The sequence below is a fragment of the Leisingera sp. McT4-56 genome (assembly GCF_020514995.1).
Classification (GTDB): Bacteria; Pseudomonadota; Alphaproteobacteria; order Rhodobacterales; family Rhodobacteraceae; genus Leisingera; species Leisingera aquaemixtae_A.
This window is the reverse complement of record NZ_JAJALF010000002.1, coordinates 218,350-272,770: the sequence shown is the minus strand read 5'-3', so window position 1 is coordinate 272,770 and position 54,421 is coordinate 218,350. Positions and strand designations below refer to the sequence as shown.

The window sequence follows — 54,421 nt, the reverse complement described above, 5'->3', positions numbered from 1 at the left end:
TGCGGCTGAACTTCACCTTCCGCGCGCTTTCGATGAAATACCTGATGGCGGGGCGCGATACTGGGCGGTTTTTCGGCAGCCTGGCGATGGACAAGCGCGACAGCGGCTTTCCGGTGGCAACAGAGCTGATGACCATGGCCAATGACGCCCAGCAGGCGGAGCGGCACTTGGCCAATATGGCCAGTGAGGCGCAGCTGAAGGACGATATGGTGCGCACCATCATCTCGGACCGGGCGGTGCCGGCAAAGCTGCAGTTCGCCCTGTCGCAGCGGCTTTATTATCAGGAGCTGCTGAAGGGGCAGCTGTTCTGGGTCCAGAACGACCCGGTTTGCGAATGGCTGGAAAACATCGGCGAGCGGCGGCGCCGGTTCCTGCTGCATTGGGCGGCCTATGACAGCCAGGTGAACCTGCCGGTGATCTACCTGATGGAGCTGGAGGACAGCGGCAAGGTGGCGCTGCCCAAGGATGAGCGGCGCTGGCCGGAAGTGCAGGCGCATCTGATGGCGCAGGCGCTGGCGGGGCTGAAGCTGGTGACGATTGCCAAGGGATTTGACGAGGATTTCGACGACCTCCACCCCAAGCATCTGCGCCGTTACCACGTCGGGCCGATGTATTCCTCTGCCTATACCGAGCAGTCCGGCCCGCTGCACCGGGTGCTGGAGGAGGCGGAGGCGCCCGCGGGCCAGGACTGGGCGCTGGCCTGGACACTGGAGGAGCTGGAAAGCGAGGACGTGCGCGAGGAGCGTGCGGGCTGGTTCGGCACCGTGGAGCGGGAGATCTTTGCGCTGGATCCCTTTGGCGGGCGCGGCGCCGATACCGGGGCGACCCGGACCCAGCGCGCGATCATTCTGCCGCAGCGCCCGTTCCAGGTGCTGGCAGAGCTGGACCCGCCGGGGTTCGGCGATGTGCAGAAGTTCGTGGTGAGCGATGCCGGGCAGGTGCTGCGGTATTGAGCGCCTGCGCGTATTGCCGGCTGCGGCCCCCCACTCTCGGCGGCAAAGCCGCCTGCGGGGCAGCGGGCCGGGAGTATTTTTGGAAAGATGAAAGCGGGTGGGATTTTTAGGCCCGCAAGCGACGGATTGAGAGGAAGAGATGGGCATTTCAGGCAATCAGATGGAGCTGCGGGAAGAGGACATCCGCAAGCATTACGCGGCTGCGGCGGCAATGCTGGAGGGGTTTGACCACACCCCGCGCATTGCCAAGCCGCAGGCGGAGGGCAAGCCGCCGGAGCGCTCGCCAGGGATTGCCCGCACCCGCCGCTTCCGCTCCACCACGCCCGGGCTGGTCACACGCTCCACCGCGCGGCCCGAAGGGGTGCATCTGATTGCCCGCATCGAGGCCGCGGATGAGGATGATCCGCTGACCTCGCCCCTTCAGGCGACCCTGCAGCACGCCTTGCGCCGGGCGCTGGCGGTCTCCTTGGCGATGGGGGAGGCTTATGCGGATGTGTCCGGCCTGGCGGATCTGAAGCGGGCCAATTTGGCCGGGTCCCTGGATGCGGCGCGCAAGGGGGAGTTCACCGAACTGCTGGCCGCCGAGGCGCTGATTGCGGCGCATGTGTTTGCCAATGCCGCGGCCTATCTGCTGGCACCGCACGGCAGCGAGACGCAGGCCGAGGTGGGCGAGGCGGAGGAGCTGCTGACGGATAACGCGCCGCTTGCCCTGCACGGGGCGCTGTGGGAGCTGGACCAGAAGCTGGCGCTGCATGCCCCCGATGATGCGCATCTGATTGCGGCCACGGCGGCCTATGCCGAGCAGCTGATGGAAAAGGCGGCCTTGCGCGCCCAGACTGCGCCGCGGCTGGAGGCGTTCACTGCTGCCGCCTGGCGGGTGGAGGCGGATGATCTGACCATCAGCGGGTTTGAACCGGCGGCCAAGGCTAAGTCCACCACCCTGACGATGGCATTCAAGAAGCCGCATGAGGTGGTTGGCAACCATATCGCCAAGTACCAGGCCTTAAGACTCTCCAAGATGCTGATGGCCTATGATTTCGACCGGCGTCTGAACCCGTTTGCCGAGATGGGCGGCTTCATCTTCACCTTCATGGGCGACGGCAAGCCGGGCACCGGCAAGACGACGCTCATTCAGATGATGGCAGGGCTGATCCACGATTACTGCCAGAATGCGGGCTATGCCTTCCGCTACCAGAATTTCGGCATCGACAATATCGACAGCTATCAGGGCAAGTCCGGCCAGAACGCCAAATCCTTCATCCAGAATGTGATCGACCCGGGTGTCATCGGCTTTGGCACCATCGACGACATCGACCAGATCGCAGGCAAGCGCGGCGACCGGCAGTCCAGCGCCGGCCAGCAGGAGGTGACGGCGGTGTTCATGGAGGCCTTTGCCGGCGCCAATACCGTGGTGCGCGGCAACTGCACCTTTGGCATGTTCTCCAACTACCCGGAGAACGTGGACGACGCCTTGCGCCAGCGGGCGGGCGCGCGGTTCCTGGTGGACGGGCCGCAGACGCGGGAGGATTACATCGACATCCTGACGCTCTTGATGGGCAAGAACCATGCGATCCCGCTGGGCGAGCATGATCTGTACGGCGCGCAGGAGATCAAGAAGGCAGTCGCGCGGTCGTTCGAGGCGCACAACTGCCCGCAGGAGCCGGGGCTGATGGAGGTCTTTGGCCGGGTGCACGACCAGATCGGGGAGCTGGATGATCTGGCCAAGCTCGGCACCTATCTGAAGGCGATCCAAGCTGCGGACGAGCGGTTTACCGGCCGTGCCATCAAGAACATCACCGATGCGGTCAAGGTCCGGGCGATGGATTTCGAGTTGCCGGATGAATGGATGGAGAACCCGGAGCTGTTCCTGTTCAAGGATTACGAGACCAAATCCGCGATGATTGCGGAGCTGCGGGTGCCGATCACGGTCGACATGGTGGTGCAGGAGATCAACCGCTACGCTGACAGCGAATTCCGCTATGCCGACAAGTCGGATGAAGTGGCGATTGAAAACATGGTGCGCGACTTCGGGCGGCAGGAAGAGGCCAAGCGGCGGTATCTGGAGGGGAAGGGGTGAGCGTTCTTCTCCACAGAAGGGCAGAGCCTGTCCGCGGGCGGAAGCGGAGCGCCCGCCCAGGGGGGCGGACGGGCGCTGTCCGAGCCGCAAGCGTCTCGGGCGGGGAGGTTTGATCTGCAAGATGAAAGAAGAGTCTAAGTCGCCGATCGGCAAGGTAGTTCAATTTATACTGCATCCAGTCTTCTTGGCATTTTCAGTGACCATTGGCCTTTGTGTTGCATATTGGCAGGTCGCTTCGATGCAGGAATGCAGGATTCTAGGGCGTTTTGTCTGTTCCCAGAAGTTCGATTTGTTCTGGGCGGCTAGCCCAAATGAAATGGGAGACACTCTAGCAGGCTTGGCAGGGGTTTTAGTTCTGGTCTGGGTAGTCGCCTCTACTTTCATGCAAAGCCGCGAGTTGAAGCAGGCACGTACTGAATACTCGAAAATGGCCACGGCTCTTGATGCACAGGCGGGAATTTTCGCGGATGAGATGCGCCAAAGGCAAGAAAATGAAGCAGGCCTATATTTGCAGCGACTGCTTGAAGGATTGAGTGAAGCTATCGATCGCGAAAGCAGGGAGGCCAATGTTTGGGGGCGGGAAAACTATGATCAAAAGAGAAAGAGCTTCTTCGCTTCCAGAAAAGAGGAAACCATAGATGAGTACCTGTTAAGAAATTCAGGAAAAGTATCAATGTTTTGGAATGAACGTGATGGAGAATTTGCTTCTGGAGGTATGCAGTTAAGAGCTTGGTATGGTTACTATGAAGAAATCTCTAAGATCTTGCAAAAAATTGGAGAATTGGCTCCAAAACTTGGAAATGACCAGCAGCAAAGGTTAGAGAATTTGCGTATCCAGAAGCTCCAGCTGGACATAGATGACCTCGTGCACAATGGGCCTTGGAGCGAACAATCTCATTTTGCGCCTATGGAGGTCGAATGAAACGCCTCATCCAGCATGGCCTGATGTTCGGCAATCTCTTCCATGTGGCTTCGCCCGCGCTGGTGGAGCGCTATAGGCGCGCGCTGAAGCATCTGACCGGCAAGACCACGCAACTCACGGATTTCCACGTCGATATCTCGGGGTTTTCGCCCGAAATCGGGGATGAACTGGGGGATGATCACTATCTGAACCATGCGGGCGTGAACCGGCAGTTCATTCTGCTCAGCACCGAGCAGAAGCGCTGCCCGCTGCTTCACGTGAAATTCTCCACCAGCCGGGACATCCTGCGCCGTTTCATCGAGGTCAATGAACGCCAGCTGTTTGCGCTGACCGCGACCGATGCGGTGGCGGGGGAACTGGTGAATTCGGTGTTCGAGGTGTCCTCGCCCGCGCGCCTGTTCGACATCCGGCAGGTGCGGATCGAGGCGGACACCACCCGCGGCACGCTGCGCCATGCGGACCAGTTGGCAGCGCTGGTGGAGCGGTTCAAGACCGGGGAGGATGCCTGGTTTGACGATGAACTGATCGAACAGATGATTGCGACAGCGGAACAGACCGGCGATGTGACCCGCAATCCGGTGCACCTAGAGCATGAGGTCTTTGAGCAGGGCAACTTCTGGACCGCGCATTTCGGCGGGCTGTACCTGTTTCAGGACGTGGAACACCCGGCGGTGATTGCCAGCGGGGCAAAGCCCGAAGGCGTGCCGTTGCGCCATGTGTTCGACCTGACCCAGCGCAATGCGATTGCTAAGTTCCTGGAGCTGAACGGGCTGGCGGAGCCGGTGATCCGCGCGCGCGGTGTCGATGGCGCGGCGATCCTGCGGCAGAAGATGGGGTTCCTGGCGGTGTCGGTCCTGACGGAGAAGGGCCGGGACCTGACCGGCCTGTCGCGGTCGGACCTGCGGCGGATGGCGGCGCGGCATGCGGATGAGCTGCCGGAGGAGTTCGAGGGGCTGGCAGCACTGGTGCGCTGGGCCGAGGGCGGCGGCAAGTGGCCGCGGATCACCTCGGACCATCCGGCCTATTTCTATAGCCTCAGGGCGTCGGACACGCCTTGCCGCGATCTGGTCAACATGCTGCTGGCAGAGTTGAGCCCGCATGACTTCCGCCAGATGTTCATCTGCCACAAGGAGGAATTCTACCGCCAGTACCGCGGCTGGCCGGAGACCAAGAAGGCCTATGCGGCGGAGTTCCTGGCGCGGGAGTATGCGGTGGACAAGGCCGGCGCGCGCGAGGCGCTGTTCGGGCATGAGCCGGATATGGAGGGGCGGATGCCCAAGCTGCCGCGGAACCGGCGCAAGGGGATGGTTGACCGGGTTGGCCCCTGGGGTGCTGTGAACCGGGTGAGGGGGCGTTGAGATGACACTGTGTAAGAAGCATCTTTCTTCCCGGGCTGCTTGCAGCCCGGTTCGCGCCCGTCCCCGCCCCCGTCATGCCGGAGGCGTGCTTTCAGCACGACGGCGGGCGCGAATTGCCCCCCCCCTCGGAGACGGGCGCGAACCTCCTTTATGGGATGCTTGGCCTGCACCGCGGGAGGCTTGCTGAATGTTCGGCTTTATCCGCCTTGCCTTGATCCTTCTGGTGGTGCTGACCGTGGTCTACGCCGTGGTGTCGCTGTACTCGCGCGAGATGCGGCGGCTGAAGCTGAAGCGGCGCTGGAAAGAGAAAGGGTTGACCGGCGACCGTGCGGCCTTCATCCAGCGGGGGCTGAAGCAATACGACAATTCGTTCCGGCGCAAGCTGATCCTCTTGGTCTACATCATCCCGCTGGGGGCGCTGGCGCTCCTGATCTACGTCATTAACTTCATGTGAGGTCCACCCCAATGCGTTTCATCAAATGGGCTTTCCTGATTACCTTCTGGGTGCTGTTCGGCGCCTTCCTGCATTACACGCTGCCGCAGTACGACGTGGTGCGGATCGTCAACACCTATGAGGAGCGGCAGGAGCTGAACGACTGGACCCGGATCTTCTGGTCCAAGCCGGACGACCAGTCGGCAGAGCTGATCAACCGCGATGTGCAGTTCATCCAGGCGGTGCGCGGCAACGGCCGCAACATGGTCTACCGCAACGAGGATACCGGCTGGAACTGGCCGCCATATTTCAAGTTCGACACCGCGAATCTGTATACGGACGCCAATGACAGCATCTCGACCAAGGCAAACCCGGAGTGGGTGGCGGTGCTGCATTACGGCTGGCGCAACGAGTTCCTGTCGATCTTCCCCAATGCGGTGACGATCAAGCCGGTGGCGGGGCCGGAGGACAAGCCAACGAACTGGTTCTCGATCATCTTCCTGGTGCTGCTGGCGGCGCTTCTGTGGGCGATTTATGTGCGCTGGCGCCGGTTCCGGCAGGCGCGGATCGATCCGATGATCGAAAGTGCCGAGGACAGCCTCTATGCGGCGGGCGATGCGATTGCCGAGCGCAAAGGCCGGTTCCGCCGCTGGCTGGATACCTGGAAATCGAAGTGACGAGAGGGGCCGCCGGATCGGCGGCTCTGAAAGACACAAGCGGATGCGCGGGCCTGAACGGGTCCGCTTTTTTTTATTCGATACGGTGGAGAACCCAGTCCAGTGCCGGTGTGAAGTCGTCATCCGAAAGCGCCCCGCGTGGTGCCGCAGCGGCGGCAAAGGCAAAGCCGTGTGTGTAATCCACCAGCAGGCAGAGTAGGGTGCGGGCCTCTGCGCCGGTCACGCCTGCGGCTGCAATTTCCGCCTCGATGAGCTGCGTCAGCCTTGTCAGGGAGGGGCCAATCAAGGACGGGTTTTCCAGGATGCATTTCGCCAGCTCCGGGTGCCGGGTCACCTGGGCGCAGTAGCGGGTCATCAGGCCGCGCAGCCGCAGTTTGGGTGTTGCTGCCTCTGACTGGGTGTCGGATCCTTTGAACGCAATGGCCACGAGGCTTGCGATCATCTCATCCCTGGTGCCGGCGTGATGGGCAACGGCCATCGGGGTGACGCCGAGCGCTGCTGCCAGTGCTTTGAAGGTGAGGGCCTTGCTGCCGCCCTCGTCGAGCAGCTGCAGGGCTTTTTCCAGCACATCATTCTTGCTGAGGGTGCGGCTGCCCTTGGGAGGGCGCCCCATGCGCGGGGGCATTGGTCAGGCCACCCGGAATGTGGTTTGGACCATGCCGGTGGGCAGAATACGGGAGCTTGCCACCTGGAGGTCGATGTCCTGGTCCAGACTGCCGAACAGGGGGATGCCGCTGCCGATCAGGATCGGAACCGTTGTGATGGTCAGATCGGCGATCAGCCCCTGGCGCAGGAAGGACTGCACCATCCGCCCGCCATCGATATAGGCGCGGGTCCAGCCCTCCTGTTGCAGTTTCTGCATAAGGTCTGCGGGTGCGGCGGTGCTGAGGCGTACCTTGTCCTTCAGTTCCTCGGGAATGTCCTGTTCGGTCAGGCTGCTGCTGAGGACCACAACCGGCTTGGTGTAGGGCCAATGGCCGAACCCCAGCAGAGTGCGGAATGATCCTGTTCCCATGACCAGCCCGTCGACGCTGTCCATGAAGGCCGCAAAGCCGCCATCGTCATCTTCGGCAACGGGCTGTTTGTGCAGCCAATCCAGTGAATGGTCCTGGCGGGCCACGAAGCCGTCGAGGCTGGTGGCGATGAAGACGTGGCCTGTGGTCATCGGATTCTCCTGGGGACCATTAAACTATATGCCATATAAATTAATGCAATTCGCGTTCCAAGAGGCCGGCGCAAGACTCGCTGCGTGCGAATCGATTCGGTGTGCCTAGCAGCTGGTAACCGCATGAAAGATAAGCGCTTGCCGCAAACGGACCGGCGGATGCCGGTTTGAGATTCTGGACATCCCTGTCCCGCCGCGGGCGGCAAACATGCATGTCTTTTTCCGGTTTTTGCGGGTCGGATTTGTCTCCGCTTGGGGGCCGGGATTAGGGCAGTTTGCGCCTCAGCAAGGTGCCGCCCCTTGGGGCGGAGAATTGGGAAGCTGGTGAAATTCCGGCACTGCCCCCGCAACGGTGACCCCGGGCAAGGCATGGCAAAAACCACTGAGGCCAATGGTTTCGGGAAGGTGCCAGGCCCCGCCGCCGAATGGCCCCGGGACAGTCCGGAAACCAGCCTTGCCCCGAAAACGTCAACCGCGGGCGGCGGCGGGGCGGTTGCAGGCGCGTGGCCTGCGATCTCTCCATCCATGCCCGCAGCCAAGCCAACCTGCCGCGGGGATGCGGCAAAGGAGAGAAGCAGATGCTTCACGACAGCGAAATTCTGGCCAAACTGGTGGCCCGTCAGAAAAACTATTCCCTGGAGCAGGCGTTTTATACTGATCCGGGCGTGCTGGATCTGGACATGCGCCAGATTTTCTACCGCGAGTGGCTGTTTGCCATTCCCGCCTGCGAGATCCCGAAGGCGGGCAATTTCGTGACCCATCAGGTCGGCGCCTACAACGTCATCATCGTGCGCGGCACCGATGGCGAGGTGCGTGCGTTCCACAATGCCTGCCGCCACCGCGGTTCTGTTGTTTGCAAGGCCAAGAAGGGCAATTCGCCCAAGCTGGTCTGCCCCTACCACCAGTGGACCTATGAGCTGGACGGCTCGCTGTTGTGGGCGCGCGACATGGGGCCGGATTTCGATGCCTCCAAGCACGGGCTGAAGCCGGTGCATTGCCGCGACCTGGCCGGGCTGATCTACATCTGCCTGGCGGATGAGGCGCCGGACTTCGACGCTTTTGCCGCAGTGGCGCGCCCCTATCTGGAGCCGCACGACCTGGGCAACGCCAAGGTCGCCTATGAAAGCTCGATCATCGAGAACGGCAACTGGAAGCTGGTCTGGGAGAACAACCGCGAGTGCTATCACTGCGGCGGCAACCACCCGTCGCTGTGCCGGACCTTCCCGGAAGATCCGTCCGTCACCGGCGTCGAGGGCGGCGAGACCCCGCCGCACCTGCAGAAGCACTTCGACCGGATCGAGGCGGCAGGTGTGCCGTCGCAGTTCCAGATCGATGCGCGCGGCCAGTACCGGGTGGCGCGGATGCCGCTGAATGAGGGCGCCGAGAGCTATACCATGGACGGCAAGGCGGCTGTCGCCAAGAAGCTGGGCCGGGTGCCGTTTGCCGATGCGGGCACGCTGCTGAAGTTCCACTATCCGACCACCTGGAACCACTTCCTGCCGGATCATTCCATCGTGTTCCGGGTGACCCCGATCAGCCCGACCGAGACCGAAGTCACCACCAAATGGCTGGTGCACAAGGATGCGGTTGAAGGCCAGGACTACGACCTGAAGCGGCTGACCGAGGTCTGGGTTGCCACCAACGACGAGGACCGCATCGTGGTTGAGGACAACCAGCGCGGCATCAACTCGCCCGCATATGAGCCCGGCCCCTATTCGGAAGTACAGGAAAGCGGTGTGATCCAGTTCTCCAACTGGTACGCCGAGCATCTGACCCGCGCGCTGACCGGCCGCCACCTGATCGCGGCGGAGTAAGCGCATGGGACTGCAGGCCAATTTCGAGACGCTGGACGAGACCCTGGCGTGGAAGGACGACGAGATGCTGGAATGCGTCTCGGTCGTGCCGGAAGCGCCGAACACCGCCACCTTCAGTTTCCGCGCGCCTTCGGGCGCGTGGTTCAAGTACCAGCCGGGCCAGTTCCTGACGCTGGAGCTGCCGGTGCCGGGCGGCACCGTCTGGCGGACCTACACCATCAGCTCCTCGCCGTCGCGGCCCTTGTCGATCTCGGTGACGGTCAAGGCGCAGGCCGACAGCATCGGCACCCGCTGGATGCTGGACAACCTGCGCCCGGGAATGTTCCTCAAGGCCTCCGGCCCCGCGGGCGTGTTCACCCTGCCGAAACGCCCGAACGGCAAGTTTCTGTTCATCTCCGCTGGCTCCGGCATCACGCCCAGCCTGTCGATGACCCAGTACCTGTTCGACCGCGGCCAGTCGCCCGATGTCTGCTTCATCAACTGCGCCAAGCGGCCCAGCGAGATCATCGCGCGGCGCCAGCTGGAGGGCATGGCGGCGCGGGTGCCGGGGATCAAGCTGCATTTCGTGGTGGAAGAGGATGATCCCTATCAGGTCTGGACCGGCTACCGCGGACAGCTGAACCAGATCATGCTGGGGATCATCGCGGGCGACTACCTGGAGCGCGAGGTCTACTGCTGCGGGCCGGAGCCGTTCATGCAGGCGGTGCGCGACATGCTGAACGGCCTGGGCTTCGACATGGAGAACTACAACCAGGAAAGCTTTGGCGCGCCGGTGGAGACCGAGGCCGATGCGCCGGAGCTGGACGATGTGGTGCCGGAAGAGACCGCTGCCGCCGAGATCGCCTTTGCTGCGTCGGGCGTCACCGCAACCTGCACCGAGACCGACACGGTGCTGGCGGTGGCCAAGGCCTCGGGCCTCAACATCCCGTCGGGCTGCACCTTCGGCATCTGCGGCACCTGCAAGGTCAAGAAGACCGCAGGCGATGTGCATATGGTCCACAACGGCGGCATCTCGGAGGAGGACATCGAGGCGGGGTACATCCTGGCCTGCTGCTCCAACCCGATTGGCCGCGTCGAGGTCGCGATCTGAGCCAAGGGAGGGCCTGTCGCGGGCCCTCCTTTTCCTGCCGGTCCGGGCTTGCGGCAACAAAGTGATTGACGCCGCGCCCGTCCCTTGGTCAACACGGGGCCAACCCTCATATCCCCGTTGCGACACAGGACCCCGAAACCATGACTGCCAGCAAACGCATTGCCCTTTCCAGCGACCACGCCGCCATCGAGCTGCGCAAGGCCGTTGCCGCCCATATCGAAGCACAGGGCTGGGAGGTGCAGGACATCGGCCCGCAGACCCCTGAGAGCACCCATTACCCCAAGCATGGCGCCGCCGTGGCGGAGCTGGTGGCCTCTGGCGAGTGCGCGCTGGGCATCGTTCTGTGCGGCACCGGCCAGGGCATCATGATGGCGGCGAACAAGGTGAAGGGCATCCGCTGCGGTGTCTGCTCCGACACGTTCTCGGCCAAGATGATCCGCGCCCACAACAACGCCAACATGCTGTCGATTGGCGCCCGCGTGGTTGGTGAAGGCCTGGCGCTGGAGATTGTCGATGCCTTCCTGGGCACAGAGTTCGAAGGCGGCCGCCACGGCACCCGCGTTGACATGATCAAGGCGCTGGAAGACTGATAGGTTCAGACCCGGCTGTGCCGGCCGGGCGCAGGCCCCAGGTCAGTCCGCAAACAGATAGCGGGTTCCGGCAATCTGCCGGGCCTGTTCCGCAGACAGGCCCAGAAACCCGCTGAGCTGGCTTGCGTTTTCCTCCGGGCTGCTGCTTTCGCGCATCTGGTAGAGCTGGCTGAACCCGGCATCCCGGATGCGGTCCGCCTCATGGTGGATGTCATTGCGGATGGACGGCAGCAGCCGTTCCAGCGCCAGCTGCGGTGTGCGCTCCCCCGCAAGCCCGACCCGGTGCGCGTGTCCGGTCAGGTAGTCCTCGCTGAAGTCGCATTCGATCAGCAGGAAGCGGGTTGTGGACCGGTCCGAGTGGAAATCGTTCATCAGGTCGATGTCGGCAGGGTCCAGGCAGATGATCAGCTGATCGGATCCGTAGTATTCAAACAGCATCCGCACCAGCGCGCGGCGGTGGCGGGTGCGTTTCATCAGCGCAGCCTGGATGCCGCCGAGATCGGGCAGCGGGGTGTCTTCCTCGTTGAACAGGTATTCGATGGCCGGGATATTGGTTGCGTGGCGGACCTTCTCCAGCAACCGCTTGGCGACATGCCATTTCTTGCAGATCACGATTAGCAGCTCGCGCTCGCGGCCCAGGGTGCTTTCGGTTTCCCAGAACCGCGGCGCAAAGCGGCGCCCGATGCGGCCGCGCTGGGACAGGAACTGATACAGGCTGCGCCCCTCGTTGGATATCTGGAAGTCCACGCCGCGCGCCGCGTAGAGCCGCCCCAGCCGCGACTTCAGCTCCTTGGCGCCCGGGCTGATTTTGCGGGCGAACAGAAAGTCCTGGCTGAGCAGCAGGTCATAGTGGTCGTTGTAGAAATTCACCGGGATCCCGTAGTCGGTAAACATCAGGAAGGTGAGGGTCCGGGGCTCGATCTCCGCCTCCGGGATGAGGTGGCGCACAAGGGTCTGAAAGAAGGTTTCATCCGGAATCCAGGTGGAGCGGAAGAACCGCACAACGTCGCGGCGCTTGGCGGTGAAGTCCAGGATCCACTCCACCGTGCGGCGGCGCAGGCACCACCACTGGCTGCCAATCTGCACCTGGATGTCGGAGGGGATTTCGCGCTGCAGCCCCAGCCGCTTCTGCAAGCCGTGGCTCCAGTAGAACAGCTGCTTGTGCTTGCGCTCGTTAAAGAAGTGCCGGTAGATCAGCCGGTCCTCCTTCATGCCGGTCTTGATCCAGTCGCTTTCGAAGAAATCGAAGCTTTCGATGAAATCCTTGTCGTTCTGGTCCAAGAAACGGTGGGCATATTCCGCCGTCTTCACCGCCATGCAGTCGCCCGACAGCATGTAGAAATGGGTGGCGCGGGGAAACTCCTCCACCGCGCGCTGCAGTGCCTGCAGCGTCGCCTGCACCAGGGACCATTCGCCCCAGCCGCATTTGATCCGCTTGTCGGCAAAGGCCACATTCGGATTGCCTGCCAGGTCCTCACGGATCTTCTGGTAGTCCTCGTCAGGCGCCCGCCCGTCAAAATGGATCGCCATGCAGTCGCCGGACGCAGTCAGCTGCTCTGCCTGCTGGATGATCGCCTCAGGGTCTTTATGGCACAGCAAGATATATGCGATTTTTGCCATGGGGAGGACGGACTGCCTTGTTCTGCCTGATTGTTTACCTTGATAAGCGCGCCAAGGGCACGAATAAACCAGATAGTTCCCGTTTCGGTAAACATATGCAATTAGTGCTGGTACACGGCGCAAGAAGCAAATGAGGGCAGCGGATGGGGTTTCCCGGCACCTGGATGACGAAAAGTGAAAGTGTGGTCTACCGGGTGGTGCCGAAATGCGCCTGCTCGACGATCGGGCAGATCCTCTATTACTCCGATCACGGGCGGTTCTTTGACGGCGACATCCATGATGCCAAGGACGGCCTGCACAAATGGGCGCTGGAGCACAGCCAGGAGGTGATCACCCGCAATGTGCAGGGGCAGCGGTCCTATGCCTTCACCTGCGTGCGCAACCCCTATACCCGCATCCTCAGTTCGTTTTTCGACAAGATCTGCGGCATCCAGCGCAACGGGCGGCGCTACCGCGGCAACCTGGTGCCCAAGCTCGCCTATGAATACGGGATCGAGGTCGGCGGCGACGACGGCAAGCAGGAGTTCGACCAGATCAAGAGCTTTCGCCGTTTCCTGCTGTTTGCCCGCGACACCATCCGCTGGCGCCGCCCGATGGACCCGGACATCCACTGGTCGGCAATGTCGGGGCATGTGTCGACCTTCATCCTGAACGGCGGACGCTACAACCGGATCTTCTGGACCGAGGCCTTCAATGACGGGATGCAAGGGGTGCTGGACGCAATCGAGACGCCGCATCCCGTGGACCTGGCCGCGATCCCGCGTTTCAACGAAAGCGAGGGCCACGGCCCCAAGCGCGCGCATCCGGTCGAGGACTATTTCGACGACCTGTCGATGCATCTGGTCTACGAGATCTACAAGCGCGATTTCGAGCTGTTCAAATACGATTTCGAGAACCCGGCCAACAAGATGCCGGTGGGCGAGATCGACCTGGATGAGGTGCACGCCAAGCTGGGGGAGTAGGGGGGCAAAGTTCAAGCAGGCTGGCAGCAGAGGTAACCGGCTCGCGGGCTCTGCAAAGCGTGAAGCAAGCCGTCAGACTGGTTGCAGTGTCTGAAAGACAATGTTCCGGTTTGTTTCCTCGCAGCTCATCCTAGCCGTCGTTTTGAAGCTTTTGCCTCCACCTCGTGCGGAGAGAAAGCCCTGTTTCGTGGCCGGGTCAAATAGAAATGAGTAACGAAAGGTGACTTTGCTATCATATATCCGGGTCGAACCGTCGCGATCGGACCTTGTAACCTCAACCGGCACACCAACGAGTTTCCAGCGAAGCTGGTATTTTCCGTCGCCCTTCTTTTTGAAACGCGCGGGAATTGGCGACTGATGCATCAGGTGGACATATGAATCGTAAGCCGTTGCCGTACCATTTTCCGCATCCATCACGAATACTGCGTGGTTGGACAGGAACTTTGTGAAATCAGAAGCATAGCTCCGGCCATTCCCAAAGGTGCAGAGAAACTTTTCGGGCTTGGCGGATGCTGTCGCTGGACAAATCAGTGCAAGCATCAAGGCCATTTTTTTAAACATCTAATTCCTCAAAAACGCGGCTACTCGGCAGGGCAAGTTATGGACTAGGTCTTCTCGGTCTTGTTTTTAGAATGGTATGCGTCTGGAGCAATCGGTAAAAATCAACCTTTCGGAGATTTAACACCCGTCGCAATTAGTGCGGCGGGTGTTAAATGCGGGCCGGACCTTTGCGCCTCAGTCTTCGTCCGGCAGCGCACGCACGGCGCCTTTGGCCGCCGATGTGGCGAGCAGCGCATAGGCTTTCAGGGCCTTGGAGACCTTGCGCTTGCGCGGCTCGGCGGGTTTCCAGCCCTTGGCGTCCTGTTCCGTGCGGCGTGCCGCCAGTTCCTCGTCGGAGACAGCCAGATGGATCGTGCGGTTGGGGATGTCGATCTCGATCTTGTCGCCCTGGCGCACCAAGCCGATGGTGCCGCCTTCGGCCGCCTCGGGGGAGACATGGCCGATCGACAGGCCGGAGGTGCCGCCGGAGAAACGACCGTCAGTCAGCAGCGCGCAGGCTTTGCCCAGGCCCTTCGACTTCAGGTAGGAGGTCGGGTAGAGCATTTCCTGCATGCCCGGACCGCCGCGCGGGCCTTCGTAGCGGATTACCACCACGTCGCCTTCCTTGACCTTGCCGGTCAGGATGTCGTTCACTGCCGCGTCCTGGCTTTCGCAGACATAGGCTGAGCCGGTGAACTTGAGGATGTGTTCATCGACGCCCGCGGTCTTCACGATGCAGCCGTCGCGGGCGATGTTGCCGAACAGCACCGCAAGGCCGCCGTCCTGGCTGAAGGCGTGCTCCTTGGCGCGGATCACGCCGTTTTCACGGTCGGTGTCCAGCTCCTTGTAGCGGTTGGCCTGAGAGAAGGCTTGCGTGGTGCGGACGCCGCCGGGGGCGGCCTTGAACAGCTCCTCGGCCTCCGGGTTGTTGGCGACCTTGATGTCCCACTTGGCAATCGCTTCGCCCATGGTCGAGGAGTGCACGGTGTGGCAGTCGTTGTGCAAGAGCCCTGCGCGGCTCAGCTCGCCCAGGATCGAGAAGATGCCGCCGGCACGGTGCACGTCCTCCATGTGGACGTTGTGGATGTTCGGAGCGACCTTGCACAGGCAGGGTACCCGGCGGCTGAGCCGGTCCATGTCGGACATGGTGAAATCCACCTCGCCCTCATTGGCGATGGCCAAGAGGTGCAGCACGGTGTTGGTGGAGCCGCCCATGGCGATATCAAGGCTCATCGCGTTCTCGAAAGCCTCGAAAGTGGCGATCTCGCGCGGCAGCAGGCCCTTTTCCTCGTCCTGGTAGTGGCGCTTTGTGATCTCGACGATCTTGCGGCCGGCTTCCAGGAACAGACCCTTGCGGTCGGCGTGGGTGGCGAGCGTCGAGCCGTTGCCCGGCAGCGCCAGGCCCAGGGCCTCGGCCAGGCAGTTCATCGAGTTGGCGGTGAACATGCCGGAGCAGGAGCCGCAGGTCGGGCAGGCGTTTTCCTCGATATGCTTCACCTGCTCGTCGGTGAACTTGTCATCCGCCGCCGCCACCATGGCGTCCACCAGGTCGATCTTTTTCATGTCCAGATCGGCGATGTCGATCTTGCCCGCTTCCATCGGGCCGCCGGAGACGAAGATCGCCGGGATGTTGAGGCGCATGGCGGCCATCAGCATCCCCGGAGTGATCTTGTCGCAGTTGGAGATGCAGACCATGGCGTCTGCACAGTGCGCGTTGACCATGTATTCGACGCTGTCGGCGATCACCTCGCGCGAGGGCAGCGAGTAGAGCATGCCGTCATGGCCCATGGCGATGCCGTCATCCACCGCGATGGTGTTGAACTCCTTGGCGACGCCGCCGGCCGCCTCGACCTCGCGGGCGACCATCTGGCCCAGGTCCTTGAGGTGGACGTGGCCGGGCACGAACTGGGTGAAGGAGTTGACGATGGCGATGATCGGCTTGCCGAAATCATCGTCCTTCATGCCGGTCGCGCGCCACAGTCCGCGCGCGCCCGCCATGTTGCGGCCATGGGTGGAGGTTCTGGATCGGTACTTTGGCATCAGGCTGGTTCCCTTAGTCTTTGCCCTCAGGGACACGATTTGCGCAACAAAGGCAACCGGCCGGGGGGCTGTTCGATAATTTTGGCGCAGATTGCGCCGGATTTCAGTGGCGAAATGTCTCTCGGGCTGTTTCTCAGGCGCGGGCGGGCGCAGGTTCGGGGCTTTTCAGCCAGTGATTCACCAGAAGGCCCAGCACCAGCGCCCAGAACGGCGCCCCGATTCCATAGAAACTGATGCCGGAGACCGTGGTCATGAAGGTAATGAGCGCGGCCTCGCGCGCCTGCGGCTGAGCCAGCGCAGCGGAGAGGCTGTTGCCGATGGTTGCCAGCAGCGCCAGGCCTGCGACGGTCGCGACCAGCGCCTTGGGGGCGATCATGAACAAGCTGATCACGGTGGCGCCGCCCAGCCCCACCAGAATGTAGACAAGGCCCGTCATCACGCCTGCCAGATAGCGGGTGTCCGGGTTCTCGTCCGCTTCCGGCCCGGCGCAGATGGCAGCGGTGATGGCGGCGAGGTTGAAGGCAAAGCCGCCGAAGGGGGCGAGCAGCAGCGAGGTGAGGCCGGTGACAGTCAGGCTGGCAGAGACAGGTGTTTCGTAGCCGCAGGCCCGCAGCGCCACCACGCCGGGCATGTTCTGCGAGGACATGGTGACGATGTAAAGCGGCAGGCCGATGCCGATCAGCACCGGCAGCGAGAAGGCGGGCATCACGAATTCCGGGCGGGCGAGCGTCATGTCCAGTGCCTCCAGGCTGCCGAAGGCGCCGGTGGCTGCGCACCAGGCCACACCGGCGGCCAGCACCGCGGGAATGGTATAGCGGGGAAACAGCTTGCGCCCGGCCAGGAAGGTGAGGCCCATTACCGCCACCAGCGCAGTGTCGGTCCTCAGCGAGGTGAAGGCGGAGAGGCCGAACTGGAACAGAATGCCCGCCAGCATGGCGCTGGCCAGGCTGTCCGGTATCAGGCGGGAGAGGGCGGCGAACCAGCCGGTGAGGCCGGTGAGGGTCAGGAGCACCGCGCAGAGAAGGAAGGCGCCCACCGCCTCTGCCAGCGGCACGCCGTTGAGGCTGACCGCCAGCAGCGCTGCGCCCGGTGTCGACCAGGCGGTCAGGATCGGCATCCGGTAGATCAGCGACAGGATCAGGCAGGTGATCCCCATGCCCATCCCCAGCACCAGCATCCAGCTGTTGGCCTGGGCCTGGGTGGCGCCGACGGCCTCGATCGCCTGAAAGATGATGGCAACCGAGCCTGTGTAGCCGACCAGGACGGCCACCGCGCCGGAAACGATATGCGAAAGCTTCAGGTCCTTGAGCATGCGGGTTTTCCTTGGCGGCCGGGCAGGGTAGGGTGGCGTGCGTTATAGCGCACACTACAGTCCGTGCGTTATAGCGCACAAGACTTTTCTGACGGGCAGAGACAATGAGCGATGACGGCATCACCCTGAACCTGCGGGAAATCCGCGCGTCGGCAGGGCTTAGCCTGAGCAAGGCGGCGGAGATCACAGGGGTCAGCAAGGCGATGCTGGGGCAGATCGAGCGCGGCGAATCAAGCCCGACAATTGCCACCCTTTGGAAGATCGCCAAGGGCTTCCACCTGCCGCTGACCGCCCTGCTGGGTGAGGCCGCACGGCCCGTGAGTGCTGCGACCGGTGTCTATGAGACGGTGCAGTTTCCGGGCAGCATCGGGGTGAAGATCGTCTTTCCGTTTGATCCGCTGCTAGGCGCGGAGACCTTTCAGGTGACTCTGAAGCCGGGGCAGAGCCACCAGTCTCAGCCGCATGACACCGGCGTAACCGAGGAAGTCTATGTGCTGCAGGGCTCCATGGAGGTGCTGCGGGATGGCGAATGGGTGGCGTTGGAGCCGGGCCAGGGCCTGCGTTTTGCCGCCGATCAGCCGCATGGCTACCGCAGCCGGGAGACCGGCGCGGCTTTCCTCAACATGCATCATTACCGGCAGGCGGTTCTGACGCAGCGGGATTGATGTGCTTCACTTGTGTATTTTCTCTGGACTGCCTACCACTTGCGCAAGTGATTGAGTTTGCAGGATTTGGAGCCGGGAATGGACACGCTGCGCGGAAGCCTTCTGATGGTGCTGGCCATGGCGGCCTTTGCGCTGGAGGACATGTTCATCAAATCCGCCACCGCCAGCCTGCCGGTGGGGCAGATCCTGATCCTGTTCGGTCTCGGCGGCATGATCATCTTCGCCGCGATGGCGCGTGCGCAAGGCCATACCCCCTGGCACCCGGGCTTTGGCACGCGCCCGATGCTGTGGCGCTCCTTGGCGGAGGTTGTCGGGCGGCTGTGCTTCACCCTGGCGATTGCGCTGACGCCCTTGTCCTCGGCCTCGGCCATTTTGCAGGCGACACCGCTGGTGGTGGCGGCCGGCGCGGTGGTGTTTTTTGGCGAGACCGTCGGCTGGCGGCGTTGGCTGGCGATTGGCCTGGGATTTGCCGGGGTTCTGCTGATCCTGCGGCCTGGCTTGAGCGGTTTTGAACCGGCCTCGCTGTTTGCCGTTGCCGGCACATTGGGATTTGCGGGCCGTGATCTGGCCACCCGCGCGGCGCCAAAGGATATGAGCAATAACCAGCTGGGCTTCCTGGGCTTTGCCATGCTGGTGGTTGCCGGGATCATTGCACTGGGCTGGACCGGCGGCGCGGTCTGGCCGGCCCCGCGCAACTGGCTGGACATTGCCGCCGCCACGGTGATCGGGGTGATTGCCTATAATGCTTTGTCGGGGGCCATGCGCGCAGGAGAGATCTCCGTCATTGCGCCGTTCCGCTATACCCGGCTGGTCTTTGCCATGGTGCTGGGGGTGCTGGTGTTCGGCGAACGCCCGGACGCGCTGACCCTTATCGGCAGCGCGGTGATCGTCGGCAGTGGTGTTTTCACGCTGCTGCGCAGCCGCAAGGCGTAAGCGCCATCTTGCGCCCGCCGCCGCCCGGCCTTACATCTGCCGCCCATGGCCAAGAAGAAGCAGACATCTGACCCGAATTACAAGGTGATCGCCGAGAACCGGCGGGCACGCTTCGATTACGCAATCGAAAGCGATATTGAATGCGGCATCGTGCTGGAAGGGTCCGAGGTCAAGGCGCTGCGCGGCAATGGCACCAATATCGCGGACAGCTACGCCGCGGTGGAGAATGGCGAGCTGTGGCTGGTGAACTCCTACATCCCGCCCTATGAGCAGGCCAAGGTGTTCAAACACGAGGAGCGCCGCCGCCGCAAGCTGCTGGTGTCGCGCAAGGAACTGTCGGATCTGTGGAACCTGACCCAGCGCAAGGGCATGACCCTGGTGCCGCTGGTGATCTATTTCAACCACAAGGGCCGCGCCAAGATCAAACTGGGCATCGCCAAGGGCAAGAAGCTGCACGACAAGCGCGAGACCCAGGCCAAGCGCGATTGGGGCCGCCAGAAGCAGCGGCTGCTGAAGGACGCGCGCTGACCCTAGGGGGCATCGCCGATGTAACCGGCAATCTGGTCCTTCCCCAGCAGCCGCTTTTGCGGACCGGTGTCCGGCCCGGCAAAGAGGATCCGGAGGTTTTCAGCCTGCAAGAGCGGGCGCAGGTTCTCTTGCGGCAGGCCAATGGCTCTTAGGATGGAAAGTTTCTTCAGTTCTCTGAGCGGTTCCAGGTCGCGGATGCCTGTCCCTGAAATGCCAAGTTGCTTGAGCTCCTGCATATGCCGGACGGGTGCCAGGCTGGTCACCGCAGTTCCGGCGGCGGAGAGTTCCTGCAGGCTGGTCCCAGCCAGCGGCTGAAGGCTGTCGACGGGGGTCCTGTCCAATACCAGTCTGCGAAGCGCCGTCAGGCCTGCCAGCGGAGCGAGATCGCGAACCTGGGTGTCTGCCAGGTTCAGTTCGGCGAGGCTGGCTGCGCCCGACAAGGGGGTCAGGTCGGCCACGCGGCTGGCTGTCAGGATCACGGTGTGAAGGAGCGGCTTGTTCTGAAGCCCGTCCAGGCTTTGCAGGCGGCTGCCGTCGGCGCGCAGCATTTCCAGTCTGCCGGAGGCTGCCAGCGGGGCCAGGCTGCGGACCGGGCATCCTGAAATCCAGACCACGCGCAGGTTCGCCGCGGCGAGCGGTGCCAGATCCGAAATCCCGGTTTGGAAAGCCAGGAGAACCTCTAGCGTTTCGATCCCTTCCAAGGGGCTCAGGTCGGTGACGCCGGAGCCGGCAATATTCAGGCTTTGCAAGCGCGTATAGCCGCGCAGGAGAGAGAGGTCAGTCACCTCCCTGATACCCCAGACCGACAGGTGCTCCAGCCCGGTCATTTGCGCCAGCGGAGTGAAATCGCGGGTTCGGACAGAATCAAGGCTCAGCCGTGTCAGCTCCGGCAGCCGGGTGAGAGGCGCCAGATCGGAAACGGTGAGCCCCACCAGCGCCAGTTTCTCCAATTTGGGAAGCTGAGCCAGCGGCGACAAGTCCACCGGGGCCCCAAACCCTGGTTCCGCCATCAGCGACAGCTCGGTCAATTGCTGAAACTGTATCAGCTCCTGTAAACCGGACAGACCGGCGCCTATCCGCAGATTTGCCTTTAAGTCGCTGCTTTTTATGCATGTTTCCCCGATCTCTACACAGCTCGCATGCGCGGGAAGGGGGGCTGTCAGCCTGGCGGTCAAAAGAACGAAAGCAAGAAAAATGCGTAAACCGGACATGCGATTACCTATTCTGGAATGTGCCGGAATAATGCAGGCAACATGTTTCTGCTCCGTAAAACACGCGTTGCTGCTCCGTAAAACGCACGCATGATGCGCGCATCGGCTGGCAACGGGACGGGATAGCTTGCACCGTTCAGCCGCGGGATGTACCCATGGCGCATGTACAGTGAGGGAGGTGCTTTGATGCTGGACGATCCGAAGACACTCGTTTCTACAGAATGGCTTGCGGCCCATCTGAAGGACCCGGATCTTCGGGTGCTGGACGCATCATGGTATCTGCCGCAGCAGGAGCGCGACGCCAAGGCGGAGTATGAGACCGCCCATATCCCCGGCGCGCGGTTCTTCGATATCGACGAGATTTCCGACAACCGCTCCGACCTGCCGCATATGGTGCCGCCGGTTGAAAAATTCATGTCCAAGCTGCGCGCCATGGGTGTCGGCGACGGCCACCAGGTGGTGGTCTATGACGGTGCCGGGCTGTTCTCGGCGGCCCGTGTCTGGTGGCTGTTCCGGCTGATGGGGCAGACCAACGTCGCGGTGCTGGACGGCGGCTTTCCGAAATGGCAGGCCGAAGGCCACCCGGTAGAGGACCTGCCGCCGGTGATCCGCGACCGCCATATGACCGTGCGGGTGCAGAACCATATGGTGCGCGATGTGACCCAGGTCTCTGCCGCCGCCAAGCTGGGCGACCACGAAATCATCGATGCCCGCTCCGCCGAGCGATACCGCGGCGACGCGCCGGAGCCGCGCGAGGGGCTGCGGGCGGGCCATATTCCCGGCTCCCGCAATGTGCCTTTCGGCCAGGTGCTGAATGATGACGGCACCATGAAGGACGCCGATGGCATCCGCGCCGCCTTTGAGGCCGCCGGCGTCGATCTGAGCAAACCTGCGATTACTTCCTGCGGATCGGGCGTTACCGCCGCCATCCTCAGCCTCGCCCTGGAGCGTCTCGGCAAGACCGATCATTCGCTTTATGACGGGTCCTGGGTGGAGTGGGGTGCCTTCCCGACCCTTCCCGTTGCTACCGGAGAGAACTAATGTTCGAGACCCTGAAACCCCAGCCCGCCGACAAGATCCTGGCGCTGATGCAGATGTTCCGCGACGACCCGCGCGCGGACAAGATCGACCTTGGCGTCGGCGTCTACAAGAACGCCGAGGGCGTCACCCCGGTGATGCGCGCCATCAAGGCCGCGGAGCACAAGCTGTGGGAAGAGCAGACCAGCAAGTCCTATGTCGGCCTGGCTGGCGACCCGGCCTATGCGGATGCGATGATCAAGCTGATCCTGGGCGATGCGGTTGCGCGTGAAAACATCGCGGCAGCTGCCACCCCCGGCGGCACCGGTGCAGTGCGCCAGGCGTTTGAGCTGATCAAGATGGCCAACCCCAAGGCGCGCGTCTTTGTGTCGGATCCGACCTGGCCGAACCATGTGTCGATCCTGAATTATGTCGGCATCGAGACCGTCGTCTACCGTTACTTCGACCGCGACACCCGCGGCGTGAACTTCGACGGCATGATGGAAGACCTGAAAGGCGCGCAGAAGGGCGACGTGGTGCTGCTGCACGGCTGCTGCCACAACCCGACCGGTGCCAACCTCAACGAGGTGCAGTGGAAAGAGGTCATCGCGCTCTTGAATGAGCGCGGCCTGATCCCGATGATCGACATCGCCTATCAGGGCTTTGGCGACGGTCTGGAAGAAGACGCGCTGGGCGTGCGCCTGGTGGCCTCCAGCTGCCCCGAGGTGCTGATTGCGGCCAGCTGCTCCAAGAACTTCGGCATCTACCGCGAGCGCACCGGCCTGTTGATGGCGGTGTCCAACGATGCGTCGGCACAGGCGCTGAACCAGGGCACCCTGGCGTTCCTGAACCGGCAGAACTACTCCTTTCCGCCGGATCATGGCGCCCGGCTGGTGACCATGATCCTGAACGACGATGCCCTGCGCACCGACTGGGCGGCAGAGCTGGAAGAGGTGCGCCTCGGCATGCTGGGCCTGCGCCAGCAGCTGGCGGATGAGCTGCAGCGCCTGACCGGCTCCGACCGGTTCAGCTTCATCGCCCAGCACCGCGGCATGTTCTCGCTCCTCGGCACCACGCCGGAGCTGGTCGAGAAGATGCGGGTCGACAACGGCATCTACATGGTCGGCGACAGCCGCCTGAATATCGCGGGCCTCAACGCAAATACCGTGCCGGTGCTGGCCAAGGCGATTGTCGACGCCGGCGTCTGAGCCTCTGTCACTTTGAAATCCAGGAACGCGCCCCCTTGCGGGCGCGTTTTTCTTTGCGCGGTGGCTTGCGGCACTGCGAGTGCAGGGCTCCCGCGCCTGCTGTGCACCTTGGCTGCGCCAAGATCCTTGCAGGCTTGGGCGTGGCACCGCTCGCGCGGTGCGGGATGCCGCTTGACGCAAGGTCATGCTCGATAGGTCGACGGAAGCGCCGAGGCCCCGCGTTTGTGCTTGCGGAAGTCACATAGCAACACAGCCTAGGAGATCGAAATGACCCTCGCAAAATCCGCCCTCGCCGTGATCCTGTCCGCCGCCGTTGCCCTGCCGCTGGCCGCCCCCGCCTTTGCTGCAAACGGCGACGTCATCGACCGGGTGGAGAACCGCGCCGACCGCCGGGAGAACCGCCGGGATGAAGCGGTCGACACCGGCGTCTGGGATGTGGTGGAGGACCACCTGGACCGCGCCGAAGACCGCCGCGACTACCGCGACCAGAAGGCGCCCAAGGTGATTGTTGTCCCCCAGGGTTGAGCCCGGGACCGCGCCGCGGCAGCGGCGCCCGGCCCAACAGGGAGGGATCATCTCTTGATGATCCTGCACCTGGCGGGAGCCCCGCCGGAACGCAAACGCGGCGCCTGAAACAGGCGCCGCGCTTTTGCTTCCAGGCTGGAAGGTCAGCTCAGCGAGAACTCGGGATAGGCTTCCATGCCCAGCTCCGCCATGTCCAGCCCGTTGACCTCGTCCTCTTCCTCAACCCGGATGCCGGTGGTGGCGCGCAGCACCATCCACACGACGGCAGAGGCTGCAACGGTGAACACACCCACCACAGCGATGCCGGTCAGCTGCTTCAGCAGGGTGGCATCGGGGTTCGACAGCACCACCGCAACGGTGCCCCAGATGCCGCAGAAAAGGTGCACCGGGATGGCGCCGACCACATCGTCGATGCGCAGCTTGTCCAGCATCGGCACCGCAAACACGACGATCACGCCGCCGATGGCACCGATCAGGGTGGACAGGCCCAGGCCCGGGGTCAGCGGTTCAGCGGTGATTGCCACCAGGCCGGCCAGCGCGCCGTTCAGGATCATGGTCAGGTCCGGTTTCTTGAACAGAAGCTGGGTCAGCACCAGCGCAGCCACGGCGCCGCCAGCTGCTGCGGCATTGGTGTTGGCGAAAATGCGGCTGATGTCTGCCACGTCGCCGATCGAGCCCATGGCCAGCTGCGAGCCGCCGTTGAAGCCGAACCAGCCCATCCACAGGATGAAGGTGCCGAGCGTGGCCAGCGCCAGGTTGGAGCCGGGCATCGGGATGGTCTTGCCGTCCTTGTACTTGCCGATGCGGGGGCCGAGGATCAGCGCGCCGGTCAGTGCAGCCCAGCCGCCTACCGAATGCACCACGGTAGAGCCTGCGAAATCCAGGAAACCCATTTCCTCCAGGAAGCCGCCGCCCCATTTCCAGCTGGCCTGGAACGGATAGATCACGGCAGTCAGGATGATGGTGAAGATCAGGAACGGCCACAGCTTGATGCGTTCCGCCAGGGTGCCCGACACGATCGAGGCGGTGGCGGCGCAGAACATCAGCTGAAAGAAGAAATCCGACCCGGTGGAGGCATAAGAATAATCATCCGCACCTTCCGCGGTGATCCCCACCGCCTCCAGCACGCCGGGGCCAAAGACACCGGACAGGACGCCGTCGACGGCCCAGTTGCCCAGCGGGTACATCAGGTTGTAGCCAATCAGCCAGTAGAACAGCGCCGCCAGTGAAAACAGCGCCATGTTCTTGGTGAGCTGCATGGTGACGTTCTTGGAGCGCACCAGGCCGGCCTCGAGCATGGCAAAGCCAGCCGCCATCCAGAACACCAGGCAGCCGCCGATCAGGAACAGCAGCGAGTTCAGGATGAACACGGTGTCGGTTGCGGGGTTCACGCCCGGCGCCGGGCCGTCCTGGGCCAGCGCCAGGCCCGGAAGCGCGCTCAGCGCCAGGGCCGCAAGGGGGAGTTTCAGGGTCTTCATTAGTCTTTCCTCCATGCCGGGCGCGCTCACAGCGCCTCGAGATTGGTTTCGCCGGTGCGCACCCGCAGGGCCTGTTCAACATCCAGGACGAATATCTTGCCGTCGCCGATCTTGCCGGTGCGGGCGGTTTCGGAAATCGCGCTGACGGCCTGTTCGGCCTGATCGGCGGGGACCACCAGCTCCAGCTTCAGTTTCGGCACGAAATTCACTTCGTATTCCGCGCCGCGGTAAATTTCGGTATGGCCCGCCTGCGCGCCAAAGCCCTTGATTTCAGTGACCATCAGCCCGCTCACGCCAAGACCGGTCAGCGCTTCGCGGACCTCGTCCAGCTTGAAGGGCTTGATGGCAGCTATGATCATTTTCATCGCAGCATCCCCTGCATTTGCTTACGCCGGCCCCATGCCGATGCATTTCGCACCTGCAGCAAAACCGGCGCTCCGAGTCGTGCAAAGCCAAGGGCAGCAAGTTTCCGCGCGTCTTTCTGCGAGCGCACAATAATTTTGCGCCTTTCGCCGGGTTCGCTTAAAAACCGGCCATCTGGAAAAGGGGAAAGGTCCGGATTCTGCCCCCTCTACAATCCGGCGCGGTCAGGGTATTGTCGCCGGATAACGGGCAAACCGGGCAGGAACAGACGATGGCACAAGGATCCGGGCGCAAGCCTTTGGTGGCTGAGAAACGCTATTCCGCAAGCGGCAAGGGCAAGGCCTCTGCTGCCAAGAAGCCTGCGCGCAAGAAGCCCGCGCGCAAGGCAAAGAAGCCCGGTCTGCTGGGGCGGCTGTTCACCCGCAAGAAGACGCGCGCCAGGCCTGCAGCGAAAAAACGCGGCCTCATCGGCTGGCTGCTGGCGCCGTTTGCCTTTGCCTTCCGGCTGGTCTGGGGCTTTACCTGGCGTGTCGGCATGGTGGCCTGTGCGCTGGCGGGCCTGGCCGTGGCTTTCCAATATGCCCGGCTGCCGGAGGTTTCCGCCTATCTGGACGGCCGCGCCCGCGGCTCTGTCACCATTCTGGACCGCGAGGGCGAGGTCTTTGCCTGGCGCGGCGACCAGTTCGGCGGCGTGGTGACGGCGGACACGGTCTCGCCGCATCTGAAAAACGCGATTGTGGCGACCGAAGACAAGCGGTTCTACCGCCACCTCGGACTGTCGCCGCGCGGTATCGCCAGCGCCGTGCGCATCAACCTGAGCGAAGGGCGCGGGCCGCTGTCGGGCCACGGCGGTTCCACCATCACCCAGCAGGCGGCAAAACTGCTGTGCCTCGGCAAGATCTATGACCCGGCTGAGTGGAAGAGCGAAAGCGCCTATGAGGCCGACTGCCGCAAGGGTTCGCTCTGGCGCAAGGGAACCGAGGCGATCTTTGCCCTGGCGATGGAAGCCAAATACACCAAGGACGAAATCCTCTCGATCTACATGAACCGCGCCTATATGGGCGGCGGCGCCTATGGGGCGGAGGCCGCAGCGCAGCGGTATTTCGGCAAGTCCGCAAACCAGCTGAACCCGGCAGAGGGCGCAATGCTGGCGGGTCTGCTGACCGCGCCCTCGACGCTGGCGCCCACCAACAATCTGCAACGCTCGCAAGACCGGGCCGCCACCGTGCTGCGGCTGATGCAGGAACAGGGCTACCTGACCACGGCGGAGATGCAGAAATACCAGGACAACCCGGCAGAGCTGAGCGAGGCTGCGGCCGCGCGGGCGGGCGGCTACTTCGCCGACTGGGTGATGGACAGCATTCCGGACTTCCTGGGCGACCAGACCACTGAGGATGTGGTGATCCGCTCGACCATGGACCAGCGGCTGCAGGCCGCTGCGGAAGACGCGCTGAAGTACGTGTTCGAGAACAAGGTCCGCGAGGGGTCCAAGGCGCAGGCGGCGATTGTGGTGATGAGCGCAGACGGCGCTGTGCGCGCCATGGTGGGCGGGCGTAAAACCCGCGTCTCCGGTGTGTTCAACCGCGCCACCCAGGCCAAGCGGCAGACCGGGTCGGCCTTCAAACCGTTTGTCTATGCCACCGCGCTGGAACTGGGCTACTCGCCCTATGACCGGGTGCTGGATGCGAAATACTGCCTGAACATTCCCGGCTCTGGCCAGTGGTGCCCCGACAACTACACCCGCAAGTTCTATGGCGAGGTGACCTTGGCGCGGGCGCTCAGGGATTCGCTGAACGTCCCGGCGGTGAAGATTTCGGAGGCGGTCGGGCGCGACAAGGTGAGCCGCGTGGCCCGGGATTTCGGCATCGACAGCGACCTGGCTGCCGGTCCGGCGCTGGCGCTGGGCGCGTCCGAGAGCTCGCTTCTGGAAATGACCGGCGCCTATGCCGGCATCCTCAACGGCGGCTCGTCGGTGACGCCTTACGGGGTGACCGAGCTGAAGCTGGTGGAGGACAACGAGGCGCTGATGGGCGCCAGCGGCGGCATCGGCGAGCGGGTGATCCGCACAGAAGCAGCGCAGCAGCTGGTCTGGATGATGGAGAAGGTGATTGCCGGCGGCACCGGCCAGCGGGCGCAGATCCCGGGCTGGCAGGCGGCTGGCAAATCCGGCACCACTTCGGCCGCCAAGGATGCCTGGTTCATCGGCTTCACCGCCGATTACGTTGCGGGTGTCTGGATGGGCTATGACGACAACACGCCGCTCTCCGGCGTGACCGGCGGCGGCCTGCCCGCCGAGATCTGGCGCGAAACCATGGTGCGGGTGCATGACGGGCTGGAGCCGAAGCCGCTGCCGATGCTGGAGCCCGCACCGATCGCACCGCCGCCGCAGCAGACCCGCCGCGAACGCCGCCGCCGCCAGGGGCCGCAGCTCGGCAAGGAGCTGGGCCGCGCGGTGGACAATATCCTGCGCGACATTCTGGGCAACTGACAGGCCTCTTGCCCGCAGCGCCAGGCGGTGCGGCGCGCGCCCTGCCGGGCAGGCAGGGCGCCTGGCCCAACGGGAGCGCAGCATTGGCCATGCTGCTGCGACGGGCGGGAGCACGCGTGTCCGGGCTGCAAAGGCCGGAGGGGCGGTCAAACAAAAAAGGCTTCCCGAAGGAAGCCTTTCCGGATCATGCCTTGAAGGATCTGTTCAGCTCAGCCGCTCCAGCTCAGCGATCAGCGCGTTGATGTCGCCCTTGTTGCGGTCCAGGATCGCGCCGATCTCGGTGCGCTCGGTCAGCAGCAGGTTCACACCCTCAATGAACATGTTGAAGAACAGGTCCCGGCCGGAGCGGTCGGAGACCAGGAAAGTCACTTCGAACGGCGACTGGCCCTTGAGGTAGGCAATGGTGCTCACCTCATACCACTTCTTCACCCGCTTAACGCCGGTCACTTCCAGCTTGCCGCCGATGAACTCGCGGAAGCGTTTGCCGTATTTGCGCGAGATGTAGCCCTGGAACGCCTTGGAGAAGGCCTTCTTCTGGGCCGGAGAAGCCCGGCGGCCGTCCGCTCCCAGCGCGTAGGCTGCGATATAGGAGGTGTCGCTGTAGCGCTGGAAGATCCGCTCGAAGTCGCGGAACATTGCGTTTTCGTTCTTGCCGGAGGCGATCACCCGGTTGATGTCGCCGACAAGGCTGTTGATCAGCGTGCTGGCGCTGTTCTCGGTCAGCGCCCACAGTGCCTGCGGCGCAGCGGCCAGCGCAGCAGCGCCAGCGGCAAGCCCGGTGAGGAATTTGCGGCGGTCCATGTTTAGAATCCTTCCGTGTTCAGTTCGAACGGGTCGATTTCCTGGATTTCTGCGCCGTCACCCAGCTCGAACCGACGGTTCTGCAGGTAGATCAGCCGCGATTGCGCGTAGCTGTCGGCGCTCTCGTACAGAATCGAGTCGATCGTGTCGGAATAGTTGCCACGATCACCCATGCGGCGCACGATCTCGGCGTAGATGGTGATGTTATCGGCTGTATTCTGCTGGGCATATCCCAACGGATTGGTGAAGAAGTCAACGGCGACGCCCACCGCATCGCGGCTGGTGGACGGGCCGAGCAGGGGCAGTTCCACATAGGCGCCTTCACCGACCCCCCATGTGTGCAGCGTTTCGCCGAAATCGGTATCGACCGCCGGGATCTTGAATTCGCTGGCCGGGTCGGCAAGCCCGGCAAAGCCCACAGTCGAGTTGATCACAAAGCGCGAAAACGCGTTGCCTGCCGTTTTCAGATCGCCTTGCAGCAATGCGTTGACCATCTGCCCCGGCATTGACAGGTTTTCGGCAAAATACGAGAAGCTGGTGACCATCGGGGCGGGCACAATCGCCACATAGCCTTTGGAGGCAGGGCGGAAGGCGATCCGGTCGACACCGCGGTTGAAGGCGTGAATGGTGCGGTTGGTCCGTTCATAAGGGTCAAAGACTTCGCCAGAAGCGCGTGCAACCGGATCCTGAGTGGCGCAGCCTGCGGCGAAAACCGCCAGCAGTAGCGCGGGTAAAAATTTAAACGGTCGCAACATGAAGGGCATTCGGGTAATAGTCCAATTGGTACTGGAACAGGCGGGTCGGAGAGCAGATATGGGTTCTCAAGCCGATTTCCAGTCTGATTACATTTTTTTACCTGCTTGTGCCACAGCTGGTAAAATCCCAGCCCTGACCTGAAGCCAACGAACCACTATTGCAGTCTGACGATGAATAAAAGCTTTTATAAGAACGGCTATGAGGAACTGCGCCAGGTGCGGCGGCAGAGCCGCGGCCTGTACTGGTTCACGGGGATTTTCAGCTTCTTCGTCAACCTGCTGATGCTGACCGGGCCCTTGTACATGTTGCAGGTTTATGACCGGGTGCTGGGCAGCCGGTCGGAAGCGACGCTTCTGGCGCTGTCGCTGCTGGTGGTGTTTCTCTATGGCATGATGGGGCTTCTGGATTACGCCCGCGGCCGGATCATGGCGCGGGTGGGCGCGCGGTTTCAATCAGCCCTCGACCGGCGGGTGTTTGACGCGGCGATCCGCCGTTCGGCGGTGGCGCAGGACCCGGTGGCGCAGACCGGCCTTTCCGATCTGGAGGCAGTGCAGCGTCTGATTGCCTCTCCGGTTCTGACTGCGGCCTTCGATCTGCCCTGGACGCCGGTGTTCCTGGCGGGCATCGCCCTGTTCCACCCCTGGCTCGGCCTCCTGGCGCTTGGCGGCGGTGCGGTGCTGGTGCTGATTGCGGTCCTGAACCAGGTGTTCACCCGGCTGCCGGTGCAGAAGGCCAACATCACCAGCCACAAGGCCAGCCTGATGTCCGAGGAGATCCGCAACGAGGCGGAAATGATCCAGTCGATGGGCATGCGCGGGGCTTCGTTCGAGCGCTGGAAACGGGCCCGCGATGAGGCGCTGACCGAAAATGTGACCGCCAATGACACTGGCGGCGGCTTCACCACGCTGACCAAGACGCTGCGGCTGTTCCTGCAGTCGGCGATGCTCGGCCTGGGTGCCTATCTGGTTCTTCAGGGCGAACTCACGCCGGGGGCGATGATCGCGGGGTCCATCCTGATGGGACGGGCGCTGGCGCCGATTGAGCTGGGGCTGGGCCAATGGGCGCTGGTGCAGCGGGCGCTGAAAGGCTGGCACAGCCTGGCCGAACTTCTGGACAAGGTGCCGGAGGAAGTTGCGCGCACCGAATTGCCCAAACCGAAGGCGCTCTTGGAGGTGCAGGGGCTGGCCATTGTGCCGCCGGGCAGCACCACGCCGCTGCTGCGCAACGTGAATTTCCGGGTTCAGCCGGGACAGGCAATCGGGGTGATCGGACCGTCGGGGTCCGGAAAGTCAACGCTGGCGCGGGCGCTCACCGGTGTCTGGCGGCCGGCGGCCGGCTCTGTCCGGCTGGATGGCGCGACGCTGGACCAGTACGCGCCTGATGTGCTGGGCGGCCATATCGGATACCTGCCGCAGCGGGTGCAGGTGTTCGACGGTACCATCGCCCAGAACATCGCACGTCTTAATCAGGCACCTGATGCGGAAAAGGTGGTGGCATCTGCCCGCAAGGCCGCCGCGCATGAGATGATCCTGAAACTGCCCGAAGGCTATGACACGCGCGTCAACGCCACCGGCGGGCGGCTGTCGGGCGGCCAGATGCAGCGGGTCGGGCTGGCACGGGCGCTGTTTGACGATCCGGTGATCGTGATCCTTGATGAACCGAACTCCAACCTCGACAACGAAGGCTCGATTGCGCTCAACAAGGCGATCAAGCAGATCAAGGCGGAAGGGCGGTCAGTGCTGATCATGGCGCACCGCCCGGCTGCGATCCAGGAATGCGATATGCTGCTGGTGATCGACAAGGGCACCCAGACCGCCTTTGGGCCGAAAGACAAGGTGCTGCAGGAAATGGTCGCCAACCATCAGAACATCCGCCAGGCCACTGGCACAGGAGGTGTGAGATGAGTGTGGAAAGCAACTGGCCTGCACGGCGGCCACTGACCATCGGCCTGATAGCCCTTGCGGTGCTGGTCGGCGGCTTTGGCACCTGGTCGGTGCTGTCGTCGATTTCCGGCGCGGTGGTGGCCACGGGGCGGATCGAAGTAGACCGTAACCGCCAGGTGGTGCAGCATCTGGACGGCGGCATTGTTGACGAAATCCTGGTGGATGAGGGCGACACGGTGGCGGAGGGCGCGACTCTGATCAGGCTGGACGCCAATGAGCTGACTTCGCAATTGGTGATCACCGAAGGCCAGCTGTTCGAGATGATGGCGCGGCGCGGCCGGCTGGAAGCGGAACGGGACGAAGCGGTGGAAATCACCTTTGAGCCGGAACTGCTGGAAGCGACTGAAACCCAGCCGGAGGTCAAGGACTTGGTGCAGGGCCAGCGCCGCCTGTTCCAGGCCCGCAAGGAAACCACCGAGCGCGAGATTGAGCAGCTGGAGAAGCGCCGGGTTCAGATCGAGGAGCAAATCCGCGGCATCCAGGCGCAGCAGAAGTCCCTGAAAGTGCAGCTGGAACTGATCGGCGAAGAACTGGGCAACCAGCAGTCGCTCCTGGACCGCGGCCTGGCGCAGGCGGCAACGGTGCTGAATCTGCGCCGCACGCAAGCCAGTCTGGATGGCCAGCTTGGGGAACTGGTGGCCGCGGAAGCGCAGGCTGAGGGCCGCATCACCGAGATCGACATCGAGATCCTGAAACTCGGCACCGGCCAGCGTGAGGAGGCGATCACGCGGCTGCGCGACTTGCGCTACCAGGAGCTGGAACTGGCCGAGACCCGCCGCTCGCTGCGGCAGCGGCTGGCGCGGCTTGATATTACCGCGCCGGTTTCCGGTGTCGTCTACGGGTTGCAGGTGCAGACGCCGCGCTCAGTGATCCGGCCGGCCGACCCGGTGCTGTATCTGGTGCCGCAGGACCGGCCGCTGGTGATTGCCGCGCAGGTGGCGCCAACGGATATTGATCAGCTTTTCACGGGGCAGGAAGTAACCGTTCGCTTTTCAGCACTGGATCAGCGCAGCACGCCGGAACTGTTCGGCCATGTGACCCAGGTCTCGGCAGATGCGTTTGAGGATGAGGGCAGCGGGATTTCTTATTACCGGGCCGAGATCGAGCTCAATCCCGGAGAGCAGGGCCGGCTGCCCGAAGGCACGGTGCTGATTCCGGGGATGCCGGTGGAAAGCTATATCCGCACCGCCGACCGTTCTCCGCTGGCTTATCTGGTCAAGCCGCTGGCGGACTATTTCAACAAGGCTTTCCGCGAAAGCTAAGGGGGCTGTTTTCCTTGCCGGAAAACAGCCTTGGGCAAACTGCGGAGCCCAAGGGCGGAAAGGCGTGCCCAGGCTTCGCATTTTCTCTTTCCGAAATCTGCCGCTCCGGGTAGCGTCCCGGCCAGCAAAGACTCGGAGGAATGCGCCATGAGCATCGAAGCAAAACTGAAAGAGCTGGGTGTGACCCTGCCCGACGCGCCGGCACCGGCGGCGAATTATGTGCCCTATGTTGTGGCAGGCGACATGGTCTATATCTCCGGCCAGATTTCGGCGGACGAGAACGGGCTGATCACTGGCACTTTGGGGGCGGATATGGATGTCGACGCAGGTCAGGCTGCTGCCAAACGCTGCGCGATTGCACTGCTGGCACAGCTGAAGGCCGCTTGCGGCGGCGATCTGGACCGCCTGGTCCGCGTCGTGAAACTGGGCGCCTTTGTCAATTCGACCGCTGATTTCACCCAGCAGCCGCAGGTGGTGAACGGCGCCTCCGACTTCCTGGTCGAAGCGCTGGGCGACATCGGGCGCCATGCGCGTTCTGCCGTAAGCTCGCCCTCGCTGCCGCTGGGCGTTGCAGTGGAAATCGACGGCGTATTCCAGATCAAATGACGCCGTCCCTGCCTGCCGCCTTTCTGACTGTCCCGCTGGCCCACCGCGCGCTGCATGATGTTGCGGACGGGCGCCCGGAGAACAGCCTTGCTGCCATCAGGGCGGCCTTGGCGGCGGGCTACGGGATCGAGATCGACCTGCAGCTGTCCCAGGACGGCTGCGCCATGGTCTTTCACGATTATCATCTGGACCGGCTCGCCGAAGGCACCGGGCCGGTCCGCGCCCGGACCCGCGAGGAACTGCGCGCCATCCCGCTGAAGGGCGGTGACGGCGAGGGCGTTCCGGACCTGGCGGAGGTGCTGGAGCTGGTGGACGGCCAGGTGCCGCTGCTGATCGAACTGAAGGATCAGCAGGGCGAAATGGGCGTTACCGACGGCGCGCTGGAACGCGCAACGGCAGAGGCGCTGAAAGGCTACAGCGGCCCGGTGGCGCTGATGTCCTTCAATCCGAACTCGGTCGCGGAACTGGCGCAGCAGGCGCCGGAAATTGCGCGGGGCATCACCACCAGCGCCTATGACCCGTCGGAATGGGCGGAGCTGCCCAAGGCCGTCTGCGATGACCTGCGCGGCATTCCGGACTTTGAGCGCAGCGGTTCCAGCTTCATCAGCCATGAGGCCGGGGACCTGGCCCGGCCGCGGGTGCAGGCGCTGCGCAGCGCAGGCGTGCCGGTGCTGTGCTGGACTATCAGGTCGGCAGCTGAGGAAGCCGCGGCGCGGGCCTTTGCCGACAATGTTACATTTGAACGGTACCTTTCGCCGCTAACATCTTGATCGCGCTGGACCGCACCCCACATCTTTGAAGCGGTGCGGAGGAATTGCATGTCTCAGGCGCAAATCGAAGTCAGGGTGCTGGCGTCGCTGTCGCAGATCACGGCAGACGCGTGGGACGCCTGTGCCTGCCCGGAGGCGGCCGATGGCGGGCGCCCGCTGGATCCGTTCACCACCTACCGGTTTCTGAGCGCGCTGGAGGACAGCGGGTCTGTCGGGCCGGGCACCGGCTGGCAGCCGCAGTATCTGACCGCCTATCAGGAGGGCCGCCTGATCGCCTGCGCGCCGCTTTATGCCAAGGGGCACAGTCAGGGCGAATACATCTTCGACCATAACTGGGCGCATGCCTACGAGCAGGCGGGCGGCCACTATTACCCCAAGCTGCAGATCGCGGTGCCGTTCACCCCGGCCACCGGGCGCCGGTTTCTGGTGCGCCCGGGTTATGACGGCATCGGCCATTCGGCGCTTTTGCAGGGGGCGGTGCAGCTGGCAGCAAACAACAACCTGTCGTCGCTGCACATAACCTTCTGCACCCAGGACGAGGCCCGGATGGGCGAGGAGATGGGGCTGATGTCCCGGACCACGCAGCAGTTCCATTGGCAGAATGACGGGTATGCCGATTTCGAAGCTTTCATGCGGGCACTGTCGTCGCGCAAGCGCAAGAATATCCGCAAGGAGCGGATGCAGGCGCAGTGTTTCGGCGGTGATATCCGTGTCTTTCAGGGCGATGATCTGCGCCCTGAACACTGGGATGCGTTCTGGGCGTTCTACCAGGACACCGGTGCGCGCAAATGGGGATCGCCCTATCTGACCCGGCAGTTCTTTGACATTGCGCACCGGACCATGGCGCACGACATCGCGCTGGTTCTGGCTGAGCGCAACGGTCGCTATGTCGCCGGAGCGTTGAATTTCATTGGCCGCAAGACGCTGTACGGGCGGTATTGGGGGTGCGTCGAACAGCACCCCTGCCTGCACTTTGAGCTGTGCTATTATCAGGCCATAGAGCTGGCCATTGCCCTGGGGCTTGACCGGGCGGAGGCTGGCGCACAGGGTGAACACAAGCTTGCGCGCGGCTACATGCCATGCCAGACCCATAGCCTGCACTGGATCGGCGATCCCGGGTTCGCCGGGGCCGTCGGACGTTTCCTCGAGGCTGAACGGGCCGCCACCGAGGAAGAGATCGAAATCCTGACCGAATACGGCCCGTTCCGCAAAGCCCATGTGGAGGAGCAAGAATGACGGAGAAACTTTCCGAAGCCACCCGCGGCCCGCTGCTGGAGCCGCTTTTTGCCACCGGCTGGGAAATGGCGGAGGGCCGCGATGCCATCACAAAGACCTTCAAGTTCAAAAACTTCGCCGATGCCTTTGGCTGGATGACCCGCGCCGCGATCTGGGCCGAGAAATGGAACCACCATCCCGAATGGAGCAATGTCTACAACAGGGTGACGGTGGTGCTGACCACCCATGACGTGGACGGGATCAGTTCACAGGACGCAAAGCTGGCGCGCAAGATGGACGGCCTGTACGGCGAGCCGCAGGACTGACCTTTGCGGCCCGCGCGATGGGTCAGCGGTTCTGTCCGAATATTTCGCGTGTGAAATATTCCGGCAGCGGTGCTGACCTATTTTTCACGAAATATGAAGAGGTTGAGAAGGCGGCCGCCGGTTTCGGCGGCTGCCATGCTTTCTTATTCACCCCATGGAATCCAGCAGGCCCTCGCCGGCCGACAGTTCGCACTGGCCGGGGTTTTCCTCCTTGTTGAGGATCTTCACCTCGCCGTCTTCTACCAGCATCGCATAGCGCAGCGAGCGGCCGATCAGGCCTGCGGCTGGGGCGTCCAGGCGCATGCCGATCGCCTCGGTAAAGGTGCATTCGGCATCCGACAGCATAGTGATCCCGGCCTCGGTGGCGCCGGTGTTGTCGCCCCAGATCGACATGACAAAGGGGTCGTTGCCGGCCAGGCAGATGATTTCATCGACGCCCTTGGCGGCGAATTGGTCCTTGGTGCGAATGAAGCTGGGCACATGGGCGGAATGGCAGGTGCTGGTGAAGGCGCCGGGCACCGCGAACAGCACAACCTTCCGCCCCTTCAGCTTGTCCGCCAGCTGCACCTGTTCAGGGCCGTTCTCGCCAATCCGTGTCAGTGTCGCGTCCGGCAGTTGGTCTCCAACAGAAATCATCGCACGTTCCTCTTTCTCCTGATTGCGTTTTGGGGCCCCGGGTATATAGGGTCCGGTGAAAGCGTGACGGGAACTATTGCGGGAGGCAAGGGGAGATGTCCCACATCGTCGTGATTGGAGCGGGGCAGGCTGGGTCCTCGCTGGTGGCAAAACTGCGCAAAGACGGGTTTGACGGGGAGATAACCCTGATCGGCGCGGAAGAGGTGCTGCCCTATCAGCGCCCGCCTTTGTCCAAGGCTTACCTGCTGGGAGAGATGGAGCTGGAGCGGCTGTTCCTGCGGCCTGAGAGCTTCTATTCGGAAAACAACATCACTCTGAAACTGGGCCAGCGTGTCACCGGGATTGATACGGCGGCCAAGACGGTATCGCTGGGGAATGAGGTGATTTCCTACGACCAGCTGGCGCTGACCACCGGTTCCGACCCGCGCCGCCTGCCGGCGGCGATCGGCGGCGACCTGGAAGGCGTTTACGTGGTGCGCGGCCTGAGTGATGTGGACGCGATGGCGCCCAACGTGACAGAGGGCAAACGCGCCTTGATCGTGGGCGGCGGCTACATCGGGCTGGAAGCGGCAGCAGTCTGCGCCAAACGCGGCGTGCAGGTGACGCTGGTCGAGATGGCCGACCGCATTCTGCAGCGGGTTGCAGCGCCGGAGACCTCGGATTTCTTCCGCAATCTGCACACCGGTCACGGCGTGGACATCCGCGAAGGTGTCGGCCTGGAGCGGCTGGAAGGCGAGGGCGGCAAGGTCACCCGCGCCATTCTGAGCGGCGGTGAAGTTCTGGACGTGGATTTTGTCGTGGTTGGCGTTGGCATCACGCCCTCGTCGCAGCTGGCGGAGATGGCCGGTCTGGAACTGGAAAACGGTATCAAGGTGGACGCCAAGGGCTGCACCTCCGATCCGTCTATCTGGGCGGCGGGAGATTGCGCCTCCTTCCCGTTCCAGGGCAACCGGATCCGGCTGGAAAGCGTGCCCAATGCCATCGATCAGGCGGAAGTCGTGGCGCAGAACATGCTGGGTGCGGACAAGGACTATATCGCAACGCCCTGGTTCTGGTCGGATCAATACGATGTCAAACTGCAGATTGCGGGCCTGAACACTGGTTACGACAATGTGGTCACCCGTCAGGGCGAGGGGAGCCAGGTCTCTTTCTGGTACTACAAGGGCGACCAGCTGGTGGCAGTGGACGCGATGAACGACCCGCGCGCCTATATGGTGGCCAAGCGGCTGATCGATGCAGGTAAAACCGCTGACAAGGCGGTTGCCGGTGATCCCGCCGCGGACCTGAAGCCGCTTTTGAAGGCGTGAGGATCATCGCCGGAGACTTCCGCGGCCGGGCCTTGGCCGCGGTGGGCAAGGGGGATGCGGGCGCCCATCTGCGCCCCACCACCGACCGGGTGCGTGAAAGCCTGTTCAATGTGCTGATGCACACCGGCGCCATTCCCGGCGCCCGGGTGCTGGACCTGTTCGCAGGCACCGGCGCGCTGGGGCTGGAGGCGCTGTCGCGCGGTGCGGCGGAAGCGGTGTTCGTCGATGACGGCCGTGTATCCACCGGCCTGATCCGCAAGAACATCGCCATCTGCCGGGCAGAGGACCGCTGCACGCTCGCGCGGCGCGATGCGCTGAAGCTGGGACAGAACCCGGATGCGCCATATGATCTGATCTTTCTTGATCCGCCTTACGGCAAGGGGTTGGGAGAGAAGGCGCTGGCGGCAGCCGCGGCAGGCGGCTGGGTGGCGGATGACGCGTTGGTGGTCTGGGAGGAAAACACTCCGATGGCTGCGCCGGAGGGGTTTGAGCTGCATAACAGCCGCAAGTACGGCGATACGCACATCACCTTGATGTGGAGGGATGTTTCAGGCTGAAACAGGTCTGGCGGCGGATTGCTCAGCACCGGTTTGCCGCATTGCCGGCGCTGCTTTACTACAGGACAGGACGTTCGCCGGCGCGGCGCAAGCCCTGTCTGTTCCGCTACGAAGTGAGTTTTATGCCCAAAACATTCCCGACCCCGAAACTGGTGATATTTGACTGCGACGGCGTGCTGGTCGACAGCGAACCGGTCTCGAATCAGGCTATGGCGGACAATCTGACCCGCCACGGGCTGCCGCTGACAGCCGAGCAGTCGATGCAGCATTTCGTCGGCGGCACCATGGCCGGGGTGATGCAGAAGGCCCGCGGCCTGGGGGCAAATCTGCCGGATAATTGGATTGACGAAATCTACACCGAAACCTTTGCCCGGCTGAGGCAGGGCGTGCCGCTAACGCCCGGTGTTCCCGAGTTGCTGGCGCGGCTGGACGCGCAGGGCATTCCGGTGTGCGTTGCCTCCAACGGCAGCGAGGAGAAGATGCGCATCACCCTGGGCCAGAACGGGCTGTGGGAGCGCTTCCACCCCAACGCGATGTTTTCGGCCCATTCGCTGGGCGTTGCCAAGCCGGAACCGGGGCTGTTTCTGGCGGCGGCCAGCCATTTCGGGGTGCAGGCCCGCGATTGCCTGGTGATCGAGGACAGCGGCAGCGGGGTGACCGCAGCCGTGCGCGCGGGCATGCGCTGCCTTGCCTTCGCGCCGCAGGGCGGCGGCAGGAAGCTAGCGGCCTTGGGCGCAGAGCTGTTCAGCGACATGGCAGAGGTGCCCGCGCTTTTGTCGATCTGAGGCCCTTGTGGTACTGTTCCGGACATGGAACAGACATTGCACCCGCCGTTCCTGCCGCCCGTGAACAAGGCCGAAGCCCGGACGAAGCCCAAGCCGAATCCGGCGCGGGCGCCGCTGTTCATTCAGGATGCTGTGACGCCGTTTGGAGATGATACCCTGCTGCTGGCGCTGTGGCGTTTGCAGGAGGCAAAAGACGAGACCGGCTGAACGAAGGGCCGCCGCTGCATTTTCTCTTGCCGGAAATGGCCTGGGGGTGCGGGGGACGTCCCTCGATTCAGCCGCGTTGGCTTACCCGTAGGTCGGGTGGAATTTCCCGGCCGGCGACAGGGTGAAAATGTCGGCCCCGCCGGAAGTTACCCCGATCGAATGCTCGAACTGCGCCGACAGCGACTTGTCGCGGGTGACGGCGGTCCATTCGTCCGCCAGGATCTTGGTTTCCGGCCGGCCCAGGTTGATCATCGGCTCGATGGTGAAGAACATGCCTTCTTCCAGCACCGGGCCGGTGCCGGGGCGGCCGTAGTGCAGCACGTTCGGCGGCGCGTGGAACACCTGGCCCAGGCCGTGGCCGCAGAAGTCGCGGACCACGCTCATCCGCTGGCTTTCGGCATAGGTCTGGATCGCATGGCCGATATCGCCGAAGGTATTGCCGGGTTTCACCGCCTCGATGCCCATCATCAGCGAATCATGGGTGACCTGGATCAGCCGCTCCGCTTTGCGGCTGAGCTTGCCTGCGACGAACATGCGCGAAGTGTCGCCAAACCAGCCATCGACGATCACGGTCACGTCGATGTTCAGGATGTCGCCGTCCTTCAGCTTCTTGTCGCCGGGGATGCCGTGGCAAACCACGTGGTTCACCGAGATGCAGCTGGCGTGCTGATAGCCCTTGTAGCCGATGGTGGCGGACTTGGCGCCCGCGTCCTCGACCATTTGGGTGATGATGCGGTCGATTTCACCGGTGGTCTGGCCGGGGAACACATGGGCAGCGATATCATCCAGAATGCGCGCGGCAAGCGCCCCCGCCTTGTGCATGCCGGCATAGTCGCCGGCTTCATGAATGCGAATGCCGTCCTTTGTCGTGCGGCCGTCTTTCGATCTCATAAGGCGGTGCTCCATCGCGTATCTTTGCGTAGCTATGTAAGGGGTCCGGGCCAAAAGGGCCAGAGGCAGCTGGCGCCGCATCCGGGAACTTTTGCTGCCGTTCCGCGTTGGGCCGGGTGAAGGACTATTGCGGCAACACGGAGGGACACAGCGGCATGGACAGCGTTAGCGACCTGATGCGGACCGAAATCTACGATGGCAAATCCCTGGCGGATCTTGTCACGCTTGAGTTCCTGGCGCAGGCCCTGGGAAGCGTTGTTGCAGCCGTTGTCATCCTGCTGGCCGGATTCATCGTGGCAGGCTGGGCCAAGCGCCGCATCGTGCGCTTGGGTGATACGCATGCCAAGCTGGACGTCACGCTGTTCCACTTCCTCGGCAACCTGGCGCGTTATGTCATTCTGGCCTTTGCGGCGCTGTTTGTGCTGAACACCTTCGGCGTGAAGACCACGTCTATCGTGGCGGCCATCGGTGCGGCGGGCCTGGCCATCGGCCTTGCCATGCAGGGGGCGCTGTCCAATGTTGCGGCAGGTGTGATGATCATCCTGTTCCGCCCGTTCAAGCTGGGTGATTTCATCGAAGTGAACGATGAGATGGGCACGGTGCATGAAATCACCTTGAACAACACGGTGATTGCCGGCCTGTCGAATCTCAAGGTGATCATTCCCAACTCCGAGGTCTGGGGCAACACGATCACCAATTACTCGTCCTTCGACACACGCCGGGCCGAGTGGACATTCGGCGTCGGCTACGGCGCCAACCTTGCCACTGCCGAAAAGGTGATCCGTGACACGATCATGGGCGACAGCCGGTCGCACAGCGATCCGGAGCCGTTCATTCAGGTGAATGAGCTGAACAGCAGTTCGGTCGATTTCCTGGTGCGTGTCTGGGTCGATGCCGCGGAATACTTCCAGTACCAGGCCGACATGAAGCGCAAGGTGAAGGAAGCGCTGGATGCCGCCGGGGTCGATATTCCGTTCCCGACCCGCACGCTGATCCGGGCCGAGCCCGAGCGCGAGGAGGGGGACGCTAAGGGTCAGGTGGATCAGGCGGCCTGATCCGCTGCGTGGCCGGGTTGGTTAGCCTGCCGCGAGCGGCCCGGCAACCTCGACACTTTGCGGTGTTATCCGCGTTCCGAGCACCAGCCGCTCCACCCCGGCTGCCTGCGCGCTGGCAAAGGCATCGGCATAGGCCGGGTCTATATCCGCGGCCAGCTGGAAGCGGTGGGAGTCGGTGCGCTGGACAAGGTAGAGCATGACTGCGCGGTGGCCCTGCGCCACCATGTTTGCCAGCTCCCCTAAATGCTTGGTGCCCCGGGCGGTAACGCTGTCGGGAAACTCGGCCAGGCCGGGCTGGCGCGACAGGGTCACGCTTTTCACCTCGACATAGCAGTCCGGCAGGCCGTCCTGCTGCAGCAGGAAATCGATGCGGCTGTTTGCGCCGTATTTCACCTCGGCCCGCACAGTCTTGTAGGTGGCGAGCTCCGCAATTTCGCCAGTTTCCAGCGCGGCCCGCAGGGCGCGGTTCGGGACCGAGGTGTCGACGCCGGTGAAGTGGCCATCCGCATGTTCCACCAGCCGCCAGCCGTATTTCAGCTTCTTCTTCGGATCGTCGTTGGGCTCCAGCCAGACCGTCATGCCCGGTTCTGCCAGCCCCATCATGCTGCCGGGGTTGGCGCAATGGGCGGTGATCTCTTGACCGTCTTGCAGCCGGCAATCGGCGAGAAAACGTTTGTAGCGGCGGATTAGCACGGCGGGGATCAGAGGGGTTTCAAAGCGCATGGCAACGGGCCTATACCTGCGGAGACGAGGTATCAAGGGAGGAAGATCATGGCCAATCCGACGGCTGCCATGCTTGTGATCGGAGACGAGATCCTGTCGGGCCGCACCCGGGATGCCAATATGCACTATCTGGCGGGGGAGCTGACCAAACACGGCATCGACCTGAAGGAACTGCGGGTGGTGAGCGACGACGAGGCGGCGATCATTGCCGCGGTGCAGGCGCTGTCAGGCGCTTATGACCATGTGTTCACCAGCGGCGGCATCGGGCCGACTCATGACGATATCACCGCTGATTGCATCGCCAAGGCGTTTGAGGCGCATCTGGACGTGCGCGACGATGCCCGGGCCATCCTGCAGGCGCACTATGACACCCAAGGTCTGGAAATGAACGAGGCGCGGCTGCGGATGGCGCGCATTCCGGATGGGGCCGCGCTGATCGACAATCCGGTCTCGGCGGCGCCCGGGTTTACCATCGGCAATGTGCATGTGATGGCTGGGGTGCCGATGATCTTTCAAGCCATGGTGGCGAGCGTGATGCCGACCCTGACCGGCGGCCGCCCGATGCTGTCGCAGACCCTGCGGGTCCAACGCGGAGAGGGTGAAATCGCGGCCCCGTTGCGCGCTCTGGCAGAGGCTTATGCCGATCTGTCGGTGGGCTGCTACCCGTTTCAGAAAGACGGCGCGTTCGGCGCCAATATCGTGATCCGCGGCACCGATGGCGCGCGCATCGATGCGGCGATGACCGAACTGGCAAAGGAGCTGGAGCAGTGACCACCGACCCCCGTTACTATGCCGTGACCGAGGCGACCTGGCCGCCGGCTTCGCTGCGCGAACTTGGGCCTGTCACCCTGCGCGAAGGGCAGGGCGGCGGCAGCCGGGTGTCGGCGGCGACAGTGAGTGGCGCCGTCACGGAGGCGGAGATTGCAGCGGCTGAGGACGCGATGCGCACCATGGGCCAGGACTGCCTGTTCATGATCCGCGACGGCGAGGCAGAGCTGGACGCGCAGCTGGAGGCGCGCGGTTATGCCTTGAAAGACCCGGTCAATCTCTGGACCTGCCCGGCGCAGCGGCTGACGGATTTTCCCGTGCCGCGTGTCACCGCCTTTTGCGTCTGGGAGCCGCTGGCGATTCAGCGCGAGATCTGGGAACAGGGCGGCATCGGGCCGGAGCGGCTGGCGGTGATGAGCCGGGTGCAGGGGCCCAAGACGGGGCTGCTGGCCCGCCACAGGGACAAACCGGCTGGTGCTGGTTTCGTGGCGGTGCATGACGGAGTGGCGATGGTACATGCGCTAGAGATCCTGCCGCATCAGCGCCGGGCCGGCATGGGCGCCTGGATGATGCGCCAGGCGGCATTCTGGGCGCTGGAGAACGGCGCCAGTGAATTGGCAGTACTTTGCACGAAACGTAACGAGGGCGCCAACGGGCTTTATGCTTCCCTCGGCATGGACTGTGTCGGACAGTACCACTACCGGATTTTACAACAAGGCGATTGAACGCGATGAGTGACCAGACCCAGCCCACAGCCCTCGACCTGCCGATGGTGGACCCGCTGCCGCCGGAGACGCAGAAATATTTCGATATCTGCGTCGAGAAACTGGGCTTTGTGCCGAATGTGCTGAAGGCCAATGCATTTGACATCGCCAAGCTCAACGCATTCACCGCCATGTACAACGATCTGATGCTGGCGGACAGCGGCCTGAGCAAGCTGGAGCGGGAGATGATTGCGGTGGTGGTCTCTGCGATCAACCGCTGCTTCTATTGCCTGGTGGCGCATGGCGCGGCCGTGCGGCAACTGTCGGGCGACCCGCAGCTGGGCGAGATGCTGGTGATGAACTACCGGGTGGCGCCGCTGGACGCGCGTCAGCGGGCGATGCTGGACTTCGCCGCCAAGATGACCACCGCCAGCGCGGAGATCGAGGAGGCGGACCGCCAGATCCTGCGGGATACGGGCTTTAGCGACCGGGACATCTGGGACATCGCCAATGTCGCGGGCTTCTTCAACATGTCGAACCGGGTGGCCAGCGCAACCGCGATGGTGCCCAATCCGGAATATCACAGCCAGTGCCGCTAAGACGCTTCATTGCATGTGCAGCCGCTGCCCTGCTGCCGGGGGTGGCGGCCGCGGCAGAGCTCACTCTTCCGCCAGCTGCGGCAGCGGTTTCCGAACGGGCAATGGCGCTGGGCGTCTACCAATTGCCTGTTGGCCCGGAAACGGCCGACAAGGTGCCCTCGCAGCGGTTCGAAGGGCAGATCTCGCGCCGCACTTGGCGGGTCGAAAAGGCCGGCACCGTGCTGCAGATCCTGGCGCCCTTGCGGGAGCAGCTGACAGGCCAGGGCTATGAGGTGCTGCTGGACTGCGCGGCGCGGGATTGCGGCGGCTTCGGCTTTCGCTTCGGGATCGAAGTGGTGCCGGCGCCTGACATGATGGTGGATATCTCCCGCTATCACTTCCTGTCGGCTGCCAAGGGCGAGGCGGCGGTCTCTGTGCTGGTGTCGCGGGCGGGCGGCGCGGCCTATGTGCAGGTGATCAGCGTGCAGCCGCCGGAGGCCGCGCCGGCGGTAGTGAAACCTGCAGTGCAGCAGCCAACAGACCCGGAGCGGCCGGTGGAACTGGCCAAGGTGCTGGAGGTGCGCGGCCATGCGGTGCTGACTGATCTGGTGTTTGACAGCGGCTCCACGCGGCTTCAGGACGGCAGCTACGCCAGCCTGCGCGCGCTGGCCGCATTCCTGGCGGCAAACCCGCAATACAGGCTGCTGCTGGTCGGCCACACCGACACAGTTGGTTCCCAGGAGCAGAATGTCGCGATCTCTGAACGCCGGGCGCAATCGGTGAAGGAGCGGCTGGCCGGGGCCTATGGTGCCGAGGAGGCCCGTATCGACGTGGCCGGGGCCGGCTATCTGGCGCCGATTGCCAGCAACCAGATCCCCGAGGGCCGCGAGGCCAACCGGCGGGTGGAGGCTGTGCTGCTCGGAAACTGACGCCAGGCAAAACTTGGCCCGGTGGGCCGTCAGCGGCGGCGCATGTCGCGCGGGCTGCGCTGGTACATGGCCTTGAACTGGCGGGAAAACCCCGGCAGCGAGGCAAATCCCGTTGCCAGGGCCACCTCGGTGACCGGCATGGCAGTGCTTTGAAGCAGCTCGCGCGCCCGCTGCAGGCGCATCTGAAGATAGGCCGCCTGCGGTGTCATGCCCAATCCGCGTTTACAGCGCAGGCGCAGCGCTCTGAGGCTGAGGCCGAGCCGCCCGGCAAGGTCTGTGAGCGCCAGGGGCTCCGGCAGGTTGTCCAGCATCAGCTGCTGCATCCGGCCCAGCACCGGATCAGCTGATGGCTGCAGCCGCTGGCGCACTTCCGGAGGCCGGATCGAGCCATGCGCCATGTCTTCGGAGGTGGCCGCCGCCAGCCCGTCCGGGCCGGTGGCCGCGACCCAGGCGAGCATAGCGTCGCCGGTGGCGGTGCCGCCCACGGCGGTCAGCCGGCGGCGGCCAAAACAATAGATCCGGTCGCTGACCGCGATGCCGGGCCATCGTTCGCGGAACCCTGCCTCGGCTTCGTGGTGCAGCACTGCCTCATGCCCGTCCAGGTAACCCAGCTGGGCCAGCACCACAGTGCCGGTGTCGATGCCGCCCAGCGTCGCGCCTGCGCGCGCAGCCCGTGCCAGGTAGGCGCGCAGCCCCTGCGGCAGGTGACGCAAGGGATCGTAGCCGGCGCAAAGCAGCACCAGGCCGGGCGGTTCGCCGAGCTCCCAGCCGCTGCGGTCCGGCGCGGCTAGCCGTCCGCTGGAGGCAGGCACCGGCGCCTGGGTGACGCTGAGCGTCTCCCATGTGTACAGCGGACGGCCGGTATTCTTGTTGGCGATGCGCAGGGTTTCGGAGGCCAGCACATAGGCCAGCATCTGGAACTCAGGAAACAGGATGAAGCTCACCTTCGGCATGACAGGACGTTACGTGCAAGTTACGGGCGTTTCCATGCAAATAATGCGGCCACACGGCAGCTAGGGTTCCTCCAGTCACAGGAAAGGAAACGCCAATGACCGTCATGACCCCGACCCCGCTGCAGGGCCGCCCGGCCAATTGTTCGGACGCCGAATGGGAGGCCCGCTGCGAGCTGGCTGCGATTTACAATGCGCTGGTGAAATACCGGCTGACCGATCAGACCAACCAGTGGCACGCGATCCGGGTGCCGGGCGAGGACGCGCTGATCACCCATCACTATGGCTGGATGCATGAGGAGGTGACCGCCTCCAACCTGATCAAGGTCGGTTTCAACCGGGTGAACCACAATCCGGAAAACGGCGAGCCGAACCCCTCGGCCACCGAAATCGGCAAGCTGTTTTTCGAGGCGGAGCCGGAGAAGAACTGCATCATGCATATCCACACCAAGGCAATCATGGGGGTGTCGGCCCAGACCGGCGGGGTGGGCCCCTACAGCCAGGCCTATCTGATGATCGGCGGCGGCGATGTGCTGGGGTATACGGATTACGAGTTCGAATGCACCGAAGATTTTCTGAACGGATTGCTGGACGCCGGCCGCGGCAGGAAGGCGGTGGTGGAAGCCTGGCACGGTGCCTTTGTGTTCGGGGCGACCGCGGGCGAGGCGTTCTTCCGCTCCTTCTACCTGGATCAGGCCTGTGCGGTGCAGCTGGAGGTGCAGAAGGCCGCGGCCTGCCCGGGGGTGGAGATCCGCACCATTCCCGAGGCGGAGCAGAAGCGCCATCTGCGCGACATGGCCGTCAGCGACTGGTACGGCTACGAGGGCGAGCTGGAGTGGCATGCCATCCGCCGCCGCCTGGATGCAGAGGCGCCGCACTACAAAAGCTGACCAAGCCGCCATTTCACTGGCAGGGTGCCCCCGCGCCTTGGCCGCAGCATCGCAGATGCCGCAGCAAGCCTTGGGCCCGGCGCCGGCGCACGGCGCGTGCCGCGAAGCGGCGCCTGGCCCAACGGAAGCGGGTCAATCTGCGATTGGCCCGGGATGGGCGGGAGCCTTGCGGTCCGCCAGCGCGTTTCGCTGCTGCAGCCTCCGTAAAAAAGCCCCCGCGAGTGGCACGGGGGCAGGTCTTCGAGGGAAGTCTTGTTCCGGTTTTCCGTTGAGCCGGTTCAGGTTTTCCATTCGGACGGGTCGCGGTCGGCAAAGGCCGCAACCAGGAAGTCGATAAAGGCCCGCACCTTGGGCTGGGTGAACTTGCCGGGCGGATAGACGGCATAAATGCCTTGGGTTTCCACCGGCAGGCTGGGCATCACGTCCTCGACCAGCCCCTCCTCCATCGCTGCGGAGTAGAGGTAGCTGGGCAGATAGGCGATGCCGAGGCCGGAAATCGCGGCGTTCAGCAGCGATTGCCCGTCATTGACGGACAGCCAGCCGGAGGTGCGCACCTGGCGCTTTTCGCCCGAGGGCGCGGTGATCTTCCAGACGTTGCCGCTGGACTGGCTGGAGTAGTGCAGCAGCTTGTGGGTGTTCAGCTCGTCGATTTTCTGCGGGCGGCCGAATTTCTCCAGATATTCCGGAGAGGCGATCATGCGCTTGGTGGTCTCGGTCAGCTTGCGGGCGCGCAAGCTGCTGTCCTCCAGCTCGCCGATGCGGACCGCCATGTCGAAGCCTTCGGAAATCAGCTCCACATAGCGGTTGTTCAGCACCATGTTGACGGTGATGTCCGGGAAGTCGCGCAGGAAGTCCGACAGCACCGGCGACAGATGGTTGACGCCGAAGTCGGTGGCAACCGAAATCCGCAACAGACCCGAAGGCGCCGATTGCATCGAGGTGACCAGCGCATCCGCTTCGCCGGCGTCATTCAGCACCCGGCGGGCGCGGTCGTAATAGGCCAGGCCGATCTCGGTCGGGGACACCCGGCGGGTGGTGCGGTTCAGCAGCCGTGCGCCGAGGCGGGCCTCAAGGCTGGAGACATGTTTGGAGACGGCCGACTTCGATATTCCCATCTTCCGTGCCGCGTCGGTGAAACCACCCTGGTCCACCACATTGGCAAAGGCCTCCATTTCCATCAGTCGGTCCATGTGCACCCGTCCTCGCATATCCTGTTGCCCTGAAGCTGACGGGCAAATCGGGCAAGATCGGGGCGGAGGTGGGATAATTGCGAGGTTTCGCCGGGATCGTTTGCGCTGTGGAAACGGCGGCGCTTGGAAGGGGGGGCGGGTCCCGGAAGTCCTAACGAAACCTTAAAGTGCAAGCTTGATCGTCAGGATCCACAGGGGCAGTGTTACCGCGCTGAGCAGGGTGGATTGCGCAATAAGTGTGGCAGCCAGCGCCCGGTCCGCGCCAAAGGCCGAGGCCAGCACATGCGCCGCGGATGCGGTGGGCAGTGCGGCGAACAGAACCAGCACCGCGGCAAAGCCGGTCTCGGTACCCAGCAGCAGGCAGGCCGCCAGCACGATGGCCGGCACCAGCACCAGCCGGACCAGGCAGAGATAACCGTTGAACAGGTCGAGCCGGGCCAGCGCCCGCCAGTTCATGGTTGCGCCGATCGACAGCAGCGCAATGGGGATCGCCGCATGGGCCAGCATTTCGGCCGGGGCCAGAACCGGGGCGGGGATCCTGTAGCCCGAAAGCCCCACCGCGACGCCGGCGATGGAGGCCAGCAGGAATGGATTGAGCGCGATTTTGATGGCCGTTTCGCGCAGCGAGAGGCTGCCGCCGCGTGACAGTGCCGTGACCGCCATCACATTGGCCACCGGCACCGCCATGCCGATTGCAACTGCCATCTGACCGGTCAGTTCTGCACCGACCGAAGGCAGCGCAACAAAGGCAATTGCGGTATTGAAGCGCCAGGCGGTCTGCCAGGCGCCGGCGAAGTCGAGAAACTTCTTGGGCCCGAACCGGCGCGCCAGCCAGCCGAGGCCAAACGCCAGGGCCAGAATGCTCCAGACCGCGGGGCCGATACGGCCTAGATCGGAGACGGCAATCGGGCGGCCGCTGGCGGCAAAGAACAGCAGCGCGGGAAACAGCACTTCGAAATTCAGCTTGTCGAGGCCTTGCCAGGCTTGCGGAGCCAGACGCTTGCGTACCATGCCGCCGAGCCCGACCATCAGGAAGCTGGGGGTCAGCCCCATCAGAATGACTGCAAATACCATGGCTGGCTCCTGCCTGTATATCGCTGGAGACACTGCCTCCGCCGGGCGGGCCAGGCAAGCGGGACGGACAAGGTATTGCCGCGGTCGGCTGCTGGTGCTGCCTTTTTGTGCAACTGGTCACTGTGCCGGATTTGCCGTTGCCAGGCCCGCTGCTAGATCTAACCTGTTGGTTGAGAGAATTGCCGGAGGACTGGACATGAAATTTCTGCTGGCTGCTGCCGCGGTATTGAGCTTTGCCGCGCCGCTTGGAGCGCAAGAGCGCACGCCGTCGCATCCGGATGCGAAGGTGTTTTTCGTCAACCTCAAGGACGGAGACACGGTTTCCTCGCCGGTGACGGTGGTGTTTGGTCTTTCCGGCATGGAGGTTGCGCCTGCCGGGACGGAAAAAGAGCACTCGGGCCATCATCATCTTCTGATTGACCGCCCGGCGATCGGGGAAGGCGAAGACGGCGCGGATGAACTGCTGAACGGGCTGCCTGCGGATGAGCATCATGTGCATTTCGGCGGCGGGCAGACGGAGACCACACTGGAGCTGTCGCCAGGCCGCCACACCTTGCAGCTGGTGCTTGGCGATGCCAGCCACGTGCCGCATGACTCGCCCGTGGTGTCCGAGGTCATTACCATCAACGTGGAGTGACGCTTCGGTGTGCAGCGAAGCATCCGGCAGCTGAGGCGGGTTAGGCAGAACGTCCTGAACAGACAAAGGACCTGCCATGCTGACCTGCATCATCCGCTATCACATAGATCCCGCCAAGAAGGCGCAGTTCGAACAATACGCCCGCAACTGGGGCCAGGCGATTCCGCGCTGCGGAGCGGATCTGGTAGGTTATTTCGCACCGCATGAAGGATCTTCGACCTTGGCCTATGGTATTTATAACGTGGGAAGCCTGGCAGAGTATGAGGCCTACCGGGCGCGGCTGGCGGCAGACTCGCTGGGGCGCGAGAACTATGAATTTGCCCAGAAGGAACGGTTTTTGCTGCGTGAAGACCGGACCTGGCTGAAACTGGCCTCAGCCCCGCATGGCGACGGATAGGAGTAGACCTGGATGATTGCCGTTATTTTCGAAGTGGAACCGGCCGAGGGCATGAAGGACACTTACCTTGAGCATGCCGCCGGGCTGCGGCCGCTGTTTGAGGGGATTGAGGGGTTCATTTCGGTCGAGCGCTTCCAGAGCCTGACAACGCCGGGCAAGCTGCTGTCGCTGTCGTTCTGGGAGAGCGAGGAGGCCTTGGCCGCCTGGCGCCAGGTCCCGGCGCACCGGGCAGCACAGGCCAAGGGCCGCAGCGGCTATTTCGCGGACTACCGGCTGCGTGTTGCGGGGGTGATCCGCGATTACGGGATGGAGGCGCGGGAGGAGGCCCCGGCGGACAGCATCGCGGCACACGGCTGAGCGCCGCGCAGGCCACGCCGCTGCAGGGCTGCTGCGGGCGGCTCCCGTCCGGCTTGGGCGCATTGAAAATGCGCTGCGCCCGTTCGGCGCAACACCGCGCGGAGCTCGGTGCCATCCGGCGCGGCGCCGGCCCAACTGCGGGCCGGGCCTGAAAGGGTCTGCTGCCGCAAGCGGGAGGACGTCTGCTGCCTTACAGGCTGGCGGCCAGGCGGGTGCCCTGGTTGATCGCGCGCTTGGCGTCCAGTTCCGCGGCCACATCAGCGCCGCCGATCACATGGGCAGATATCCCGCGCTCTGCCAGTTCATCAGCCAGTGACCGTTCGGAAACCTGGCCCGCGCAGAGCACAATGGTGTCCGCCGGGATCACCCGCGGGTTTTCGCGGGCTTCGCCAAAGCTCACATGCAGGCCCTCAGCGTCGATCCGCTCGTAGTTGACTCCGCCGACGAATTCCACCTCCTTCATCTTGAGGGTTGCCCGGTGGATCCAGCCGGTGGTCTTGCCCAGCCGCTTGCCGTGGCGTTCGGCCTTGCGCTGCAGCAGTGTCACCTGGCGGGCAGGGGCCGCGGGCTGAGGGCCCTCGGGCGCCAGGCCCGCGCGGTGCTCTGCCGGGTCGGCCACGCCCCATTCCTTCATCCAGGCGGGCAGGTCGGTGGTGGGGCTGTGGCCTTCTTCCAGCAGGAATTCGGAGACGTCAAAGCCGATGCCGCCGGCGCCGACCACGGCGACCCGCTGTCCCACCGGTTTCTTGTGGCGCAGAACGTCAATGTAGCTGAGCACATTGTCCTGGTCCTGGCCGGGAATGGCGGGGTCGCGCGGGGTGACGCCGGTGGCGATCACCACTTCGTCGAAGCCGGTCAGATCCTCTGCCGCAACCTCGCGGCCCAGCCCCAGAGTGATGCCGGCGTCTGCCACCATGACCCGGTACCAGTCGACCAGCCCCCAGAATTCCTCCTTGCCCGGCACCTGCTTGGCCATGTTGAGCTGGCCGCCGATTTCATCGGCGCGGTCGAACAGCGTCACCTGATGGCCGCGCTGGGCGGCGGTGAGCGCGGTGGCGAGGCCCGCGGGCCCGGCGCCGACGATGGCAACGGTCTTGGAGGTCTCAGCAGGCTCAATCACCAGTTCGGTCTCGTGGCAGGCGCGCGGGTTTACTAGGCAAGACGTCAGCTTGCCGCTGAAGGTATGGTCGAGACAGGCCTGGTTGCAGGCGATGCAGGGGGCGATCTGGTCTGCCTGTCCGGCCTCCGCCTTGGCCACGAAATCCGCATCCGCCAGCATCGGCCGGGCCATCGACACCATGTCGGCGCAGCCCTCGGAGAGCACCTGCTCGGCCACTTCGGGCGTGTTGATGCGGTTGGAGGTGATCACCGGGATGCCGACCTTGCCCATCAGCTTCTTGGTGACCCAGGCAAACGCCGCGCGGGGAACCGAGGTGGCGATGGTGGGAATGCGTGCCTCGTGCCAGCCGATGCCGGTGTTGAGGATGGTGGCGCCGGCCTTCTCGATTTCCTGCGCCAGTTGCACCACCTCCTCGTGGGTGGAGCCATTGGGCACCAAGTCGATCATCGACAGGCGGTAGATGATGATGAAATCGCGGCCCACGGCCTCGCGGGTGCGGCGCACGACCTCGATCGGCAGCCGCATACGGTTTTCGTAGGAGCCGCCCCAGCGGTCGGTGCGCTTGTTGGTGTGGGTGACCAGGAACTGGTTGAGGAAGTAGCCCTCGCTCCCCATGATCTCGACGCCGTCATAGCCTGCCTCCTGTGCCAGCCGGGCGGCGTTCACGATGTCGGCAATCTGCTTTTCGATGCCATCCTCGTCCAGCTCATGCGGCGGGAAGGGCGAAATCGGCGATTTCACCGGGCTGGGGGCGACACATTTCGGGCCGTAGGCATACCGGCCCGCGTGCAGGATCTGCATGGCGATCTTGCCGCCCGCTTCATGCACGCGGCTGGTGATCACGCGGTGGTTCTCTACGTCCTTGGGCGAGGTCATCATCGAGGCGCCCGGCAGCACCGAGCCCTCCAGGTTCGGGCCGATCCCTCCGGTCACCATCAACGCCACCCCGCCGCGGGCGCGGGCGGCATAGAATTCGGCAACGCGGTTCCAGTCGCCGGTTTCCTCCAGCCCCGTGTGCATCGAGCCCATCAGCACCCGGTTCTTCAGCGTGGTAAAGCCCAGATCCAGCGGGGCAAGCAGATTGGGGTACGCAGTCATCTTGAAACTCTCCCTGGCAGTTGCCCCTAGGATCAAGGGCGCGGGCCGCCTTGTCACGGGCAAACGCCGCGTCACCCCCTTGCGTGCCCCGGCGGCAAGCGGTCTAAGGTTGTGAAAACCCATGTTGAGGAGAGCCTGATGACGCCGGAAGAGATTGCCAAGCTGCCCTACCGCCCCAACGTCGGAGTGATGCTGATCAATGCCGAGGGCGCGGTGTTCGTCGGCCAGCGCAAGGACCGCTACAAAGATGCCTGGCAGATGCCGCAGGGCGGGATCGACGCGGGCGAGGATCCGCGGATTGCGGCGCTGCGCGAGCTGGAGGAAGAAACCGGTGTGGCGCCGGAGCTGGTCGAGATCATCGCCGAAAGCAACGGCTGGCTGCCCTATGACCTGCCGCATGACGTGGTGCCCAGCTTCTGGGGCGGTAAATACCGCGGGCAGGAGCAGAAATGGTATCTGATGCGGTTCCTCGGGACGGATGATCAGGTCAATATCGAGACGGATGATCCGGAGTTCTCGGCCTGGTGCTGGCAGCCGGTGGAGAGCCTTGTGGAGAAAATCGTGCCGTTCAAGCGCGAGGTCTATGCGCGGGTGGTGGCAGAGTTCCGGGAGTATCTGTGAGATGAATTTGCGAGCCTGTTTTCGACCTGCCGGAGCCGGTGCTGCCCTGACCGCGTGTATTCTGGCTGTTGCCGCCGGTCCCGCTGCTGCCCTCAGCTGCCTTCCCTGGGGCCCTGCGGACGCCTATTTGCATGCCGCGAATTCGGACAGCGTCTTCAATGTTATTGCGGGTGAACTGCGGTTTGACGAAAGCCAGCTGCCTAAGTCCCATTCCGGCAATTCCAATGACACCCCGCCGCTGACCCGCATTCCGGCACAGCTCTCAGGCAAGCTGCTGGACGGAAAGTATTTCTCAACCCGGGTTAGTGTGCCTGCGGTTATTGAGGTGGAGTGCCTCGGACCCTGGTGCGGCGGCATGAAGCCCGGTGCGGGCTATGTGGTCTTTGCTGAACAGCGCGGGCAGGAGCTGGTGGTCCGGGCCAACGCCTGCGGCGGGTTTGCGTTTGACGACACCTCCAACGTGCGGCGGCAGGTGCTGGATTGCCACCGCGGCAAGGCCTGTGAACCGGCCGTGCCGCGGTGATACTGGTTATTCAGCTGCCGTTGCGGAGGGCCGGGACCGCAACTGCACCTGGCCGAGCCAGAGGCTGAACAGGGCCAGTGTGGCACCCAGCATCTGGTTGGGCGTCAGGGTTTCCCCCAGCAGCAGCCAGCCCAGGATCACGGCAGACAGCGGGCTCAGGACGCCGAGCAGCGACACTTGCGACGGGTCGATCCGGGCGAGGCCGCGGAACCACAGGATATAAGTCAGCGCACCGCCGATGAGGCTCATGTAGGCAAGGCCCAGGATATTGGCAGCCGTGAAGACCGGCATCTCCGGCACCATCCACAGCGCAACAGGCACCAGCAGCAGCCCGCCTGCGGTCAGCTGCCAGGCGGTGAAGGTGAGTGGCGGCACCGGCGGCTGCCACTTCCGGGTCAGAACAACGCCGGCGGCCATCGACAAGGCGCCGCCAAGGCCGGCCAGGACGCCCAGCGTGTCCAGCTTGGCGGCTGGGGTCAGCACCAGCAAGGCAACACCTGCCATGCTCAGAAGCGCGGCGGCAACGGCAGCAGTGCGGAACTGCGTCTGCAGCAGCAAGGCGGACAGGAACACCACGATCAGCGGCTGCACGGCGCCCAACGTCGCGGCGACTCCGCCGGGCAGGCGGTAGGCGGACAGGAACAACAGCACCCAGAACAACGAGAAATTCAGCGCGCCAAGCACCATCAGCCGCGGCAGCCAGCTGAGCGGCGGCAGTTGGCGCACCAGCAGCAGCAGTAGCAGCCCGGCAGGCAGCGCCCTGAGCAGGGCCACCA

Annotated in this window: 57 protein-coding genes and 1 riboswitch (2 of these 58 running past the window's edge); of the genes, 38 read left to right on the top strand and 19 right to left on the bottom strand. The window is 63.7% G+C overall.

Features of this window, described 5'->3' with window-relative positions:
- The 6 genes from LHL23_RS04785 to LHL23_RS04760 form a co-directional block, all read left to right on the top strand.
- A protein-coding gene (locus LHL23_RS04785) for a hypothetical protein (protein ID WP_226429003.1) crosses the window boundary here: on the top strand, positions 1-953 show its 3' portion. It extends 169 nt beyond the left edge of the window; the window shows 953 of its 1,122 coding nt (coding positions 170-1,122); the start codon falls outside the window, past its left edge; it ends in the stop codon at positions 951-953.
- Positions 954-1,092: 139 nt separating this feature from the next.
- Positions 1,093-3,030, top strand: a complete 1,938-nt coding sequence (locus LHL23_RS04780) for an ATP-binding protein (RefSeq protein ID WP_226429002.1) — start codon at positions 1,093-1,095, stop codon at positions 3,028-3,030.
- 121 nt (positions 3,031-3,151) lie between these two features.
- Complete coding sequence (locus tag LHL23_RS04775; protein ID WP_226429001.1) at positions 3,152-3,952, top strand: hypothetical protein; 801 nt, start codon at positions 3,152-3,154, stop codon at positions 3,950-3,952.
- Positions 3,949-5,310 (top strand): DUF6638 family protein, encoded by a 1,362-nt coding sequence (locus LHL23_RS04770; protein WP_226429000.1) that lies wholly within the window; start codon positions 3,949-3,951, stop codon positions 5,308-5,310. Before LHL23_RS04775 ends, LHL23_RS04770 begins: the two co-directional genes overlap by 4 nt.
- Positions 5,311-5,497: 187 nt before the next feature.
- Positions 5,498-5,764 carry a hypothetical protein gene (locus LHL23_RS04765; RefSeq protein WP_226428999.1) on the top strand — a complete coding sequence of 89 codons (267 nt, stop codon included), beginning with the start codon at positions 5,498-5,500 and terminating at the stop codon, positions 5,762-5,764.
- Between the two features lie 11 nt (positions 5,765-5,775).
- Positions 5,776-6,420, top strand: a complete 645-nt coding sequence (locus LHL23_RS04760; RefSeq protein WP_222479042.1) for a DUF1523 family protein — start codon at positions 5,776-5,778, stop codon at positions 6,418-6,420.
- A gap of 73 nt (positions 6,421-6,493) precedes the next feature.
- On the opposite strand, the gene LHL23_RS04755 is transcribed toward LHL23_RS04760, so the two are convergent.
- Both LHL23_RS04755 and LHL23_RS04750 read right to left on the bottom strand, forming a co-directional pair.
- Complete coding sequence (locus LHL23_RS04755; RefSeq protein ID WP_226428998.1) at positions 6,494-7,033, bottom strand: TetR/AcrR family transcriptional regulator; 540 nt, start codon at positions 7,031-7,033, stop codon at positions 6,494-6,496.
- Between the two features lie 15 nt (positions 7,034-7,048).
- The gene (locus tag LHL23_RS04750) at positions 7,049-7,585 is read right to left on the bottom strand and encodes a dihydrofolate reductase family protein (protein ID WP_226428997.1); all 537 of its coding nucleotides are present in this window, start codon (positions 7,583-7,585) and stop codon (positions 7,049-7,051) included.
- Between the two features lie 271 nt (positions 7,586-7,856).
- Positions 7,857-8,056, top strand: a riboswitch (cobalamin riboswitch).
- A gap of 107 nt (positions 8,057-8,163) precedes the next feature.
- Here LHL23_RS04750 and LHL23_RS04745 point away from each other — a divergent pair.
- The 3 genes from LHL23_RS04745 to rpiB all read left to right on the top strand — a co-directional run bounded on the left by LHL23_RS04745 (position 8,164) and on the right by rpiB (position 11,079).
- Positions 8,164-9,399: an aromatic ring-hydroxylating oxygenase subunit alpha gene (locus LHL23_RS04745; protein WP_226428996.1), complete on the top strand. Its 1,236-nt coding sequence runs from the start codon at positions 8,164-8,166 to the stop codon at positions 9,397-9,399.
- Positions 9,400-9,403: 4 nt separating this feature from the next.
- Positions 9,404-10,489, top strand: a complete 1,086-nt coding sequence (locus tag LHL23_RS04740; RefSeq protein ID WP_226428995.1) for a hybrid-cluster NAD(P)-dependent oxidoreductase — start codon at positions 9,404-9,406, stop codon at positions 10,487-10,489.
- Between the two features lie 140 nt (positions 10,490-10,629).
- On the top strand, positions 10,630-11,079 hold the full coding sequence (rpiB, locus tag LHL23_RS04735) for a ribose 5-phosphate isomerase B (RefSeq protein ID WP_226428994.1): 450 nt from the start codon (positions 10,630-10,632) through the stop codon (positions 11,077-11,079).
- 42 nt (positions 11,080-11,121) lie between these two features.
- Here rpiB and LHL23_RS04730 read toward each other — a convergent pair whose 3' ends face one another.
- Complete coding sequence (locus tag LHL23_RS04730) at positions 11,122-12,699, bottom strand: DUF5928 domain-containing protein (protein WP_226428993.1); 1,578 nt, start codon at positions 12,697-12,699, stop codon at positions 11,122-11,124.
- Positions 12,700-12,842: 143 nt separating this feature from the next.
- Between LHL23_RS04730 and LHL23_RS04725 the strand changes: the two genes are divergently transcribed.
- The gene (locus LHL23_RS04725; protein ID WP_226428992.1) at positions 12,843-13,661 is read left to right on the top strand and encodes a sulfotransferase family protein; all 819 of its coding nucleotides are present in this window, start codon (positions 12,843-12,845) and stop codon (positions 13,659-13,661) included.
- A 72-nt stretch (positions 13,662-13,733) separates the two neighbouring features.
- Here the strand turns inward: LHL23_RS04725 and LHL23_RS04720 are convergent, their stop codons facing one another.
- The 3 genes from LHL23_RS04720 to LHL23_RS04710 form a co-directional block, all read right to left on the bottom strand.
- On the bottom strand, positions 13,734-14,222 hold the full coding sequence (locus LHL23_RS04720) for a hypothetical protein (protein WP_226428991.1): 489 nt from the start codon (positions 14,220-14,222) through the stop codon (positions 13,734-13,736).
- 174 nt (positions 14,223-14,396) lie between these two features.
- Positions 14,397-16,241 (bottom strand): dihydroxy-acid dehydratase, encoded by a 1,845-nt coding sequence (gene ilvD / locus LHL23_RS04715; RefSeq protein ID WP_226428990.1) that lies wholly within the window; start codon positions 16,239-16,241, stop codon positions 14,397-14,399.
- A 133-nt stretch (positions 16,242-16,374) separates the two neighbouring features.
- Positions 16,375-17,553: a benzoate/H(+) symporter BenE family transporter gene (locus tag LHL23_RS04710; protein ID WP_226428989.1), complete on the bottom strand. Its 1,179-nt coding sequence runs from the start codon at positions 17,551-17,553 to the stop codon at positions 16,375-16,377.
- Between the two features lie 104 nt (positions 17,554-17,657).
- Between LHL23_RS04710 and LHL23_RS04705 the strand changes: the two genes are divergently transcribed.
- The 3 genes from LHL23_RS04705 (at position 17,658) to smpB (ending at position 19,679) form a co-directional block, all read left to right on the top strand.
- The gene (locus LHL23_RS04705; protein WP_226428988.1) at positions 17,658-18,218 is read left to right on the top strand and encodes a helix-turn-helix domain-containing protein; all 561 of its coding nucleotides are present in this window, start codon (positions 17,658-17,660) and stop codon (positions 18,216-18,218) included.
- Positions 18,219-18,296: 78 nt separating this feature from the next.
- Complete coding sequence (locus LHL23_RS04700) at positions 18,297-19,151, top strand: DMT family transporter (RefSeq protein ID WP_226428987.1); 855 nt, start codon at positions 18,297-18,299, stop codon at positions 19,149-19,151.
- Between the two features lie 45 nt (positions 19,152-19,196).
- A complete protein-coding gene (smpB, locus tag LHL23_RS04695) occupies positions 19,197-19,679 on the top strand; it encodes an SsrA-binding protein SmpB (RefSeq protein WP_222479055.1) in 483 nt (160 codons plus the stop codon).
- A 2-nt stretch (positions 19,680-19,681) separates the two neighbouring features.
- On the opposite strand, the gene LHL23_RS04690 is transcribed toward smpB, so the two are convergent.
- Positions 19,682-20,707, bottom strand: a complete 1,026-nt coding sequence (locus LHL23_RS04690; RefSeq protein WP_226428986.1) for a leucine-rich repeat domain-containing protein — start codon at positions 20,705-20,707, stop codon at positions 19,682-19,684.
- A 369-nt stretch (positions 20,708-21,076) separates the two neighbouring features.
- Here LHL23_RS04690 and sseA point away from each other — a divergent pair, with 369 nt between their 5' ends.
- From sseA to LHL23_RS04675, 3 genes are all read left to right on the top strand, one after another.
- Positions 21,077-21,931, top strand: a complete 855-nt coding sequence (gene sseA, locus LHL23_RS04685) for a 3-mercaptopyruvate sulfurtransferase (RefSeq protein ID WP_226428985.1) — start codon at positions 21,077-21,079, stop codon at positions 21,929-21,931.
- Complete coding sequence (locus LHL23_RS04680) at positions 21,931-23,115, top strand: amino acid aminotransferase (protein ID WP_222479057.1); 1,185 nt, start codon at positions 21,931-21,933, stop codon at positions 23,113-23,115. The genes sseA and LHL23_RS04680 overlap by 1 nt, the downstream gene beginning before the upstream one ends.
- A gap of 267 nt (positions 23,116-23,382) precedes the next feature.
- On the top strand, positions 23,383-23,640 hold the full coding sequence (locus tag LHL23_RS04675; RefSeq protein WP_226428984.1) for a hypothetical protein: 258 nt from the start codon (positions 23,383-23,385) through the stop codon (positions 23,638-23,640).
- Between the two features lie 143 nt (positions 23,641-23,783).
- Here LHL23_RS04675 and LHL23_RS04670 read toward each other — a convergent pair whose 3' ends face one another.
- Together LHL23_RS04670 and LHL23_RS04665 are read right to left on the bottom strand one after the other, a co-directional pair.
- Positions 23,784-25,118, bottom strand: coding sequence for an ammonium transporter (locus LHL23_RS04670; protein ID WP_222479058.1), 1,335 nt, complete (start codon positions 25,116-25,118; stop codon positions 23,784-23,786).
- Between the two features lie 26 nt (positions 25,119-25,144).
- Positions 25,145-25,483, bottom strand: a complete 339-nt coding sequence (locus LHL23_RS04665) for a P-II family nitrogen regulator (protein WP_027257453.1) — start codon at positions 25,481-25,483, stop codon at positions 25,145-25,147.
- A 269-nt stretch (positions 25,484-25,752) separates the two neighbouring features.
- Between LHL23_RS04665 and LHL23_RS04660 the strand changes: the two genes are divergently transcribed.
- Positions 25,753-27,969 (top strand): transglycosylase domain-containing protein, encoded by a 2,217-nt coding sequence (locus tag LHL23_RS04660; protein ID WP_226428983.1) that lies wholly within the window; start codon positions 25,753-25,755, stop codon positions 27,967-27,969.
- A 204-nt stretch (positions 27,970-28,173) separates the two neighbouring features.
- Here the strand turns inward: LHL23_RS04660 and LHL23_RS04655 are convergent, their stop codons facing one another.
- A complete protein-coding gene (locus tag LHL23_RS04655) occupies positions 28,174-28,770 on the bottom strand; it encodes an MlaC/ttg2D family ABC transporter substrate-binding protein (RefSeq protein WP_226428982.1) in 597 nt (198 codons plus the stop codon).
- A gap of 2 nt (positions 28,771-28,772) precedes the next feature.
- A complete protein-coding gene (locus LHL23_RS04650) occupies positions 28,773-29,534 on the bottom strand; it encodes an MlaA family lipoprotein (RefSeq protein WP_226428981.1) in 762 nt (253 codons plus the stop codon).
- A gap of 162 nt (positions 29,535-29,696) precedes the next feature.
- Between LHL23_RS04650 and LHL23_RS04645 the strand changes: the two genes are divergently transcribed.
- From LHL23_RS04645 to LHL23_RS04620, 6 genes are all read left to right on the top strand, one after another.
- Positions 29,697-31,430 carry a type I secretion system permease/ATPase gene (locus tag LHL23_RS04645; RefSeq protein ID WP_226428980.1) on the top strand — a complete coding sequence of 578 codons (1,734 nt, stop codon included), beginning with the start codon at positions 29,697-29,699 and terminating at the stop codon, positions 31,428-31,430.
- Positions 31,427-32,731: an HlyD family type I secretion periplasmic adaptor subunit gene (locus tag LHL23_RS04640; protein ID WP_226428979.1), complete on the top strand. Its 1,305-nt coding sequence runs from the start codon at positions 31,427-31,429 to the stop codon at positions 32,729-32,731. The genes LHL23_RS04645 and LHL23_RS04640 overlap by 4 nt, the downstream gene beginning before the upstream one ends.
- Before the next feature lie 147 nt (positions 32,732-32,878).
- Positions 32,879-33,337, top strand: coding sequence for a RidA family protein (locus LHL23_RS04635; protein WP_222479067.1), 459 nt, complete (start codon positions 32,879-32,881; stop codon positions 33,335-33,337).
- Complete coding sequence (locus LHL23_RS04630; RefSeq protein ID WP_226428978.1) at positions 33,334-34,107, top strand: glycerophosphodiester phosphodiesterase family protein; 774 nt, start codon at positions 33,334-33,336, stop codon at positions 34,105-34,107. Before LHL23_RS04635 ends, LHL23_RS04630 begins: the two co-directional genes overlap by 4 nt.
- 48 nt (positions 34,108-34,155) lie before the next feature.
- Complete coding sequence (locus LHL23_RS04625) at positions 34,156-35,343, top strand: GNAT family N-acetyltransferase (protein WP_226428977.1); 1,188 nt, start codon at positions 34,156-34,158, stop codon at positions 35,341-35,343.
- Positions 35,340-35,648 (top strand): 4a-hydroxytetrahydrobiopterin dehydratase, encoded by a 309-nt coding sequence (locus LHL23_RS04620; protein WP_222479072.1) that lies wholly within the window; start codon positions 35,340-35,342, stop codon positions 35,646-35,648. The genes LHL23_RS04625 and LHL23_RS04620 overlap by 4 nt, the downstream gene beginning before the upstream one ends.
- A 147-nt stretch (positions 35,649-35,795) precedes the next feature.
- Here LHL23_RS04620 and LHL23_RS04615 read toward each other — a convergent pair whose 3' ends face one another.
- Positions 35,796-36,284 (bottom strand): peroxiredoxin, encoded by a 489-nt coding sequence (locus LHL23_RS04615; protein WP_226428976.1) that lies wholly within the window; start codon positions 36,282-36,284, stop codon positions 35,796-35,798.
- Positions 36,285-36,379: 95 nt separating this feature from the next.
- On the opposite strand from LHL23_RS04615, the gene LHL23_RS04610 reads away from it, so the two are divergent.
- The 4 genes from LHL23_RS04610 (at position 36,380) to LHL23_RS04595 (ending at position 39,140) form a co-directional block, all read left to right on the top strand.
- Positions 36,380-37,591 (top strand): NAD(P)/FAD-dependent oxidoreductase, encoded by a 1,212-nt coding sequence (locus tag LHL23_RS04610; protein ID WP_226428975.1) that lies wholly within the window; start codon positions 36,380-36,382, stop codon positions 37,589-37,591.
- Entirely contained in the window at positions 37,588-38,148 is a 561-nt protein-coding gene (gene rsmD / locus LHL23_RS04605) for a 16S rRNA (guanine(966)-N(2))-methyltransferase RsmD (RefSeq protein WP_226428974.1), read from the top strand. The genes LHL23_RS04610 and rsmD overlap by 4 nt, the downstream gene beginning before the upstream one ends.
- A 122-nt stretch (positions 38,149-38,270) precedes the next feature.
- Complete coding sequence (locus tag LHL23_RS04600; protein WP_226428973.1) at positions 38,271-38,933, top strand: HAD family hydrolase; 663 nt, start codon at positions 38,271-38,273, stop codon at positions 38,931-38,933.
- A gap of 24 nt (positions 38,934-38,957) precedes the next feature.
- Complete coding sequence (locus tag LHL23_RS04595) at positions 38,958-39,140, top strand: hypothetical protein (RefSeq protein WP_226428972.1); 183 nt, start codon at positions 38,958-38,960, stop codon at positions 39,138-39,140.
- Between the two features lie 81 nt (positions 39,141-39,221).
- Here LHL23_RS04595 and map read toward each other — a convergent pair whose 3' ends face one another.
- Positions 39,222-40,031: a type I methionyl aminopeptidase gene (map, locus tag LHL23_RS04590; RefSeq protein WP_222479085.1), complete on the bottom strand. Its 810-nt coding sequence runs from the start codon at positions 40,029-40,031 to the stop codon at positions 39,222-39,224.
- A 155-nt stretch (positions 40,032-40,186) separates the two neighbouring features.
- Between map and LHL23_RS04585 the strand changes: the two genes are divergently transcribed.
- Positions 40,187-41,086, top strand: coding sequence for a mechanosensitive ion channel family protein (locus tag LHL23_RS04585; protein ID WP_226428971.1), 900 nt, complete (start codon positions 40,187-40,189; stop codon positions 41,084-41,086).
- Positions 41,087-41,107: 21 nt separating this feature from the next.
- Here LHL23_RS04585 and sfsA read toward each other — a convergent pair whose 3' ends face one another.
- Entirely contained in the window at positions 41,108-41,809 is a 702-nt protein-coding gene (sfsA, locus tag LHL23_RS04580; RefSeq protein ID WP_226428970.1) for a DNA/RNA nuclease SfsA, read from the bottom strand.
- A 48-nt stretch (positions 41,810-41,857) separates the two neighbouring features.
- Between sfsA and LHL23_RS04575 the strand changes: the two genes are divergently transcribed.
- From LHL23_RS04575 to LHL23_RS04560, 4 genes are all read left to right on the top strand, one after another.
- Positions 41,858-42,580: a competence/damage-inducible protein A gene (locus tag LHL23_RS04575; protein ID WP_226428969.1), complete on the top strand. Its 723-nt coding sequence runs from the start codon at positions 41,858-41,860 to the stop codon at positions 42,578-42,580.
- Positions 42,577-43,302, top strand: coding sequence for a GNAT family N-acetyltransferase (locus LHL23_RS04570; protein ID WP_226428968.1), 726 nt, complete (start codon positions 42,577-42,579; stop codon positions 43,300-43,302). The genes LHL23_RS04575 and LHL23_RS04570 overlap by 4 nt, the downstream gene beginning before the upstream one ends.
- A gap of 5 nt (positions 43,303-43,307) precedes the next feature.
- The gene (locus LHL23_RS04565; protein WP_226428967.1) at positions 43,308-43,880 is read left to right on the top strand and encodes a peroxidase-related enzyme; all 573 of its coding nucleotides are present in this window, start codon (positions 43,308-43,310) and stop codon (positions 43,878-43,880) included.
- A gap of 101 nt (positions 43,881-43,981) precedes the next feature.
- The gene (locus tag LHL23_RS04560; protein WP_226428966.1) at positions 43,982-44,788 is read left to right on the top strand and encodes an OmpA family protein; all 807 of its coding nucleotides are present in this window, start codon (positions 43,982-43,984) and stop codon (positions 44,786-44,788) included.
- A 29-nt stretch (positions 44,789-44,817) separates the two neighbouring features.
- Here the strand turns inward: LHL23_RS04560 and LHL23_RS04555 are convergent, their stop codons facing one another.
- Positions 44,818-45,741, bottom strand: a complete 924-nt coding sequence (locus tag LHL23_RS04555; RefSeq protein WP_226428965.1) for a GlxA family transcriptional regulator — start codon at positions 45,739-45,741, stop codon at positions 44,818-44,820.
- A 95-nt stretch (positions 45,742-45,836) separates the two neighbouring features.
- Between LHL23_RS04555 and LHL23_RS04550 the strand changes: the two genes are divergently transcribed.
- A complete protein-coding gene (locus tag LHL23_RS04550) occupies positions 45,837-46,628 on the top strand; it encodes a class II aldolase/adducin family protein (protein WP_226428964.1) in 792 nt (263 codons plus the stop codon).
- Positions 46,629-46,906: 278 nt separating this feature from the next.
- On the opposite strand, the gene LHL23_RS04545 is transcribed toward LHL23_RS04550, so the two are convergent.
- Both LHL23_RS04545 and LHL23_RS04540 read right to left on the bottom strand, forming a co-directional pair.
- A complete protein-coding gene (locus LHL23_RS04545; protein ID WP_222479101.1) occupies positions 46,907-47,818 on the bottom strand; it encodes a LysR family transcriptional regulator in 912 nt (303 codons plus the stop codon).
- Between the two features lie 162 nt (positions 47,819-47,980).
- Positions 47,981-48,892, bottom strand: coding sequence for an AEC family transporter (locus LHL23_RS04540; protein ID WP_226428963.1), 912 nt, complete (start codon positions 48,890-48,892; stop codon positions 47,981-47,983).
- Between the two features lie 196 nt (positions 48,893-49,088).
- Between LHL23_RS04540 and LHL23_RS04535 the strand changes: the two genes are divergently transcribed.
- From LHL23_RS04535 to LHL23_RS04525, 3 genes are all read left to right on the top strand, one after another.
- The gene (locus LHL23_RS04535; RefSeq protein ID WP_222479104.1) at positions 49,089-49,529 is read left to right on the top strand and encodes a DUF4399 domain-containing protein; all 441 of its coding nucleotides are present in this window, start codon (positions 49,089-49,091) and stop codon (positions 49,527-49,529) included.
- A 76-nt stretch (positions 49,530-49,605) separates the two neighbouring features.
- A complete protein-coding gene (locus LHL23_RS04530; RefSeq protein ID WP_226428962.1) occupies positions 49,606-49,926 on the top strand; it encodes an NIPSNAP family protein in 321 nt (106 codons plus the stop codon).
- Positions 49,927-49,938: 12 nt separating this feature from the next.
- Positions 49,939-50,283, top strand: a complete 345-nt coding sequence (locus LHL23_RS04525) for an antibiotic biosynthesis monooxygenase family protein (protein ID WP_226428961.1) — start codon at positions 49,939-49,941, stop codon at positions 50,281-50,283.
- A gap of 190 nt (positions 50,284-50,473) precedes the next feature.
- On the opposite strand, the gene LHL23_RS04520 is transcribed toward LHL23_RS04525, so the two are convergent.
- Positions 50,474-52,501: an NADPH-dependent 2,4-dienoyl-CoA reductase gene (locus tag LHL23_RS04520; protein WP_226428960.1), complete on the bottom strand. Its 2,028-nt coding sequence runs from the start codon at positions 52,499-52,501 to the stop codon at positions 50,474-50,476.
- Between the two features lie 138 nt (positions 52,502-52,639).
- Here LHL23_RS04520 and LHL23_RS04515 point away from each other — a divergent pair, with 138 nt between their 5' ends.
- Entirely contained in the window at positions 52,640-53,122 is a 483-nt protein-coding gene (locus LHL23_RS04515; RefSeq protein ID WP_222479113.1) for an RNA pyrophosphohydrolase, read from the top strand.
- A 127-nt stretch (positions 53,123-53,249) separates the two neighbouring features.
- Entirely contained in the window at positions 53,250-53,645 is a 396-nt protein-coding gene (locus LHL23_RS04510; protein WP_226428959.1) for a hypothetical protein, read from the top strand.
- A 6-nt stretch (positions 53,646-53,651) separates the two neighbouring features.
- Here LHL23_RS04510 and LHL23_RS04505 read toward each other — a convergent pair whose 3' ends face one another.
- On the bottom strand, positions 53,652-54,421 hold the 3' portion of the coding sequence (locus tag LHL23_RS04505; RefSeq protein ID WP_226428958.1) for an EamA family transporter. Its footprint extends 100 nt past the window's final position; 770 of the gene's 870 nt are visible here — the last part of the coding sequence; the start codon falls outside the window, past its right edge — the gene reads right to left on this strand; its stop codon occupies positions 53,652-53,654.

What these genes read in the sequence shown, in the direction of transcription:
- LHL23_RS04780 (WP_226429002.1), top strand. Translation starts at nt 1,093, where the DNA reads ATGGGCATTTCAGGCAATCAGATGGAGCTGCGGGAAGAGGACATCCGC.
- LHL23_RS04775 (WP_226429001.1), top strand. Translation starts at nt 3,152, where the DNA reads ATGAAAGAAGAGTCTAAGTCGCCGATCGGCAAGGTAGTTCAATTTATA.
- LHL23_RS04770 (WP_226429000.1), top strand. Translation starts at nt 3,949, where the DNA reads ATGAAACGCCTCATCCAGCATGGCCTGATGTTCGGCAATCTCTTCCAT.
- LHL23_RS04765 (WP_226428999.1), top strand. Translation starts at nt 5,498, where the DNA reads ATGTTCGGCTTTATCCGCCTTGCCTTGATCCTTCTGGTGGTGCTGACC.
- LHL23_RS04760 (WP_222479042.1), top strand. Translation starts at nt 5,776, where the DNA reads ATGCGTTTCATCAAATGGGCTTTCCTGATTACCTTCTGGGTGCTGTTC.
- LHL23_RS04755 (WP_226428998.1), bottom strand. Translation starts at nt 7,033, where the DNA reads ATGGGGCGCCCTCCCAAGGGCAGCCGCACCCTCAGCAAGAATGATGTG.
- LHL23_RS04750 (WP_226428997.1), bottom strand. Translation starts at nt 7,585, where the DNA reads ATGACCACAGGCCACGTCTTCATCGCCACCAGCCTCGACGGCTTCGTG.
- LHL23_RS04745 (WP_226428996.1), top strand. Translation starts at nt 8,164, where the DNA reads ATGCTTCACGACAGCGAAATTCTGGCCAAACTGGTGGCCCGTCAGAAA.
- LHL23_RS04740 (WP_226428995.1), top strand. Translation starts at nt 9,404, where the DNA reads ATGGGACTGCAGGCCAATTTCGAGACGCTGGACGAGACCCTGGCGTGG.
- rpiB (WP_226428994.1), top strand. Translation starts at nt 10,630, where the DNA reads ATGACTGCCAGCAAACGCATTGCCCTTTCCAGCGACCACGCCGCCATC.
- LHL23_RS04730 (WP_226428993.1), bottom strand. Translation starts at nt 12,699, where the DNA reads ATGGCAAAAATCGCATATATCTTGCTGTGCCATAAAGACCCTGAGGCG.
- LHL23_RS04725 (WP_226428992.1), top strand. Translation starts at nt 12,843, where the DNA reads ATGGGGTTTCCCGGCACCTGGATGACGAAAAGTGAAAGTGTGGTCTAC.
- LHL23_RS04720 (WP_226428991.1), bottom strand. Translation starts at nt 14,222, where the DNA reads ATGTTTAAAAAAATGGCCTTGATGCTTGCACTGATTTGTCCAGCGACA.
- ilvD (WP_226428990.1), bottom strand. Translation starts at nt 16,241, where the DNA reads ATGCCAAAGTACCGATCCAGAACCTCCACCCATGGCCGCAACATGGCG.
- LHL23_RS04710 (WP_226428989.1), bottom strand. Translation starts at nt 17,553, where the DNA reads ATGCTCAAGGACCTGAAGCTTTCGCATATCGTTTCCGGCGCGGTGGCC.
- LHL23_RS04705 (WP_226428988.1), top strand. Translation starts at nt 17,658, where the DNA reads ATGAGCGATGACGGCATCACCCTGAACCTGCGGGAAATCCGCGCGTCG.
- LHL23_RS04700 (WP_226428987.1), top strand. Translation starts at nt 18,297, where the DNA reads ATGGACACGCTGCGCGGAAGCCTTCTGATGGTGCTGGCCATGGCGGCC.
- smpB (WP_222479055.1), top strand. Translation starts at nt 19,197, where the DNA reads ATGGCCAAGAAGAAGCAGACATCTGACCCGAATTACAAGGTGATCGCC.
- sseA (WP_226428985.1), top strand. Translation starts at nt 21,077, where the DNA reads ATGCTGGACGATCCGAAGACACTCGTTTCTACAGAATGGCTTGCGGCC.
- LHL23_RS04680 (WP_222479057.1), top strand. Translation starts at nt 21,931, where the DNA reads ATGTTCGAGACCCTGAAACCCCAGCCCGCCGACAAGATCCTGGCGCTG.
- LHL23_RS04675 (WP_226428984.1), top strand. Translation starts at nt 23,383, where the DNA reads ATGACCCTCGCAAAATCCGCCCTCGCCGTGATCCTGTCCGCCGCCGTT.
- LHL23_RS04670 (WP_222479058.1), bottom strand. Translation starts at nt 25,118, where the DNA reads ATGAAGACCCTGAAACTCCCCCTTGCGGCCCTGGCGCTGAGCGCGCTT.
- LHL23_RS04665 (WP_027257453.1), bottom strand. Translation starts at nt 25,483, where the DNA reads ATGAAAATGATCATAGCTGCCATCAAGCCCTTCAAGCTGGACGAGGTC.
- LHL23_RS04660 (WP_226428983.1), top strand. Translation starts at nt 25,753, where the DNA reads ATGGCACAAGGATCCGGGCGCAAGCCTTTGGTGGCTGAGAAACGCTAT.
- LHL23_RS04655 (WP_226428982.1), bottom strand. Translation starts at nt 28,770, where the DNA reads ATGGACCGCCGCAAATTCCTCACCGGGCTTGCCGCTGGCGCTGCTGCG.
- LHL23_RS04650 (WP_226428981.1), bottom strand. Translation starts at nt 29,534, where the DNA reads ATGCCCTTCATGTTGCGACCGTTTAAATTTTTACCCGCGCTACTGCTG.
- LHL23_RS04645 (WP_226428980.1), top strand. Translation starts at nt 29,697, where the DNA reads ATGAATAAAAGCTTTTATAAGAACGGCTATGAGGAACTGCGCCAGGTG.
- LHL23_RS04640 (WP_226428979.1), top strand. Translation starts at nt 31,427, where the DNA reads ATGAGTGTGGAAAGCAACTGGCCTGCACGGCGGCCACTGACCATCGGC.
- LHL23_RS04635 (WP_222479067.1), top strand. Translation starts at nt 32,879, where the DNA reads ATGAGCATCGAAGCAAAACTGAAAGAGCTGGGTGTGACCCTGCCCGAC.
- LHL23_RS04630 (WP_226428978.1), top strand. Translation starts at nt 33,334, where the DNA reads ATGACGCCGTCCCTGCCTGCCGCCTTTCTGACTGTCCCGCTGGCCCAC.
- LHL23_RS04625 (WP_226428977.1), top strand. Translation starts at nt 34,156, where the DNA reads ATGTCTCAGGCGCAAATCGAAGTCAGGGTGCTGGCGTCGCTGTCGCAG.
- LHL23_RS04620 (WP_222479072.1), top strand. Translation starts at nt 35,340, where the DNA reads ATGACGGAGAAACTTTCCGAAGCCACCCGCGGCCCGCTGCTGGAGCCG.
- LHL23_RS04615 (WP_226428976.1), bottom strand. Translation starts at nt 36,284, where the DNA reads ATGATTTCTGTTGGAGACCAACTGCCGGACGCGACACTGACACGGATT.
- LHL23_RS04610 (WP_226428975.1), top strand. Translation starts at nt 36,380, where the DNA reads ATGTCCCACATCGTCGTGATTGGAGCGGGGCAGGCTGGGTCCTCGCTG.
- LHL23_RS04600 (WP_226428973.1), top strand. Translation starts at nt 38,271, where the DNA reads ATGCCCAAAACATTCCCGACCCCGAAACTGGTGATATTTGACTGCGAC.
- LHL23_RS04595 (WP_226428972.1), top strand. Translation starts at nt 38,958, where the DNA reads ATGGAACAGACATTGCACCCGCCGTTCCTGCCGCCCGTGAACAAGGCC.
- map (WP_222479085.1), bottom strand. Translation starts at nt 40,031, where the DNA reads ATGAGATCGAAAGACGGCCGCACGACAAAGGACGGCATTCGCATTCAT.
- LHL23_RS04585 (WP_226428971.1), top strand. Translation starts at nt 40,187, where the DNA reads ATGGACAGCGTTAGCGACCTGATGCGGACCGAAATCTACGATGGCAAA.
- sfsA (WP_226428970.1), bottom strand. Translation starts at nt 41,809, where the DNA reads ATGCGCTTTGAAACCCCTCTGATCCCCGCCGTGCTAATCCGCCGCTAC.
- LHL23_RS04575 (WP_226428969.1), top strand. Translation starts at nt 41,858, where the DNA reads ATGGCCAATCCGACGGCTGCCATGCTTGTGATCGGAGACGAGATCCTG.
- LHL23_RS04565 (WP_226428967.1), top strand. Translation starts at nt 43,308, where the DNA reads ATGAGTGACCAGACCCAGCCCACAGCCCTCGACCTGCCGATGGTGGAC.
- LHL23_RS04560 (WP_226428966.1), top strand. Translation starts at nt 43,982, where the DNA reads ATGGCGCTGGGCGTCTACCAATTGCCTGTTGGCCCGGAAACGGCCGAC.
- LHL23_RS04555 (WP_226428965.1), bottom strand. Translation starts at nt 45,741, where the DNA reads ATGCCGAAGGTGAGCTTCATCCTGTTTCCTGAGTTCCAGATGCTGGCC.
- LHL23_RS04550 (WP_226428964.1), top strand. Translation starts at nt 45,837, where the DNA reads ATGACCGTCATGACCCCGACCCCGCTGCAGGGCCGCCCGGCCAATTGT.
- LHL23_RS04545 (WP_222479101.1), bottom strand. Translation starts at nt 47,818, where the DNA reads ATGGACCGACTGATGGAAATGGAGGCCTTTGCCAATGTGGTGGACCAG.
- LHL23_RS04540 (WP_226428963.1), bottom strand. Translation starts at nt 48,892, where the DNA reads ATGGTATTTGCAGTCATTCTGATGGGGCTGACCCCCAGCTTCCTGATG.
- LHL23_RS04535 (WP_222479104.1), top strand. Translation starts at nt 49,089, where the DNA reads ATGAAATTTCTGCTGGCTGCTGCCGCGGTATTGAGCTTTGCCGCGCCG.
- LHL23_RS04530 (WP_226428962.1), top strand. Translation starts at nt 49,606, where the DNA reads ATGCTGACCTGCATCATCCGCTATCACATAGATCCCGCCAAGAAGGCG.
- LHL23_RS04525 (WP_226428961.1), top strand. Translation starts at nt 49,939, where the DNA reads ATGATTGCCGTTATTTTCGAAGTGGAACCGGCCGAGGGCATGAAGGAC.
- LHL23_RS04520 (WP_226428960.1), bottom strand. Translation starts at nt 52,501, where the DNA reads ATGACTGCGTACCCCAATCTGCTTGCCCCGCTGGATCTGGGCTTTACC.
- LHL23_RS04515 (WP_222479113.1), top strand. Translation starts at nt 52,640, where the DNA reads ATGACGCCGGAAGAGATTGCCAAGCTGCCCTACCGCCCCAACGTCGGA.